The sequence below is a fragment of the Actinomadura macra NBRC 14102 genome (assembly GCF_001552215.1).
Taxonomy (GTDB): Bacteria; Actinomycetota; Actinomycetes; order Streptosporangiales; family Streptosporangiaceae; genus Spirillospora; species Spirillospora macra.
The window spans coordinates 1-57,671 of the sequence record NZ_BCQT01000009.1 but is presented as its reverse complement, the minus strand read 5'-3'; the positions used below and the strand labels follow the sequence as shown (position 1 = coordinate 57,671).

At 74.0% G+C, this 57,671-nt stretch carries 47 protein-coding genes and 1 pseudogene (1 of these 48 running past the window's edge); 17 read left to right on the top strand and 31 right to left on the bottom strand.

Annotation, left to right across the window (positions count from 1 at the left end; translation table 11 throughout):
* Positions 1-1,047, top strand: the 3' portion of a protein-coding gene (locus AMA02S_RS43475; protein WP_067457701.1) for a serine/threonine-protein kinase. It extends 609 nt beyond the left edge of the window; only the last 1,047 of its 1,656 coding nucleotides appear in the window; the start codon falls outside the window, past its left edge; it ends in the stop codon at positions 1,045-1,047.
* Here AMA02S_RS43475 and AMA02S_RS14165 read toward each other — a convergent pair.
* From AMA02S_RS14165 to AMA02S_RS14140, 6 genes are all read right to left on the bottom strand, one after another.
* Positions 1,030-2,208 (bottom strand): VWA domain-containing protein, encoded by a 1,179-nt coding sequence (locus AMA02S_RS14165; protein ID WP_067457698.1) that lies wholly within the window; start codon positions 2,206-2,208, stop codon positions 1,030-1,032. The genes AMA02S_RS43475 and AMA02S_RS14165 overlap by 18 nt on opposite strands.
* Complete coding sequence (locus AMA02S_RS14160; protein WP_067457695.1) at positions 2,205-4,505, bottom strand: DUF5682 family protein; 2,301 nt, start codon at positions 4,503-4,505, stop codon at positions 2,205-2,207. Before AMA02S_RS14160 ends, AMA02S_RS14165 begins: the two co-directional genes overlap by 4 nt.
* A complete protein-coding gene (locus AMA02S_RS14155; RefSeq protein WP_439951594.1) occupies positions 4,502-5,641 on the bottom strand; it encodes an ATP-binding protein in 1,140 nt (379 codons plus the stop codon). The genes AMA02S_RS14160 and AMA02S_RS14155 overlap by 4 nt, the downstream gene beginning before the upstream one ends.
* Positions 5,638-7,206: a DUF5691 domain-containing protein gene (locus AMA02S_RS14150; protein ID WP_067457692.1), complete on the bottom strand. Its 1,569-nt coding sequence runs from the start codon at positions 7,204-7,206 to the stop codon at positions 5,638-5,640. Before AMA02S_RS14150 ends, AMA02S_RS14155 begins: the two co-directional genes overlap by 4 nt.
* Positions 7,203-8,501 carry an SWIM zinc finger family protein gene (locus tag AMA02S_RS14145; RefSeq protein WP_067457689.1) on the bottom strand — a complete coding sequence of 433 codons (1,299 nt, stop codon included), beginning with the start codon at positions 8,499-8,501 and terminating at the stop codon, positions 7,203-7,205. Before AMA02S_RS14145 ends, AMA02S_RS14150 begins: the two co-directional genes overlap by 4 nt.
* 228 nt (positions 8,502-8,729) lie before the next feature.
* Positions 8,730-9,515, bottom strand: a complete 786-nt coding sequence (locus AMA02S_RS14140; protein ID WP_439951593.1) for a M50 family metallopeptidase — start codon at positions 9,513-9,515, stop codon at positions 8,730-8,732.
* 322 nt (positions 9,516-9,837) lie between these two features.
* Between AMA02S_RS14140 and AMA02S_RS14135 the strand changes: the two genes are divergently transcribed.
* The 5 genes from AMA02S_RS14135 to AMA02S_RS14115 are packed head-to-tail and all read left to right on the top strand — an operon-like array spanning position 9,838 to position 17,317.
* Positions 9,838-11,940, top strand: a complete 2,103-nt coding sequence (locus AMA02S_RS14135; protein WP_067457686.1) for a fibronectin type III domain-containing protein — start codon at positions 9,838-9,840, stop codon at positions 11,938-11,940.
* A 34-nt stretch (positions 11,941-11,974) separates the two neighbouring features.
* Positions 11,975-12,958, top strand: a complete 984-nt coding sequence (locus tag AMA02S_RS14130) for an AAA family ATPase (RefSeq protein WP_067457682.1) — start codon at positions 11,975-11,977, stop codon at positions 12,956-12,958.
* A gap of 1 nt (position 12,959) precedes the next feature.
* Positions 12,960-14,126, top strand: a complete 1,167-nt coding sequence (locus AMA02S_RS14125; RefSeq protein ID WP_067457679.1) for a DUF58 domain-containing protein — start codon at positions 12,960-12,962, stop codon at positions 14,124-14,126.
* Entirely contained in the window at positions 14,099-16,312 is a 2,214-nt protein-coding gene (locus AMA02S_RS14120; RefSeq protein ID WP_067457676.1) for a transglutaminase TgpA family protein, read from the top strand. The genes AMA02S_RS14125 and AMA02S_RS14120 overlap by 28 nt, the downstream gene beginning before the upstream one ends.
* Before the next feature lie 51 nt (positions 16,313-16,363).
* A complete protein-coding gene (locus AMA02S_RS14115) occupies positions 16,364-17,317 on the top strand; it encodes a threonine ammonia-lyase (protein WP_218004962.1) in 954 nt (317 codons plus the stop codon).
* Between the two features lie 39 nt (positions 17,318-17,356).
* On the opposite strand, the gene AMA02S_RS14110 is transcribed toward AMA02S_RS14115, so the two are convergent.
* Positions 17,357-18,967, bottom strand: a complete 1,611-nt coding sequence (locus tag AMA02S_RS14110; protein WP_067457670.1) for a serine/threonine-protein kinase — start codon at positions 18,965-18,967, stop codon at positions 17,357-17,359.
* Positions 18,968-19,496: 529 nt separating this feature from the next.
* Here AMA02S_RS14110 and AMA02S_RS14105 point away from each other — a divergent pair.
* Positions 19,497-21,035 (top strand): hypothetical protein, encoded by a 1,539-nt coding sequence (locus AMA02S_RS14105; RefSeq protein ID WP_157430571.1) that lies wholly within the window; start codon positions 19,497-19,499, stop codon positions 21,033-21,035.
* Positions 21,036-21,113: 78 nt separating this feature from the next.
* On the top strand, positions 21,114-22,256 hold the full coding sequence (locus AMA02S_RS14100; RefSeq protein WP_067457664.1) for a CaiB/BaiF CoA transferase family protein: 1,143 nt from the start codon (positions 21,114-21,116) through the stop codon (positions 22,254-22,256).
* A gap of 134 nt (positions 22,257-22,390) precedes the next feature.
* Here AMA02S_RS14100 and AMA02S_RS44120 read toward each other — a convergent pair whose 3' ends face one another.
* The 6 genes from AMA02S_RS44120 to AMA02S_RS14070 all read right to left on the bottom strand — a co-directional run bounded on the left by AMA02S_RS44120 (position 22,391) and on the right by AMA02S_RS14070 (position 26,764).
* Positions 22,391-22,603: an acyl-CoA dehydrogenase family protein gene (locus AMA02S_RS44120; RefSeq protein WP_067457661.1), complete on the bottom strand. Its 213-nt coding sequence runs from the start codon at positions 22,601-22,603 to the stop codon at positions 22,391-22,393.
* Positions 22,604-22,660: 57 nt separating this feature from the next.
* Positions 22,661-23,914, bottom strand: coding sequence for an aspartate aminotransferase family protein (locus AMA02S_RS14090; RefSeq protein ID WP_067457658.1), 1,254 nt, complete (start codon positions 23,912-23,914; stop codon positions 22,661-22,663).
* A 92-nt stretch (positions 23,915-24,006) separates the two neighbouring features.
* Positions 24,007-24,666, bottom strand: a complete 660-nt coding sequence (locus AMA02S_RS14085; RefSeq protein WP_067457654.1) for a GntR family transcriptional regulator — start codon at positions 24,664-24,666, stop codon at positions 24,007-24,009.
* Positions 24,667-24,689: 23 nt separating this feature from the next.
* Positions 24,690-25,472, bottom strand: coding sequence for a maleate cis-trans isomerase family protein (locus AMA02S_RS14080; protein ID WP_067458886.1), 783 nt, complete (start codon positions 25,470-25,472; stop codon positions 24,690-24,692).
* A gap of 33 nt (positions 25,473-25,505) precedes the next feature.
* Positions 25,506-26,267: a maleate cis-trans isomerase family protein gene (locus AMA02S_RS14075; protein WP_169806823.1), complete on the bottom strand. Its 762-nt coding sequence runs from the start codon at positions 26,265-26,267 to the stop codon at positions 25,506-25,508.
* 14 nt (positions 26,268-26,281) lie between these two features.
* Positions 26,282-26,764: a DUF3830 family protein gene (locus tag AMA02S_RS14070; protein ID WP_174550965.1), complete on the bottom strand. Its 483-nt coding sequence runs from the start codon at positions 26,762-26,764 to the stop codon at positions 26,282-26,284.
* Between the two features lie 261 nt (positions 26,765-27,025).
* Here AMA02S_RS14070 and AMA02S_RS14065 point away from each other — a divergent pair, with 261 nt between their 5' ends.
* A complete protein-coding gene (locus tag AMA02S_RS14065) occupies positions 27,026-28,051 on the top strand; it encodes a D-2-hydroxyacid dehydrogenase (protein WP_067457648.1) in 1,026 nt (341 codons plus the stop codon).
* Positions 28,048-29,454 (top strand): amidase, encoded by a 1,407-nt coding sequence (locus AMA02S_RS14060; protein WP_067457645.1) that lies wholly within the window; start codon positions 28,048-28,050, stop codon positions 29,452-29,454. The genes AMA02S_RS14065 and AMA02S_RS14060 overlap by 4 nt, the downstream gene beginning before the upstream one ends.
* A gap of 5 nt (positions 29,455-29,459) precedes the next feature.
* Here the strand turns inward: AMA02S_RS14060 and AMA02S_RS14055 are convergent, their stop codons facing one another.
* The 3 genes from AMA02S_RS14055 to AMA02S_RS14045 all read right to left on the bottom strand — a co-directional run bounded on the left by AMA02S_RS14055 (position 29,460) and on the right by AMA02S_RS14045 (position 33,716).
* Positions 29,460-30,143, bottom strand: coding sequence for a DUF1707 SHOCT-like domain-containing protein (locus tag AMA02S_RS14055; protein WP_067457641.1), 684 nt, complete (start codon positions 30,141-30,143; stop codon positions 29,460-29,462).
* 94 nt (positions 30,144-30,237) lie between these two features.
* Positions 30,238-32,520, bottom strand: coding sequence for an FdhF/YdeP family oxidoreductase (locus tag AMA02S_RS14050; protein WP_067457638.1), 2,283 nt, complete (start codon positions 32,518-32,520; stop codon positions 30,238-30,240).
* A gap of 128 nt (positions 32,521-32,648) precedes the next feature.
* The gene (locus AMA02S_RS14045; RefSeq protein WP_067457635.1) at positions 32,649-33,716 is read right to left on the bottom strand and encodes a S1C family serine protease; all 1,068 of its coding nucleotides are present in this window, start codon (positions 33,714-33,716) and stop codon (positions 32,649-32,651) included.
* A gap of 114 nt (positions 33,717-33,830) precedes the next feature.
* Between AMA02S_RS14045 and AMA02S_RS14040 the strand changes: the two genes are divergently transcribed.
* The gene (locus AMA02S_RS14040) at positions 33,831-34,346 is read left to right on the top strand and encodes a PadR family transcriptional regulator (RefSeq protein WP_067458883.1); all 516 of its coding nucleotides are present in this window, start codon (positions 33,831-33,833) and stop codon (positions 34,344-34,346) included.
* 74 nt (positions 34,347-34,420) lie between these two features.
* On the opposite strand, the gene AMA02S_RS14035 is transcribed toward AMA02S_RS14040, so the two are convergent.
* From AMA02S_RS14035 to grpE, 7 genes are all read right to left on the bottom strand, one after another.
* Positions 34,421-35,674, bottom strand: a complete 1,254-nt coding sequence (locus AMA02S_RS14035) for a multidrug effflux MFS transporter (protein ID WP_067457633.1) — start codon at positions 35,672-35,674, stop codon at positions 34,421-34,423.
* 137 nt (positions 35,675-35,811) lie between these two features.
* Positions 35,812-37,539: a TRAFAC clade GTPase domain-containing protein gene (locus AMA02S_RS14030; RefSeq protein WP_067457630.1), complete on the bottom strand. Its 1,728-nt coding sequence runs from the start codon at positions 37,537-37,539 to the stop codon at positions 35,812-35,814.
* A 3-nt stretch (positions 37,540-37,542) separates the two neighbouring features.
* Positions 37,543-39,570: a GAP1-N2 domain-containing protein gene (locus tag AMA02S_RS14025; RefSeq protein ID WP_067457622.1), complete on the bottom strand. Its 2,028-nt coding sequence runs from the start codon at positions 39,568-39,570 to the stop codon at positions 37,543-37,545.
* Positions 39,571-39,572: 2 nt separating this feature from the next.
* Positions 39,573-40,802 (bottom strand): TRAFAC clade GTPase domain-containing protein, encoded by a 1,230-nt coding sequence (locus tag AMA02S_RS14020; protein WP_067457620.1) that lies wholly within the window; start codon positions 40,800-40,802, stop codon positions 39,573-39,575.
* Positions 40,799-43,456, bottom strand: coding sequence for a SaeA-related protein (locus tag AMA02S_RS14015; RefSeq protein ID WP_067457617.1), 2,658 nt, complete (start codon positions 43,454-43,456; stop codon positions 40,799-40,801). Before AMA02S_RS14015 ends, AMA02S_RS14020 begins: the two co-directional genes overlap by 4 nt.
* A 9-nt stretch (positions 43,457-43,465) precedes the next feature.
* Positions 43,466-45,049 carry an Hsp70 family protein gene (locus AMA02S_RS14010; RefSeq protein ID WP_067457614.1) on the bottom strand — a complete coding sequence of 528 codons (1,584 nt, stop codon included), beginning with the start codon at positions 45,047-45,049 and terminating at the stop codon, positions 43,466-43,468.
* Between the two features lie 7 nt (positions 45,050-45,056).
* Positions 45,057-45,803, bottom strand: a complete 747-nt coding sequence (gene grpE, locus AMA02S_RS14005) for a nucleotide exchange factor GrpE (protein WP_067457610.1) — start codon at positions 45,801-45,803, stop codon at positions 45,057-45,059.
* Positions 45,804-45,985: 182 nt separating this feature from the next.
* Between grpE and AMA02S_RS14000 the strand changes: the two genes are divergently transcribed.
* Together AMA02S_RS14000 and AMA02S_RS13995 are read left to right on the top strand one after the other, a co-directional pair.
* Complete coding sequence (locus tag AMA02S_RS14000) at positions 45,986-46,669, top strand: ACT domain-containing protein (RefSeq protein ID WP_067457606.1); 684 nt, start codon at positions 45,986-45,988, stop codon at positions 46,667-46,669.
* 81 nt (positions 46,670-46,750) lie between these two features.
* Positions 46,751-47,443, top strand: coding sequence for a class II aldolase/adducin family protein (locus AMA02S_RS13995; RefSeq protein WP_067457603.1), 693 nt, complete (start codon positions 46,751-46,753; stop codon positions 47,441-47,443).
* On the opposite strand, the gene AMA02S_RS13990 is transcribed toward AMA02S_RS13995, so the two are convergent.
* Positions 47,433-47,693 (bottom strand): hypothetical protein, encoded by a 261-nt coding sequence (locus AMA02S_RS13990; protein WP_067457600.1) that lies wholly within the window; start codon positions 47,691-47,693, stop codon positions 47,433-47,435. The genes AMA02S_RS13995 and AMA02S_RS13990 overlap by 11 nt on opposite strands.
* A 165-nt stretch (positions 47,694-47,858) precedes the next feature.
* Between AMA02S_RS13990 and AMA02S_RS13985 the strand changes: the two genes are divergently transcribed.
* Positions 47,859-48,287: a TIGR03668 family PPOX class F420-dependent oxidoreductase gene (locus AMA02S_RS13985; RefSeq protein ID WP_067458879.1), complete on the top strand. Its 429-nt coding sequence runs from the start codon at positions 47,859-47,861 to the stop codon at positions 48,285-48,287.
* A 6-nt stretch (positions 48,288-48,293) separates the two neighbouring features.
* Here AMA02S_RS13985 and AMA02S_RS13980 read toward each other — a convergent pair whose 3' ends face one another.
* The 4 genes from AMA02S_RS13980 to AMA02S_RS13965 all read right to left on the bottom strand — a co-directional run bounded on the left by AMA02S_RS13980 (position 48,294) and on the right by AMA02S_RS13965 (position 50,760).
* Positions 48,294-49,091 (bottom strand): alpha/beta fold hydrolase, encoded by a 798-nt coding sequence (locus tag AMA02S_RS13980; RefSeq protein ID WP_067457597.1) that lies wholly within the window; start codon positions 49,089-49,091, stop codon positions 48,294-48,296.
* Positions 49,092-49,164: 73 nt separating this feature from the next.
* Positions 49,165-50,172 (bottom strand): ADP-ribosylglycohydrolase family protein, encoded by a 1,008-nt coding sequence (locus tag AMA02S_RS13975; RefSeq protein ID WP_067457594.1) that lies wholly within the window; start codon positions 50,170-50,172, stop codon positions 49,165-49,167.
* Positions 50,120-50,410 carry an acyl-CoA dehydrogenase family protein gene (locus AMA02S_RS13970; protein ID WP_067457591.1) on the bottom strand — a complete coding sequence of 97 codons (291 nt, stop codon included), beginning with the start codon at positions 50,408-50,410 and terminating at the stop codon, positions 50,120-50,122. Before AMA02S_RS13970 ends, AMA02S_RS13975 begins: the two co-directional genes overlap by 53 nt.
* Positions 50,411-50,517: 107 nt before the next feature.
* Complete coding sequence (locus tag AMA02S_RS13965; protein WP_067458876.1) at positions 50,518-50,760, bottom strand: Rossmann-fold NAD(P)-binding domain-containing protein; 243 nt, start codon at positions 50,758-50,760, stop codon at positions 50,518-50,520.
* 139 nt (positions 50,761-50,899) lie between these two features.
* Between AMA02S_RS13965 and AMA02S_RS13960 the strand changes: the two genes are divergently transcribed.
* Complete coding sequence (locus AMA02S_RS13960; RefSeq protein WP_084265131.1) at positions 50,900-51,631, top strand: thioesterase II family protein; 732 nt, start codon at positions 50,900-50,902, stop codon at positions 51,629-51,631.
* Positions 51,632-51,697: 66 nt separating this feature from the next.
* On the opposite strand, the gene AMA02S_RS13955 is transcribed toward AMA02S_RS13960, so the two are convergent.
* Entirely contained in the window at positions 51,698-52,786 is a 1,089-nt protein-coding gene (locus AMA02S_RS13955; RefSeq protein WP_218004961.1) for a S1 family peptidase, read from the bottom strand.
* Positions 52,787-53,176: 390 nt separating this feature from the next.
* Here AMA02S_RS13955 and AMA02S_RS13950 point away from each other — a divergent pair, with 390 nt between their 5' ends.
* Together AMA02S_RS13950 and AMA02S_RS40235 are read left to right on the top strand one after the other, a co-directional pair.
* Positions 53,177-54,130, top strand: coding sequence for an ornithine cyclodeaminase family protein (locus AMA02S_RS13950; RefSeq protein WP_067457587.1), 954 nt, complete (start codon positions 53,177-53,179; stop codon positions 54,128-54,130).
* 282 nt (positions 54,131-54,412) lie between these two features.
* A complete protein-coding gene (locus AMA02S_RS40235) occupies positions 54,413-55,018 on the top strand; it encodes a response regulator (protein ID WP_084265130.1) in 606 nt (201 codons plus the stop codon).
* A 270-nt stretch (positions 55,019-55,288) separates the two neighbouring features.
* Here the strand turns inward: AMA02S_RS40235 and AMA02S_RS45000 are convergent.
* Positions 55,289-55,945, bottom strand: a pseudogene (locus AMA02S_RS45000) (ATP-binding cassette domain-containing protein); the annotation flags it as partial.
* A gap of 893 nt (positions 55,946-56,838) precedes the next feature.
* Positions 56,839-57,671 (bottom strand): ATP-binding cassette domain-containing protein (locus AMA02S_RS13935; RefSeq protein ID WP_157430570.1); only part of this gene is annotated, 833 nt, incomplete at its 5' end.

The following is a 57,671-nucleotide window of genomic DNA, read 5'->3' as shown; positions in this document are numbered from 1 at the left end:
GCGGGGACCCTGCTGTTCGCCGCGACCGGCCGCGACCCCTTCGCCGGCGGCCCGCTGCCCGCCGTGATGTACCGGATCATGCACGAGACGCCCGACCTCGGCCCCCTGCCCGGGCCGATCGCCGAGGTCGCCGCGGCGTGCCTGGCCCGCGACCCGGCCGCCCGCCCCACCTCCGAGGACGTTCTCCTCCGCCTCCTGGGCGAACACGGTTCTGCCGAGCCCGCCCACGACTTCCCTCCGCCGCCGCATCCCACGGCGATCTCCGGCGGCACGATCCCGGGCACCGCCGCCCACCCGGGCGCCGCGCCGCCGAACGCCGGCGTGTCCTCGGGCACCGCCGTGAGCTGGGGTACGACCGCCACTCCTGGCGGCGCTGTGCCGCATGGGAACGCCGTGCCGCATGGGAATACCGGGACATCCGGAGCCGGTGTGACTCAGGGGGCCACCGAGCAGTATCCGGGCCCTCCGGCCGGAGCCTGGGGCGCCGCGCCACCGAACGGGCCGGTGGGCGCCGCGGCGGGCCGACCCACCGCCGAACTCACCCGCGGGGCCGACCCGGCGACGCTCCGGGAGCCCGCCCCCACGCCGTACGCCCCCAACGGGGGCGCGGCCTCCGGCCTTCCGCCGTTCCCCCAGGGGCAGGTCACCGCCGAGCCGCCGCACCGGGTCCTGCGGCGTGGCCCCGCGACCGTCATCGCGCTGATCCTGGCCGGGCTGCTGGCCGCGCTGGACGTCGCGTCCCTCGCGATCCTCATCGCTCGGCCGTCGCTGACCGTGGGCCATCGCGGCGGCCTGCTGCCCGTGGTCGCCACATCGTTCACCCTCCTCGCGGCGGTCACCCTGGTCGCGGTGATCATGGCGTGGCGGGGCAGCCGGGCCGGCGCCTGGACGGTGATGGCCGCCCGCGTCGCCCGCGTCGCGTTGTGGGGCGCCTGGGGCGCCCTCGTCGACATCGACGTCCCCGCCCTGGCCGGGCACGCCATCATCACCGCGCTGGTGGTGGTCCTCCTCGCGATGGGGCTGCGCTCCTCACCCGGCCCCCGCTGAGCGCTCCGACCACTCCCTCAGGTCACGGCGCTCGATCGCGGCGGCCATCAGGCCCGGGAACGCGTCGGGCGTGCAGGCGAACGCGGGCACGCCGAGGGCGGCCAACGCCGCCGCGTTGTCGTGGTCGTAGGCCGGGGCGCCCTCGTCCGACAGCGCCAGCAGCACCACGACCTGCACGCCGGACGCCGTCAGCGCGCCCACCCGCCGCAGCATCTCCTCCCGGATCCCGCCCTCGTACAGGTCGCTGACCAGCACGAGGATCGTGTCGTTCGGGCGGGTGATGAGACCCTGGCAGTACGCGAGCGCCCGGTTGATGTCGGTACCGCCCCCCAACTGCGTGCCGAACAGCACCTCCACCGGGTCGTGCAACTGGTCGGTCAGATCGGCGACGGCGGTGTCGAACACCACAAGCGACGTCCGCAGCGACCGCGTCGAGGCCAGCGCCGCGCCGAACACGCTCGCGTACACCACCGACGCCGCCATCGAGCCGCTCTGGTCGATGGCGAGGACCACGTCCCGTTCGACGGACTGCCGCCGCCGCCCGTATCCGACCAGCCGTTCCGGGACGAGCGTGCGGTGCTCGGGCAGGTAGTGCCGCAGGTTCGCGCGGATCGTCCGCTCCCAGTCGACATCGGCGAGCCGCCGGGGCCGGTGGACGCGCGCCGTCCGGTCCAGGGCCCCGCCGACCGCCGACCGGGTCCGCTGCGCGAGCCGGCGCTCCAGATCGGCGACGACCGTCCGGACCACCGCCCGCGCCGACTCCCGCGCCCGGTCGGGCATCACCCGGTTGAGCGACAGCAGCGTGCCGACCAGATGGACGTCCGGTTCGACCGCCTCCAGCATCTCCGGCTCCATCAGCAGCCGGGTGAGGTCGAGCCGTTCGATCGCGTCCCTCTGCATGACCTGGACGACCGTCGACGGGAAGTAGGCGCGGATGTCGCCGAGCCAGCGCGCGACCGACGGCGCCGAATCGCCGAGCCCGGCGCTGCGCCGCCCCGGCCGGGACCGGCCCTCGTCGCGGTCGCCCGCGCCGTAGAGCCGCTCCAGCGCCCCGTCCATCCGCGCGTCGTCGCCGGTCAGCGCCACACCGGTGCCGTCCGCCCGTTCGCCGCCCAGCACGAGCCGCCACCGCCGGAGCCGCTCGCCGTCGTCGCCGCTCACCGGGACCCCTTCCAGCCGAGGATGGCCAGCGCCGTTTCCGCCGCGGGGGCCGCGCGGGCCGCGTCCAGGTCGTCCCCGGCGGCATGGGCCGGCCCCGCGGTCGCGCCGAGGCGACGGACCCGCTCGCCGATCGCGCGCCGCTCCGCCGCCGCGAAGGCGCCGAAGGTGCGGCGCAGCAGGGGCAGGACGTCGGTGAAGGAAGCGGCGGGGAGCCTGGAGATCCAGCCGTCCACGAGACGCAGCAGCGCCTCGTCGTGCATGAGCAGCAGGCCGCCGCCGGACAGGAACCCCTCGACCCAGGCCGCCGCCCGGTCGGGCGCGGCGCCCACGGACACGGCCCGGGCCATCCGATCGGCGACGTCGGGCAGGCGCCCCGCGTCGTGCAGGAGGCGGGTGAGGCGGCCCTCCACGAGGCCGTGCAGAACGTCCGGGCGGGCGACGAGGCCCTCCAGCGTGCGGCGCCAGCGCTCGATGTGCCCCTCTGCTACATCGTCGCCGAGCAGGGCCAGCGCGCCGTGGACGGCGTCGATGTGGCCGAGCAGCTCGCGGGCGGCGGCGTCGTCCAGGCCGGCGAGCGCGGGCGGCAGGCCGACGCAGATCCGCACCACGAGACCGTCCACGACGGTGCGGAGCGGGCCGGTCGACGTGCCCCGCACGTCCCCGTACCGCAGCGCCCGGACGAGCGCGGGCAGCGCCGCCATCAGACGCGCGACATCGGTGTCCACGGCGGCCCGGTCGGCCAGGGCGTGCATCACCGCGGGCAGCGCGCCGCCGAGGTCGGCCAGCAGGCACCGCTCGGCGACGGATGTGAGATCGGCGAGCGTCCGCGCACCCGTCGCCAGCGCCTCGGCGCGCGCGGTGGCGGCGCCGCGCACGGTGGTGCCCCAGGCGCTCGCCTCGATCAGCTCGACATCGAACTCCGGCCGCCACACCAGCGTCCACGTCTCGCGGAACGTGCCCTTCGACCGGCTCTCCGCCGGGACGCCCCAGTCGACGTCCAGCAGGCGCAGCCGGTGCAGCAGCCGGCTGCGGTCCACATCGGTGGGCTTGCGCAGATCGAGGTCCTGCTCCTTGTCCAGCGCCGACGGCTTGAGCCGCAGCCGCCGCTGCTCGGCTTGCAGGTCGCGTTGCAGCGGCACCATCGGGGTCCGCTCCGGTACGGCACCGAGCCGCTCACCGACGACCAGACGCCGCTGGATCAGCTCGACGGGCAGCTCGGCGCCCTCGCACAGCACCGCCCGGGTGGCCTCGGTGACCTCGTCCAGCCCGGCGAGGGGACGGCCGCGCAGCGCGGCGAGCGCCTCCGCGAGCCGGACGGCCTCGATCACGTGCGCGGACGAGACGTGCAGGCCCTCCTCGCGCAACACCCGCGCGGCGGCGGTGAGCCAGCGCTCGACCGGACGGTCGCGCGCCGCGAACAGGTGGTGGTACCAGCCGGGGGAGCGCACGCCCGCGCCGTACCCGGACCGCCCGGCGAGCCTCCCGTGCGTCCACGGCACCCACGTCGTCGCGACCCTCACCTTCGGCAGGCCCCGCAGCGTCCGGTCGTCGCGGGCCGCGGGCACGGTGGCCAGCAGCGCCGGGACGTGCCAGGCGCCGCACACCACGGCGACCCGCTCGTACCCGTCCTTCAGAGCCCGGCGCAGCGTCCGGCGCATGTGGGCCTCACGCTGTTCCTCGCGCCGCAGATATCCCGCCGGCAGGCCCGCCCGTGCGGTCTCCTCCGGCAGGGTGGCCAACTGCTCCCGCAGCTCCGTCATGGCCTCGGCGATGGCGGGGAACGGGGACGGGTCGTCGTGGCGATGCTCCACGACGTCGTCCCACCAGCGCTCGGTGTCGTCATACCCGGCGGCCTTCGCCAGCCAGCCCAGCGGATCGAGCCGGATCCCCTCCTCGGGGGCCGGAGGCCGCGCCTCGGCGGGCGGATCACCGGCGGGTGGCTCCTGGGGTTCCTCCTCCGCCGGGACGAGCTGGTGCGCCGCCGGCAGGTCGCAGAACCGGACCGCCGCGCCCGCTGCGAGGGCGTGCCGCACGGCCTGCCATTCCGGGCTGAACTCGGCGAACGGCCAGAACGCGGCCTTGCGGTCGTCGCCGTCCGCCGCGGGGGAGTAGGCCAGCAACGCGACCGGCGGCACCATCCCGGGGTCGGCGGCCAACTCCACGATGGCGTCGGCCTCCGGCGGGCCCTCGATCAGCACCGCGTCGGGCCCGTAATCCTCCAACGCTGCCCGCAGCGCGCGGGCCGAGCCCGGCCCGTGATGCCGGATGCCGTAGACCTCGACCCGGTGACCCGTCAAGACACCTCCCGGCAGGCCCGGTAGAAGTCGAGCCACTCGGCACGGTCCCGTACGACCGTCTCCAGGTACTCCTGCCACACCACGCGGTCCGACACCGGGTCCTGGACGACGGCGCCGACGATGCCGCCCGCGACGTCCGCCGCGCGCAGGACCCCGTCGCCGAAGTGCGCGGCGAGCGCCAGCCCACTGGTGATCACCGAGATCGCCTCGGCGGTGCTGAGCGTCCCGCTGGGCGACTTGAGCTTGGTCTGGCCGTCGCCGGTGAGCCCGGAACGCAGCTCCCGGAACACGGTGACGACCCGGCGGATCTCCTCCAGCCCCGCCGGGCTCTCCGGCAGTTCCAGCGCGCTGCCGATCTCCTCGACCCGGCGGGCCACGATGTCCACCTCGTCCTCAGCGGACTCGGGCAGCGGGAGCACCACGGTGTTGAACCGCCGGCGCAGCGCGCTGGACAGCTCGTTGACGCCCCGGTCACGGTCGTTCGCGGTCGCGATCACCGTGAAGCCCTTGCGCGCCTGCACCTCGGTGCCGAGCTCGGGGACGGGCAGCGTCTTCTCCGACAGGACGGTGATCAGCGTGTCCTGCACGTCGGACGGCATCCGGGTGAGCTCCTCGATCCGCGCGACGGCCCCGGTCCGCATCGCGTGCATCAGCGGGCTCTCCACGAGCGCCTTCTCCGACGGCCCCTCCGCGAGCAACCGCGCGTAGTTCCACCCGTACCGGACGGCCTCCTCGGAGGTTCCCGCCGTCCCCTGCACCAGCAACGTCGAGTCGCCGCTGATGGCGGCGGCCAAGTGCTCCGACACCCACGTCTTGGCCGTGCCGGGGACGCCGAGCAGCAGCAACGCCCGGTCGGTGGCGAGCGTCGCGACCGCGACCTCCACCAGCCGGCGCGGGCCCACGTACTTCGGGCCGATCACCGTGCCGTCCGGAAGTTCGCCGCCGAGCAGATACAGGGTGACCGCCCACGGCGACAGCCGCCAGCCCGGCGGGCGCGGCCGATCGTCGTGCTCGGCCAGCCGCTTCAACTCGCCGGCGTTCTCCTGCTCGGCGTGCGGTCGCAGAACGGCCTCTGCGCTCTGCTCCCTAGGGGGACGACCCGCCAGACCCCCCGGCACAGACTCGTTGGTCATCACGGAGCGAGCTCCTTCAGCATCTCGTCACGGAACCGCAAGGTAGCGATCAGTTCAAGGACGGCGCGCGGCGCCGCCGGGCCGGCGGCCTCCAGCCGGGCGGCGGCGGCCGGGTCGAGCCGCTGGTCGGCGAGCCGGCACAACTGGGTGAGCGCGTGCTCGTCGCGGTGCGCGGGCCGCTCGGCCGCGGACGTCAGCGTCGCGACCACGGCGGCCGCGAGCGCGCTCGTCCACGGACCCGGCACCCGTTCGAGGACGCGCAGCAGATCGGGATGGCCGTCCACCCACCGGATCAGGTCCGCCGCCGCGGACTCCCGCTCGTCCGAGGGCAGGACGGCCAGCAGGTCGGCGAGCGCCTCAGGCTCGTCGACAACGACACCGCCCTTGAGCAGCGCGCGCGCCCACTCGGCGTCACGCTGCCTGAGCGCCGCCCGCGCCCACCCGATGTGCACGTCCCGCGCCACCCGCCCGTCGACATCGCCGAACGCCCTCTGCGCGGCCCCGCCGTCCGGCGGACCAGGACGCTCGGGGGTTCCCAGCGGCAGGCAGACGATCTCCATCGGGGGCAGCCCGAACGTCTCCGTCCAGGTGCTCAAGGGGGTGCGGGCGAGGATCTCGCGGAGCCACGCGGCCCTGGCGCCGATCGGACCGTTCGGGCCTCCCGGCGTGAACGAACCGCTGGGGTGGAACGGGACGCCGTCCCGCGCGAGGTCCTCGTCGTGCTCGCGCGGCGGCTCGACCACGACACAGGTCTGGTCACGTCCCCGGACGGCGCGGGTCTGGGGCGCCACGCAGGCGCGGGCGCGGGCCGCCATGCGCCGCCCGTACGCCGAACCCGGCACGCGGGCGAGCAGGTCGGAGGCGAGCTGCCGGACGTCCTTACCGCGGTCTTCCAGAGCCGTTTCCAGGAACTCCTCATCGTCCAAGGACAGCCCGTGCTCGAACGTGGCGAGAAACGCCGCGCGGTCGGGCGCCGGCTCCTTCACCCATGTCTCGCAGAGCAGCTCGCGGGCCCCGCCCGGGTCGTCACCGCGCAGCCTGGTCAGAAAGGCGACCCGCTGGTTGCGCGTCCCGGTCTCCCACACGTCCGCCCCGCCGCCGGGGTCGTCCCCCGCCCCGACGAGGTAGGCCCAGTCGGTGTTCTGCAGGGCCAGCCAGACTCCGCGGCGTCCCGCGGACCGGGCGATCGACGGGCGCAGCATCCGGTCGCTGCGGCCCCGCTCCAGCAGCTCGGGCAGCAGCCGGGCCGGCACCCGCCATCCGTGCGCCGCCGCCGCGTCCAGCCACTCGGGCAGCACCCGGATCTGCTCTCCGGCGAGGATCCGCCCCAGCCGCCCCGCCGCCACCGCCGGGACGGTCGGAACGCTCTCGGCCGGCGCCGCCGCGATGACCTCGGCGGCGCCGGTGGGCCGGCGGCCGGCGCGGCGTCGGACGGTGAGGAGGGCCGCCTGGTCGAGCAGCCGGGCCGCCTTGTCGCCGGGACCGGCGGGCGCTTCGGGGAGAACGGGCGGGTCGCGGCGCTCGGTGCCGAGGAGGGCGGCGGTGACGTGGTCGGCCCAGGCGCTCACAGGATCACGGCCCCTTCGTCGTCGTGCCAGGCGGCCAGCGGACGAAGGCCATGGGCCGTCCATTCGCCGGCCAGGGTGACCGGGCCGCCTCCCGAAACCGCGAGGAGCCGCCACGGATCGGCCAAGCGGAGCGGAAGCGAGTCGCCCGCACCATCGACCGCGTGCAGGCCGCCTTCCGCGGTGCGGGCGAGCCGCACCCCCGCGAGCGTGGCGGGCCAGCGTTCCAGCCAGGGATCGCGTGCGAGTGCCGCGGCGTGCTCGCCGAGAAAGCCCCGGACATCGGTACCGTCGGGCGTACCCGCCCCGGCCGGCCCGTACCGTTCGGCCACGAGCGCGCGCAGCGGCTGGGCGCCGGGGTAGAACGCCAGCTCCGCGTCGACCTCGGTGCCCACGAGGAGGGACGTGTCGAGGGCACCGCCGGGCGGCGCGAAGGACAGGACCAGCGCCGGACGTCCCGTTCGCCGCCCCCGCAGCCACACCCGCCGTGTGGTGAGCTGCTCCTGCGGGATGTCACGCGACCCGGTCACCGACCACAGGTCCTGGACGCGCTCGCCCTCGGAGAGCACGTCATCCTGCGGGACGGTGAACCCGATCCTCGCGCGGACGGTGTCGCGCAACCCCTGGGGCAGCTCCGCCCGCCGCTGGTAGGCCCGGACGAGCAGCCGCAGCATCGCGTACTCCTCCAGGAGACGGTCGGGCCAACCGGGCTGGCGTGGGATCGCCGCGAGCCCCCGGACGGGGCCCGACAGCCCGCCCGCCTGCGCGTCGACGAGCCGGCGGGCCGCGTCGTCCCACAGCCGGTAGGACTCCTTGGCGGCCTGCGAGAGCCCGTGCGCGACCTGGTCGCGCAGCCACTGGTCGAGCTCGGCGAGTCCGTCATCGACCCGCCGCTCACGCCGCTCGACGGTCTTCGGGTCGCGTGCCTTGACGGCCGACGCCGCGCGACGTTCCCGCGACCGGTCGTCCCTGTCGCGCCGCTCCTCCACCCATTCGGCGACCCACCCCGGACGGGGACCCACCCCCACGGCCCCCTCGCTCCAGAGCAGCAGCAGCGCGAGCGCGTGCTTGCAGGGGAACTTGCGGCTCGGACACGAACAGCGGAACGCGGGCCCGGCCAGATCGGCGCAGGTCCGGTAGGCGGCCTTGCCGCTGCCCTGGCACTCGCCCCAGACGGCCTCGCCGTCGCAGCCGGTACCGGCCCACCCGGCCGGACGGGCGATCCCGCCCGCGGCCTTCGCCGCCGCGGCGTCCGGCGCCAGCCCGAGCACCTGCGCCCGGTCCCATCGATCGCTCACAATGCCGAAACTATCGCCGACCTCGGACAGTGTTGATTGCAATCCCGGCCCAAGGGGGCTCGCCTGGCGGCTCGCCCCCTTGACCGTGCTTGGGCGAGCGCGTCATCGCTTCGCGATCTTCCCGTTGGGGCTTGCCTTGGGCTTTGCCCCAACGCTCAGGTCGCGCGCTCGCGTGACGGTTGAGGTAGTTCTGCACCGGGCGGGCTTCCGGCGCCAGTGCCTCGAAGCCTAAAAGCCTGGCGGGCGGGGGAGGTGGGGGACTGCGGCTGCGTCGGGGACCAGGAGGGCCGCGCCTGCCAGGAGCGCGGCCAGGGCCACGGCGCCGAACAGGCTCACCCAGGCCAGGCCCGGCACGCTGGTCAGGTGCGCCAGCTGGTCGGCGTCCGAGCTCGGCGCCATGTGCCGGGCGCGCATCCGCTGTAGCTCGATGACCGGGCGGGTCGCCGCCAGGAGCAGGAACCAGGCCGCCAGGTAGGCGAATCCCGCCTGGACCTTCGCGCCGCCCAGCCAGGACACCCCGAAGATGACGGCGCCGGTGATGATGACCGACAGTGCGCCGTAGGCGTTGCGGATCATCACGAGCATCCCCGCCAGCAGGGCCAGCGAGAACCACAGCATCAGCGTGATGCGGCCGCCCGCCAGCAGGGCCGCGAACAGCAGCCCGAGCAAGGGGGGAGTGAGGTATCCGGCCATCGCGGTGAACACCATGCCCGGCCCGTGCGGCTTGCCGCGCGAGACGGTGACGCCCGAGGTGTCGGAGTGCAGCTTGATGCCGTCCAGCTTGCGTCCGGTGACCAGGGCGATCAGGGCGTGCCCGCCCTCGTGGGCGATGGTCACGACGTTCCGGGCGACGCGCCACGTGGGGCCGTGGACGACCGAGCCGAGGGCCACGAGACCGACGAGCAGGACCAGCCACCACGGTGGATCGGGCTGCGTTCCGGTCACGCGGTCCCACAGGTCGGCGATGCTTGCGTTTTCCACGTCCACCTCGGTGTCGTCGTTCGCGATGCCCAACAGTAGGACGTCAGGGATAACGTTCGCGTTCGGTTCAGGCGGGATCGGAAGCCGCAAATCCGAGAATGTGATCCACATCACACTTACTCTCGCGTAACCCCGGCTGGTCTGGCGGTTCCGCAGGTGAAGTGTGATTCATCCCAATATGGTGTGAGCCGCATTACCGTTAATGTGCCCCTCGCGCCGAGCTTCCAGCTCCTTCCGGCGTCAGGCCCCCGCCCGCCGGTTCACCGGCGGCCGGGCGGGGACGAGCGCCGACCGGCATGGTGCCACCGCGAGTTCAGGAGCGGGTGGCCACGGCGCGACGAGAGGGTGGCGGGGATTGAGCGGGGACCGATCCCCCGCGCGGGCCACGGGTCTGCGCGGGTTCTTCCGGCGCGATCGCATCACGGGGCAGATAGCGATCGGCCTCGTCGGGGTGCTCTGCGTGAGCGCCCTGGTCTACGGGGTGGGCAGCGCGAGCGCCCGCTACAAGCTCGCCGATGTCGGGGCCTGGCTGAGCGCGGGCGCCAAGGGTCTGGTCGTGCACGCCAACGGTCTCGCGGGCAAGGTGGACGGCAAGGCCGGCGTGATCCCGCAGATGCGCGGCCACCACATCAGGATCGTCCAGGACGGGACGACCGTGCTGCTGATCGACGAGGACACCGGCGTCGTCAGCAGGATCGACCCGTCCCAGCTCAAGATCACGCAGAGTCGGGTGCTCGGCGGCTCCGCCCTCCAGGTCGTGGCGGGCGCGGGCACCGCCTACACCGTCGATCTCGTCAAGGGCGCCGTCCAGCAGATCGACCCGCTGACCCTCGCGCCCGTCGGCCAGGGCGCCACCCTGCCCGCACCGCTGTCGGCCGGCGGCATCGACGCCGCGGGGACGCTCTGGGTCCCCGTCCCGCAGAACGGCCACGTCGTCCCCTTCCAGAACGGACGCCAGGGACGGGCCGTCGTCGCCGGTGCCGCGGGCGACCGCCTCGCGCTGACCATGGCCGCCGGAACCCCCGTCATCACCAACAGCACCTCCGCGACCGCGCTCGTCGTCCGCGCCGCGGGGAGCCAGAAGATCAACCTGCCCGCTCCTGTCTCCCGGTCGGCCGCCGGGGTCAAGGTGCCTCCGGTCGCCGACGGGCAGGTCGTTCCCATGCTCGGAGCGGGCGGCGCCCTCTACCTGCTCAACACCGCCGTCGGGCGCGTCGACTCCGTCGCGCTGCGCATGCCGCGCCACCAGTTCGAGTCCCCGCACGTTCTCGGCTCGCGCGTCTACCTGCCCGACCGCACGTCCGGGCAACTGCTGGTCTTCAACACCGACCGCAACGCCTGGGAGCGGCCCATCACCGCGACCCGTCCGGGCGGGACGATCGAGATCCTCGTCCGCGACCACATGCTATGGGTCAACGACCCCGACGGTTCGACGGCCCTCGCCTTCGACCCCGACGGCGCCGTCAAGCGCATCAAGAAGTACGAGGACAAGATCCCCGGCAGTGCACGGCGTCCCATCCCGGCGCCCAACCCGGGCGGCGGTAACGGGAACCGTGCCAACGGCGGTGGCCGGGGCCCCGGCGGCTCCACCGGCGCCGGCCCGCCCTGGACGCCGCCCGCGCCGCCGAAGCCGCCGGGTGACGGTACCCCGTCGGAACCGCAGGTCGTGCGCGTCGATCCGCTCTCGGGCGGTGCGCGGGTGACCTTCGCTCCCTCCGCCGGAGGCAGGCCCGAGGGGTACGTGCTCAAGGGTGCGGAGGAGTTCCAGGTCCGGCCGCGCCGGGTCCCGGCCGGCGCGTCGCCCAGCTTCACCCTGGCGGGCGGGAGCTGCGACAAGTCCTACCAGTTCACGGTGGCCGTCCAGTACGAGGCGCCGAACGGGAGGCGGGCCGAGAAGGAGTCGCGGCCGAGCATGCCCGTGCGGCCCTGCGTCGCCCCCGGCCAGCCGACCGGCTTCGCGGCGGCGGGGGAGGACCACGGGGCGCGCCTCACCTGGAGCGCGGCGCCCGGCACGTCCGTCGTCTACCGCGTCACCGGGACCAACGCGCCGGGCGAGGTGACCGGGACGTCGGCCACCGTGTCGGGCCTGACCAACGACGCTTCCTACCCCTACACGCTCGTCGCGAAGAACGGGGCGGGGGAGAGCACGGCGGTCACGGCGATCGCGAACCTCGCCTACCGGCGCGCCGGCTACCGGAACAAGGCGAACAACCAGACGAACACGATCATCCGGCCGGGACCGGCGAAGACGGGTGAGGTCGGCAGGATCTCCCAAGGGACCTACCAGACGCTGACCCTGATCTGCCAGGTCAGGGGCGAGAACGTCAGGGAGGCCGAGACCGGCGAAACGAGCGTGTGGTGGAACCGGATCGAATGGAACGGCGGCGTGGGCTACCTCAGCGTGACGCTCATGGAGGGGCCGCGCTCACCCGGCGGGAGCACGTTCGAATGCGCATGATCCGCAGACGCGGGACCACACGGGGGTGTGCGGGATGAGCGAGAACGCGGGGGGCGACGCTGAGGCCCTGGTCGGGCGGTTCGCGCAGATGTTCGGGGCGCTGGCGCAGAACATCGAGCGGGTCGTCCGGGGCAAGCGGGAGAAGGTCGAACTCGCCCTGATCTGTCTGCTGTCGGAGGGACACCTGCTGGTCGAGGACGTGCCGGGGGTGGGCAAGACGACCCTCGCGCGGGCGATGTCGGCGTCGGTGGAGGCGAAATGGGCGCGGATCCAGTTCACGCCCGACCTGCTGCCGAGCGACATCACCGGGGTGTCGATCTTCAACCAGGGCACGAGCGCGTTCGAGTTCCACGCCGGGCCGATCTTCGCGAACCTGGTGGTCGCGGACGAGATCAACCGTGGCTCGCCGAAGACGCAGTCGGCGCTGCTTGAGGTCATGGAGGAGCGGCGGGTGACGGTGGAGGGGACGCCGCATCCGGTGCCCCGCCCGTTCCTGGTGATCGCGACGCAGAACCCGGTCGACATGGACGGGACGTACCCGCTGCCGGAGGCGCAGCTCGACCGGTTCCTGATGCGCATCTCGATGGGCTACCCCGACCACCAGGCGGAGGTGGCGCTGCTGGCGGGCGCGCCGACCGGGGCGGTGCTCGACCAGATGCCGCCGGTGATCGGCCGCGACGACGTCTCCCGCATGGTCGAGTTCGCGCAGCGGCTGCACGTCGCGGCGCCCCTGTACGACTACGTGGTGCGGGTGGTCGCGGCGACGCGGGAGCATCCCGACCTGCGGCTCGGCGCGAGCCCGCGGGCGAGCCTTGCGTTGCTGCGGGCGGCGCGGGTGCGGGCGGCGGCGGCTGGCCGCGCCTACATCGTGCCCGAGGACGTGAAGGCGCTCGCCGTGCCGGTCATCGCGCACCGGTTGATCGTGACGCCGGAGGCGGAGCTGCGCGGGCGTGGCGGCGCGGACGTCGTCGGCGAGGTGCTCGCGAACACGCCGACCCCGCAGGCCGCCGGGGTGTGACGTGCTGACGCCGCTCGGATGGGGGACGGCGGCCGTGTCGGCGGCCCTGTACGCGGCGGGCTGGTGGCTCGGCTACCCCGAGCCGGCGATGCTCGCGGTCGCCGGGCTGGCCGCGGTCGCGGCAGGGGCGCTGTGGACGCTGCCGCGTCCCAGGCTGGAGGTTCGCAGGGAGATCGCGCCGTCGCGGGTCGGGCGCGGCGAGAACGCCGTCGGGGTCCTGCACGTCACCAACGCCGGACGCGGGGTGCGCGGCATCACGGCCAGGGACCGCGTCGGCGTCGGGGAGGCGGGTGGATCGTCACGGGGCGCGGTGACCACCGACGTCGCCGTCGAGATCCCGCGGCTGCGGGCCGGGGGCAGCCGGACGGTCAGCTACCGGCTGCCGACCGGGCGGCGCGGGCGCATCCCCGTCGGGCCGCTGACGCTGGCGCGGGCCGACCCGCTGCGGCTGGCCCGGCGGACGCGGGAGTACGGGGCGCCGCAGATCCTGCTCGTCCGGCCGAGGACGGTGGCGCTGTCGCTGCTGCCGTCCGGTCGCGCGCACCATCTGGAGGGGCCGACGAGCGACCGGTCCCCGGCGGGGACGGCGACGTTCCACGCCCTGCGCGAGTACGTGCTCGGGGACGAGCTGCGCCACATCCACTGGAAGTCCTCCGCGCGGACGGGCACGCTCATGGTCCGCCAGCTCGTCGACGCGAGCCTGCCGACCACGACGGTCGTGCTGGAGGCGCGGCCGGAATCGTGGCCGGAGCCCGACGACTTCGAGCTGGCCGTGGACGCGGCGGCCTCGGTGGCGACCGCCGCCGCGGCCGCGAGCTTCCCGGTCCGGGTCCTCACCGGGAACGGACCGGTCGCCGACACGCGAGGCGGGCCGGACGACCGGGAAGTTCTGCTCGACCGGCTTACCGCCGTCATGCCCGAACCGGGTCCACGGTCCACGCTGGACGTGGTGCGCCGTGTGCGCGCGGGCGGGTCCCTCGTCGTCGTCACCTCGGGGGACGCCGAGCTGAGCCGGGTCGCGGCCGTCCGGGGCCGCTTCGACCGGGTGGTGGTGCTGCGGGTCAGGCCGCAGGGGCCCGCGCCGGAGCCCCCCGGCGTGCAGCTGATCGATTTCGGTGATCTGGACGCGCTGGCGGAGTCGTGGCGGCGGCTCGGGGGCACCCGGTGACCCGCTACGCCTCCGTCGCGGTGACGGCGTGCCTGGCCGCCGTCGCCGGGCTGGCGTTCCAGCGGGTGTTCGGGCCGGGGCCGGTGCTGCCGGTCGCCGCCGTCGCCGCGGTCGTGCCGGCGCTGCTGTCGGCGCTGCTGTCCGGGCCGCGCAAGTCGGGCCGGCCCTGGCCACTGTGGATCTCGATCGTGCTGACGGTCGCGGCGTGGACGGGCACGGCCTCGGTCACCGTCCTGCGTCCCGCGCTGGGCGACGGGACGTTGCCGCAGACGCTCCGGGAGGGCGTGCTCGGCTCCTGGAAGTCGATCCTGACCACGCTGCTGCCCGTCCCGGCCAAGCCGGAGTTCCTGCTCCTGGTGCACCTGCTGGTGTGGCTGGCGGCGTTCGCGTCCGCCGAACTGGGGCTGCGGACGGCGTTGCGCGCCGTCCCGTGCCTGCCCGTGCTCGGCGTGTGGGCGGTCGCGCTGCTGCTGGGCGTGGACGGCCCCGGCAGCAACCTCCCGCTCGTCGCCGCCACCGTCGTGCTGATCGGCGTGCTCGTCCTGCTGCGCTCCGATGCCCCCGGCGGCCCCGACTGTCCCGACAGGCGCCCGGCGTGGCGGCCCCTCGCGGTCGGGTTGCCGGCCGCGGCGGTCCTCGGCGCGCTGGCGTTCCTCGCCGGGCCGGTCGTCCCGGTCAGCGGCGACCCGTACGACCCGCGCGAGCAGGTGCAGGCCCCGCCGCCGCAGCAGCGCGACGGCATCAGCCCCCTGGACCGGGTGGGCGGCTGGCTGCTCAGCCCCGACCAGGTGATGTTCACGGTCGCCGCCCAGCGCACCGAGGTCCAGCGGCTCGCCGTCCTGGCCGCCTTCAACGGCGTGACCTGGTCGTCCACGGCCCGGTTCGTCCCGACGGGGAGCCGGATCCCGGCCGGGCCGCGGCCGGATCGCCGGCACACCACCGGGCAGCGGATCACCATCCGCGACCTGCCCGGCGTGTGGGTGCCCGCCGCCGACCGGCCCCGGCGCGTCGACGGGACGGCCGTCGTCGTCGACCCGGCCAGCGGCGCGCTCGCCGCCGCGCGGCCCCTCCGCCCCGGCCAGGCGTACACCGTCGAGTCGCAGGTGCCGGAGTGGTCCGCCGCCGATCTCGCCGGCGCGGCCCTCGCCCAGGACGCCGAGGCGCGCGCCGCCCGCGAACTGCCGTGGGGGCCGGGCGCGACGCGGCCGCCCGTCCAGATCGCCGAGTTCCGGCGCTTCGCGCAGGCGGCGACGCGGGACGCGGTGTCGCCCATCCAGCAGGCGGCGATGCTGTCGGAGTACCTGAAGCGGTACGCCCGCTACGACGTGACGGCGCCGCCTGGGCACAGCTACCGGCAGCTCGACTACTTCCTCGGCGAGGGCAGGCGCGGCACGCCCGAGCATTTCGCGACCGCCTACGCGCTGCTCGCGCGGTCCCTCGGCCTGCCCACGCGGATCGTCGTGGGGTTCGACGGAGGGAACCGCGTGGGCGACACCGTCCAGGTCCGTTCCGGGGACGTGATGGTGTGGCCAGAGGTCAAGTTCGCCCGGCTCGGCTGGGTGCGCTTCAACCCCCTGCCCGACAACGCACGCCGATCCAACAAGAACGACTCCGTCGCGGCCGGTGAGACACAGCAGAAGCTGGAGCAGGCGCAGAAGAACGCCGCCTCCCAGCAGCACGGCCCAGGACCGGGCAAGACGGCGGAGAAGACCACTCCGAAGAAGCCCGCCGTGAAGGAGAGCCCGACGCCATGGTGGGTGTTCGCGTCGATCGGCGCGGCCGTGTTGCTCGCCGGCTACCTGCTCGCCGTGCTGCTCGCGCCCGCCCTGCGCAGGCGCCGCCGCCAGAGCGGCCCGCCCGCCGAGCGGATCGCGGGGGCCTGGCACCAGGCGCTCGACCACCTGTCCGACGTCGGGCTGTCCACCGCCCGGACGCTCACCGCACACGAGGTGGCGCGGTACGGCGCGTCCACCGTGGGCGAGGACGCACACCGACATTTGGTCCCGCTCGCCGACCTCGTCAACCGCAGCCGGTTCGCCCAGGCCGGCCCCGACCCGCGCGCCGCCGACCAGGCGTGGCATCACACCGACCAGCTCGGACGTCTCGTCACCGCCCGGGCCGGCCGTGCCCGCCGCCTGCGACGCCGCCTGCACCCCCGTTCCCTGCGGGACCGGCGCCCAGCATGATCGCTAATCTGGGGGGATGCGATGGGGGAGAGCACCTTCCGGGGGGTGCGTGTGACCGTCCGTTCCGTCCGTCCACCCGAACCCGGTGACCTGGAGCGCGCCTGGCGGACGGTGTCCGCCGAGCTTCCGCCGACGCCGCTCGTGGCGTCCGCGCTGGCACCGGGCGCGTTGCTGAAGCTGGAGACGTTCCAACCGACCGGGTCGTTCAAGGTGCGAGGGGCCCTGGCCGCTCTGGGCGCGCTTCCGGACGGCGAGCCCGCCGTCACCGCGAGCGCGGGCAACCACGGGCTCGGCATGGGTTTCGCCGCGTCCCGTCTCGGCCACGGTGCCGGGGTGACCGTGGTCGTGCCCACCCGCGCGTCCCAGGCCAAGGTCGACAAGATCGCGGCATTTCCGGTACGCCTGGTCGAGTGGGGGGCGACCTATGAGGACGCCGAGGCGCACGCGATGGGCCTGCCCGGACGGTACGTCTCGGCCTACAACGACCCCGACGTGATCGCCGGACAGGGCACCATCGGCCGCGAGCTCGACGCGCAGGTGGACGGCCCGCTCACCGTCGTCGCCCCGGTGGGCGGCGGCGGTCTCGTCGCGGGCCTGTGCCTGTGGGCGCGCCTGCACGGGGGCGAGCGGGGCGGGGTGCGTGTCGTCGGGGTGGAGTCGTCGCAGTCGCGGGGGGTGTCGGCGGCCGTGGCCGCCGGACGGATCGTCGAGGTCCCGGTCGGCGACACGATCGCGGACGGGCTCAGCGGCAACCTGGAGGCCGGCAGCGTCACGCCCGCGGCGCTGGGGGACACCGCCCGGCTGACCGCGGTCACCGACGCCGAGATCCGCGCCGCGCTGCGCTGGCTGTTCCGCGAGCACGGCCTGGTCGCCGAGGGGTCGGGCGCAGCCGGGGTCGCCGCCGTCCTCGCCGGGAAGGTCGAGGTGGAGGGGCGGCTGGCCGTCGTCCTCTCCGGACGGAACATCACCGTCCCCACCTATGCGCATGCACTTTCCGGAACCTGACGTGGCGTTCGCCGGCCGGGGAGGGAGTACGGGCCCCAGTCAGGTCTTCGTGCGCGCCTTCCGGACGCAGGCGGGCGCCGACCAGGACACGTCCGGAGCCTTGCCCTGGTTCAGGCGCAGCACGGCGCCGACCTTGAAGCAGTAGGCGATCTTCGGTCGCAGACCCGGCACGGTCGCCGAGCGGGAGCCCGCCGGGACCGACACGATCGGCCTGGTGCCCGCCGGCTGCTGCTGGACGATCAACGGCAGTCCCCGCGAGGCCTCCGGCAGTGCCCACAGGAGCACCGCCGTCCGCCCTGCCTGCCTGACGGTCACCTTACGCGGGCGGGTGGCCGCGAACTGCGTGACCGGGAGTGGAGCCTGGGGGTCGCCGGGGCCCGCGCCCGGGTTCCGGGGCTCCACGGTGGACGGCGAGCCCGCCGCCGGGCTCCCGCCTTTCGCGCCGTCCCCGCCTCCGGACAGGGCGAGCGCTCCGATGCCCAGCCCAGCTCCGCCGACGAGCGCGATCGCCGCCGCGACGATGAGGCCGCGGCGCGGCCCGTCCGGAGTGGGCGTGGGAGGCAGGGCAGGCGGCACAGCGGGAGGGAGAGTCGGAGACGGAGCGGGAGACAGGACGGACGAGGCCGCGGCGGGGGACGGGGCCGACTGCCGGGTCGGCGCCCACTCCGGCACCAGGGGTGGCCCGGACGCCTCGGGGAACGTCAGCCTTGGCCCGGTCGGCGCGCCGGACGCGGAAAACTCCGAGAGACCCGAGGTGGCCAGAGGCCCCGCCGCTCCGCCCGCCGGAGGGGACGTGCCAGAACCGCTGCTGTAGGCCACGTCCGTCACAGGCAGCCCCAACTCGGCCTGCACCTCCTGGAGCCGCTGCGCGAACTCCACCGCGGACGCGAACCGCTGCTCCGGGGTCTTGGCCATCGAGCGTGCGATGGCGTCCGCGGCCTGCGGCGGCACGTCCGGGCGGGGGATCGGCGGCGGCGCGTCGTTCAGGATCCGCAGCATCAGCAGGGCGATGCCCTCGCCCGGCGGGCCCTTGAAGGCGGGTTGCCCGGCCAGCAGTTGGTACAGCGTTGAGCCGAGCGAGTAGATGTCGGCTCCGACGCCCGGGGGTCTGCCTTCCAGCACCTCCGGGGCCGCGTGGTGTGGCGTGAACGCCTGCGTGTGGGTCGCGTCGAAGGAGTCGACGAGCCGGGCGATGCCGAAGTCGGCGAGCGCGGGCTCCCCGTACCTGGACACGAGCACGTTCTGCGGCTTGACGTCGCGGTGCAGCACGTCGGTCTCGTGGGTGGCGGCCAGCGCGCCCGCCATCTTCACGCCGATGCGCAGCACCTCGGCCAGCGGCAGCGGCCCCTCCCGCGCGAGCCGGTCGGTGAGCGCGCCGTGCTCGAAGTACTCCATCGCGATGTAGGGGCGGCCGGACCGGGTGGTGCCGGTGTCCAGCACGGTCACGATGTTGGGGTGCCCGGACAGCCGTCCGGTGATCTTGCATTCGCGCTGGAAGCGGCGCATCGCCGCGTCGTCGACGGCGCTGATCGACAGGACCTTGAGCGCCACCATCCGGTCGAGCCGCTCCTGGTGGGCGCGGTAGACCACGCTGAAGCCGCCCTCGCCGACCTGCTCCAGCACCCGGTAGCCGGGGACGTCCTCGGTCATGGGTCCTTCCGGGGTGGACGGCGGTCTCGCGGCGGGGGCGCGATCGTTCGACGCCGGTTCGATGCCCGGCGGCCCGAGGCGGTTCCCCCGGAGGTCAACAGCGTAGTACGGGGAGGAAACGGGCGTAGCGTGCCTGCCGCCCCCCAGATAGACACTGGCCCGACCCCAACCGGCAGCCTGAACCGAACGTCGGCAGGTATGAACCTCGGCCACCGGTTACGGGACAGGCACGCGAAGCGAGCGCCAGCGAGTGCAGCGGGCATGCCCGGTGCGCCGCGCCCCCGCAGCGAGCGCTGGCGAGTGAGGAGGTGGCGAGCCGCGCAGCCGGGGGTCTGGGGGACGCCCCCCAGGTAAATAGCGAGAATTGTACTGACCTTGGTAATCGTTGTTTCAATTCCGTCTCCAGGCCGTCCCGTGCTGCCTAACCTCGGGGTTTGCGACAAAGGAGAAGTCAAAGGGAGTGGCCGCCGTGGCGGAAGAGGTCATCACGAACTCGGCGACGAAATCGCCTTACAGTGAACTTGTCCGGATGGCGTATTTTGTCCTTCCGGGACGGGGAAAGCGGGTCTACCGGCTGGCGGTCGCGCGCCGGATCGTGGACGGCACCGCCCGCCGCGACCGCTCGCCCGCGGCGCTCGCCCGGCGCCGCACCCGGGTCCTGCGCCGGGCGATGTACCCCTCCCGGCGGCTTCAGATCGGGCTCGGCCCCTGGCTGCGTTCCCTGCCCGCCCGGTTGCCCGACCCGGCGCTGACCGGGGCGCTGTCGAGGCTGGAGCCGCCCGTCCGGGTGGCGTACGTGCTGCGCCACATCGAGTGCATGCCGCGGTACGCGGTGCGCGACCAGCTCATCAAGCTGCGCGTGCCGGACCCCTGGCCGGTGATCGACGCCGCCGACGCGCTGGAGGTCCCGTCGGGGGCGAGCCCGGAGCGGTTCGAGACCGCGCTGCTGCGCCCCGTCCGCAACCGGTCGCTGCTGCCCCTCGCCACCGCCGCCGCGCTCACCGCGGGTCTCGTGGGCGCGCTGGTGATGACCGAGGGCGGTGGCTCGTTCGCGGGCGGGCGCACCGCCTCGGCGCACGGCCTGCGCCTTCTCACCGCCGTGCCCGGCGCCTGGGCGCGCGGCCCCCACACGCTGGACACCTGGCCCGCACGCGGTGACCTCGTTCACGACCGGGCGCTCACCCGACGCGCCGTGGACGCGTGGGCAGGCGTCACGGGCGACCGGCGCGCGCGCGGCGGCACGGCACAGCTCATGTACGCGGGCCACTCCGGCACGACCGCGCTGGTCCTGCTGCGCAGCGGCGACCGGCTCGCCCGCTACGCGTCGTCCGGGCTCGAAGTGGTGACCGCGGGCGCTGACCCGTCCGCCCCGATCCATCTCGGCAGTGGCCGCTACCTGCTCGCGCCATGGGACGCCCGCCCCGAGACCCTCACCGGAGACCCCCTCGACGTGCGGGACGGAGTGACCGCGCCCGCCCTCGCCCGTACCCGCTGCGGCCGCGGTCCCGCCTTCCACGTCGACGGCCCCGGTGGGGCCCGCACCGTCGGTGATCTCGGTGGGCCGCGCGGCGCCGTCCTGACCTACCACTCACCCGCGTACCGGCCGTCCGCCGGGGCCGCCACGGAACCCGCGCCGACGCGGCTCGGGCCCGAGGGCCTGCGCTTCTGGGAGCGGCTCGGTTGCGCGACGCCCCGCCCGGAACGGCCGGTCACCGAGGCGATGGCGTGGAACTTCTGGTCAGGGACGCTGCCGCACGGCGGGAGGGCCGCCGACTGGGCCTGCACCCGGCTGACGTTCGCGGACAACGGCACCGCCTCCTGGGCGACGCTCCTCGGTGCGGACGGGCCGCGGGCGGTCGGGCAGCGCGCGACCGGCGCCTGCGACGCCCGGCGGCCGGTGAGCGGCACCTGGTGGCGCGCGCCGGCCGGTCGCTGGTACTACCTGGCCGCCGCCGGTCCGGGCCTGCTCCCGCGCGCCGAGGCCCCGTTCCGCTCGGCCGGGACGCAGAACCGCCTCCTGGTCGCGACGGGCCGCCCCAACACGCCGGTGGCCCTGACGGCGCGCTGACCGGGGCCCGGGTCAGCGACCGCTTACCTCGATCGTGCACACTAGGCTGCACCGAACGAGGTTCGAAAGGGGTCGCAGATGGGCAAGGGGCCGCTCGCCGGAGTCCGCGTGCTCGAACTGGCCGGGATCGGGCCGGGGCCGTTCGCCGCGATGCTGCTGGCCGACCTCGGTGCCGACGTCGTCCGGGTCGACCGTGCCTCCGCGGTGGGCGCCGCCGCCACCGGCGGCACTGACTTCACCAACCGTGGCAAACGGTCGATCGCGGTTGACCTCAAGAGTGAGCGGGGCCGGGAGGTCGTGCTCCGCCTCGCCGACAAGTCCGACGTCCTGCTGGAGGGCTTCCGCCCCGGCGTCACCGAGCGGCTCGGCGTCGGTCCGGACGACTGCCTCGCCCGCAACCCCGCGCTCGTGTACGGACGGATGACCGGCTGGGGCCAGCAGGGGCCGCTCGCCCAGAGCGCGGGCCATGACATCGGCTACATCGCCATCACCGGCGCCCTGCACGCCATCGGCCGCGCCGGCGGACCTCCCCAGGTGCCGTTGAACCTCCTCGGCGACTTCGCGGGCGGCAGCATGTACCTCGTCGTCGGCGTCCTCGCGGCCCTCCTGGAATCCAGGACGAGCGGCCGGGGCCAGGTCGTGGACGCCGCGATCGTGGACGGCACCGCGCACCTGTCCACCTTCATCCACGCCTTCCTCGCGAGCGGGCTGTGGCAGGACCGGCGTGGCGTCAACATGCTCGACACCGGCGCCCCCTGGTACGACGTCTACGAGACCGCCGACGGACGCCATATGGCGGTCGGTGCGATCGAGCCCCAGTTCTACGCCGAGTTCCTGCGCGTCCTCGGTCTCGATGGTGAGGATCTCCCCGGCCAGCATGACCAAGCCGGGTGGCCGGAACTCCGCGACCGCATCGCCGCCGCGTTCAAGGCCCGTACCCGCGACGAGTGGACCGAGCTCTTCCTGCCCGGCGACGCCTGTGTGGCACCCGTCCTGTCTATGCAGGAGGCGCGGGACCACCCCTACAACACGGCCCGGGACGTCTTCCCCGAACTGTCCGGCCACCGCCAGCCCGGCCCCGCCCCGCGCTTCTCCCGCACGGTTCCCGAGACCGACGGCCTTCCCGTCCTTCCCGGCGGCCAGACCCGCGCCGTTCTGGAGGATCTCGGCTTCACCGACACCGAGGCCCTCCTGGCCGAGGGCGCGGTCGTTCAGGCCTAACAGGCAGCAGACGCGGTCTCGGTGAGGACGTCCTGCCCGGCGGCGTGCGGCTCGGCGACCGAGCGGGTGTAGGTGCGGACGACGTCCACCTGGCGGGCCATCTCCACGATCTTGTGCCGGACGAGCTGGCGGGACTACAGGGGCCGGCCGAACGTCTCGTGGGCCCGGACCCACGTCAGGGCGAGGTCCACGCAGCGCTGCGCCGTCGCGTACGCCTGGACGGCGAGCGACAGCCGCTCGGACACGAAGTTCTGGACGATCTGTAGGAAGCCGCTGTTCTCCCCGCCGACCAGGTTCGGGTGGGGGAGCGCGATGCCGTGCAGCGCCGCGCGCTCGGGGTGTTCCACACATCCAACGCCGCTCCCAGCTTAGAATCGGATTCGGATTCTAGCCCGGGGGCGGTTTCACCCCACCGCGTCGGCGACGGCGGCCGACCACCGGGACAGGGCGTCGTCCATCTGGGCGTCATCGACGATCAGCGGCGGGATCATCCGGACGACGTTGCCGAAGGGGCCGCAGGTCAGCAGCAGCAGCCCGTGCTCGGCGGCGGCCTTGTGGGCGCGTTGAGCGGTCGCGGCGTCGGGCTCGCCGCCCGGCGTGGTGAACTCGCTGGCCTGCATCAGCCCGAGGCCGCGGACGTCGCCGATCACCGGGTGGTCGGCGGCGACCTTGCGCAGGCCGTCGCTCAGCCGGGCGCCCTGGCGCCGGGCATTGGCGACGAGGTCCTCGTCGCGGATGACCTCCAGGGTGGCGAGGGCGGCCGCGCACGCGACCGCGTTGCCGCCGTAGGTGCCGCCCTGCGACCCCGGCCACGCCTTCTCCATGAGGGCGGTCGGCGCGGCGATGGCCGACAGCGGGAACCCGCTGGCCAGGCCCTTGGCCGTGATCAGGATGTCGGGACGCGCGGCCGAGTGCTCGTGGCCCCAGAAGCGGCCCGTCCGGCCGAATCCGGTCTGGACCTCGTCGACGATGAGCAGCGCGCCGTGCCGGTCGGCGCGCTCGCGCAGTCCCTCCAGGAAGGCGGCCGGGGCGGGGATGTAGCCGCCCTCGCCGAGGACGGGCTCGACGACGAGCGCGGCGGTGTCGGCGGGGGAACTGGCGGTGGCGAGGAGGTAGTCCAGTTCGCGGAGCGCGAAGCGGGTCGCCTCGTCTTCGTCCCAGCCGTACCGGTAGGACTGCGGGAACGGGGCGACGGCGACGCCCGGCATCAGCGGGCCGATCCCGGCGCGGAACTTGGTGCCCGCCGTGGTGAGCGCGGCGGCGCCCATCGTCCGGCCGTGGAAGGAGCCCTGGAAGACGACGATGTTCTGCCGTCCGGTGGCGTGCCGCGCCAGCCGGATCGACGCCTCGACGGCCTCGCTGCCGCTGTTGAGGAAGAACAGCGAGTCCAGGGGCGCGGGCAGCACGTCCCCGAGCGCCTCGGTCAGCCGCAGCAGCGGTTCGTGCATGACCGTCGTGTACTGCCCGTGGATCAGCGTCGCCACCTGCTTCTGCGCGGCCTCGACCACCCGCGGGTGGCAGTGGCCGGTCCCGGTGACGCCGATGCCCGCGGTGAAGTCGAGGTGCCGGCGCCCGGCGGTGTCGTAGAGGTACACGCCCTCGCCGCGCGCGGCGAGGACCGGGGTGGCCTGCTTGAGCAGGGGGGACAGCGTCGCCATGGTGGGTGCACTCCCGGACTAAGATTGCAGATTGTCGACAATCTATGCCATCACAGGCTTGCCCTCCTGTCCAGAGCGGGCCCGGCCTGGGGTCAGGGCGGGCGGAGCCGTTCGATGGAGTCGGTCATGTGCTCCTCGATGAGCAGCAGCAGCCGCGCCTCCTCGCCGTCGCCGATCGCGTCCACCAGCCGGCGGTGTTCGTCGACGAGCTCGGACGGCTCGGGGTAGGTGTCCTGGAGCGCGTTCAGGCACATGCGCGTCTCGACCAGCAGCGTGTGCGCCATCCGCTCCAGGCGGGGGCTGCCGGACGAGCTCACCAGCACCTCGTGGAACGCCTGGTCGGCGTCGCTCATCGCGACCCGGTCCCGCTCGCGCGCCGCGTCGACGAGGGCCTCCAGGGCCTCGGTCAGCCGGGCGACGGCCTCGCCCCGGTTCCGCTCCATGATCAGCCGGCACGCCTCCCGCTCGATCGCGAGTCGCGCCAGGTAGACGTCCTCGACGTCGCCCCGGTCCAGGGTGATCACGAACAGTCCGCGGTGCGGCTCGCTGACCAGCAGCCCCTCCTGGACGAGGCGCTGCATGGCCTCGCGCAGCGGACCGCGGCTGATACCGAGCCGCGCGGCGAGCTCGGCCTCGCCGAGCTGCGCGCCCGGTTCCAGCGAGCCGTACATGATCGCCGACCGCAGCTCGTCGGAAACGATCTCGACGGTCGACTTGCGGGGGACGGGTTCCAGCTCACCCAATCGGCCCATCCGCGGGCCCCTTTCGTCTGTATTCAGATAGGTTGCACCGGCACCGGCACCGGCCCGGGAGCGGCCGCGGTGGCGGGCGTCGCGAACAGCGTGCCGAGGCCGGTGCGCGGTCGCGGCCCGCTCGTGCTGGCCGCGAGCCGCAGACCCTCCCAGACGCTGACCTGGTTGGCGGTAAGGACCGGCTTGCCGACCCGTGCCTCCAGGTCGTCGAGCCAGGACACGGTGTGCAGTGCGGTGTCGGGAACCAGGATCGCCTCGGCGTCCGGATGGTTGTTGGCCGCGACGAACTCCAGGACCTCGGCGCGGCCGAGCGTGCCGACCTCGGCGGCGGTGACGATGCCGCGCGCGGACAGCGCCACCACCTCGATGCCGGCGTGGCCGAGGAACGCCCCGAACCGCTCGGCGACGTCGGCGGGGTAGGTCGCGGCGACCGCCACCCGCCGCACGTCCAGATGCCGCGCCGCGTTCACGAACGCGAAGGAGGTACTGGACGCGGGGACCCCCGCCGCCTCGCGCACGCCCTCGACCTGGGCGGCGGCGCCGTCCCAGCCGAACACGAAGCTTCCGCTGGTGCACGCCCACACAGCGGCCTGCACGCCCAGCCCGCGCAGCGCGCGGGCCCCCTCGGCGAGCACGTCGGCACCCCCGATGTCCAGGAGCGCGTCCACCCGGTGGGCGTCCTCGCGCATGAGGGTGTGCACGACCGGCAGGCTCACGCCGCCGAGGGCGCGTTCGATCGCGGGGTAGTCGTCTTCGGCGCTGTAGCCGGGGTAGAGGAACCCGGCGCGCGGTCCGTTCTGGGGCATGTTGTCGACAATCCTACCCTTCTCGATCATGGATCAGGCGGCGGTCGGGCGGGTGAGCTGGATCAGCGACTGCTCGGGGCCGACGGGCGTGCGCCCCATCGCGCGCAGCGACGAGGACATCGTCACCTGATTGGCCGTGAGGACGGGCTTGGCGATCATCCGTTCCAGCGGCGCGATGATGTCGTAGGTCGGCACGTTCGTGCAGCTGATGTACACGGCCTCGGCGTCCGCCCGGTCCACGGCCGACACGGCGTTGACGATCTCGCCGTATCCGACCTTCCAGATATGGCTGAGCAGCCCCATCCCGACGGACGCGACCACGGTGATGCCGTACTCGCCGAGGAAGGAGACGAGCCGGTCGGTGACGGCGTCGATGTAGGGGGTGACGACGGCGATCCGCGACGCGCCCAGCAGCCGCAGCGACTCCACGAGCGCGCCCGAGGTGGTCGCCACCGCCGGCGCGCCCGCCGCCCGCATCGTCCGGTACAGCTCCCGCTCGCCCTCCGCACCCCGGATGAAGCTGCCCGAGGCGCACGCGTACGCGACGGCGAGCGGCTCGGGCGCCAACACGTCCCGGGTCGCCTGCCGGACGATGGAGTGGTCCGACAGCGCGGTGGCCATCTCCACCGTCACCGGCACCGGGACGTACGGCAGCCGGGTCATGAACAGCGACACGTCGTCGGGGGTCCACCGCCACAGTTCACGGTCGAGGGCGAAGTCGAACGGGGCGACCACGCCGACGCCGTGCTGGGCGAGCAGCTCGGGGCCGACGACCAGGGTGGGGTCGAAGGTCATCTGGGCGCCGCCGCTCAGGACTCGGCGCGACGGTAGACCAGGCGTTCTCCCACGGCACCCGACCGCCACACGTCGTTGCACGCCTCGGCCATACGGTCCAGGCCCTCGACGATCGTGGCGTAGACGTTCCCGGGCACCCAGCCGACGTCGCCGTTCAGCAGCAGGTTGTTGCGGCCGTAGAAGATCGCCAGGTCGATCACGCCGGGCAGCCCGTGGATGTTCTTCTCCTCCTTGAACGCCCGGTCGAGCATCCCACCGGGGAAGGAGAAGTACACGACGTCGCCCGGGATGGGCGTGACGGTCGGGTTCTCCAGCCCGACCTCCTCGTCGGTGAACCGCTCCACCATGGTGTACACCTCGTTGCGGGCGTACTTGGCGTGGTAGGCGTCGCCTTCGAGGGGAAGGGCGCGCCACACCGCCTCACAGGTGCGCGGCGCGTCCTTCTCCAGCAACTCGGCGACGCACGAGACGCCGCGCCGCTCCAGTGAAATGGTCATCAGCCTCGACATGCCGGACCTCCCCGCGGACAGGGGTGGGCGAGAGCGTCGCCACCCGAAAGGACTCTTCCGTTAGAGCGCTCTGGGATCCGTCCTGGCCCTGTGCAGCGGTTGCGACGGTCTTGCAGCACGTGGTCATCGCGGCCGTGGATGCTCGTTGGACCGCGCTGATTGTTGACAATCCTACGAAGCCTTCCTAGCGTGTCAATGCCTTCGCGAGTTGCCTTCTTGTTAAATCAACGCTGTTCGGAGGGGTCGCCGATGGAGCAGGTGCCGCCCGCGCCCGCAGGATCGCCCGCCGTGGTGGTCCTGACCGGGAAGGACGGGCCGCCGGGCATGGCCGCGGTGGAGGCGGCGGTGGGGCCGGCGATGTGGGCGTCGATGCGCGTGCGCTACGTGCGTGAGCCGGAACTGGCCGCCGCGCTACCCGATGCCGACGTCCTGTTCCTGTGGGACTTCTGGTCCGGCGCGCTCCCCAAGGCGTGGCCGTCGTCCGGCGGGCCACGCTGGGTGCACATCGCGAGCGCGGGCGTCGACCGGCTGCTGTTCCCCGCGCTGATCGAGGCCGACACCATCGTCACCAACTCGCGGGGCGTCTTCGACGAGCCGATCGCCGAGTACGTCCTCGGGCTCGTGCTGGCCTTCGCGAAGGACCTGCCCGCCACCGTCCGGCTCCAGGACGAGCGGCGGTGGCGGCACCGCGAGACCGAGCGGATCACCGGGGCCCACGCGCTGGTCATCGGCACCGGCCCCATCGGCCGCGCGATCGGCCGCCGGCTCACCGCGGCGGGGCTCGGCGTGTCCGGCGCGGGCCGCACCGCCCGCGCGTCCGACCCCGACTTCGGCACCGTCCACCCGGTGGAGCTGCTGGACGAGGCGATCATCGAGGCCGACTACGTCGTGCTCGCCGCCCCGCTCACCGAGCAGACCCGCGACATGATCGACGCCGCCATGCTCGACCGGATGAAGCCCACCGCACGCCTGATCAACGTCGGCCGCGGGCAACTCGTCGTCGAGGACGACCTGATCGCCGCGCTGCGCGCGGAGCGGATCGCGGGCGCCGCGCTCGATGTGTTCGTGGACGAGCCGCTCCCGCCCTCCTCCCCGCTGTGGGGCATGCCGAACGTGATCGTCTCCCCGCACATGTCGGGTGACGCGACCGGCTGGCGGGAGGACCTGGTCCGCGTGTTCGCCGGGAACCTCCGGCGTTGGATCGACGGGCGTCAGCTGCGCAACGTGGTGGACAAGAACCTGGGCTATGTGGGCTCGAACAGGGGGCGAGGATGACCGATCCGGCGGACCTGACCGCGACCGAGATGCTGGACGGCTACCGGGCCGGGACGCTGTCCCCGGTCGAGGCGACCGAGGCCGTCCTGGCGCGGATCGGGCGCGAGAACCCGCGGCTCAACGCGTTCTGCCTCGTGGCGGCCGACTCGGCGATGGCCGCCGCGCGCGCCTCGGCCGACCGGTGGCGGCGCGGCGCGACCCTCGGCGCGCTGGACGGCGTGCCCGTGTCCATCAAGGACGTCCTGCTCACCCGCGGCTGGCCCACGCTGCGCGGCTCGAAGTCCATCGACCCGTCCGGCCCCTGGGAGGAGGACGCGCCGTCCGTGGCGCGGCTCCGCGAGCAGGGCGCGGTGCTGGTCGGCAAGACCACCACGCCCGAGTACGCGTGGAAGGGCGTCACCGACTCCCCGCTCACCGGCGTCACGCGCAACCCCTGGGACCCCACCCGCACGCCCGGCGGGTCCAGCGGCGGCGCCGCGGCGGCGGTCGCGGCGGGCATGGCGCCGCTCGCGCTCGGCACCGACGGCGGCGGCTCGGTGCGTATCCCCGCCGCGTTCACCGGCACGTTCACCCTCAAACCGACCTACGGCCGCATCCCGCACTACCCGGCCAGCCCGTTCGGCACGCTCGCCCACATCGGGCCGATGACCCGCAGCGTCGCGGACGCGGCGCTGCTGCTCGACGCGGTCTGCGGCCCGGACGCCCGGGACTGGTCGTCGCTGCCCCCGCCCGGTGCCCCCTTCACCGGCGGGCCGGACGAGGGCGCCGACCTGAGCGGGCTGCGCATCGCGTTCAGCCCCGACCTCGGGTACGCCTCCGTGGACCCGGACGTGGCGGCGCTCGTCGCCGCCGCGGCCGAGGTGTTCACCGAGCTCGGCGCCAAGGTCGAGCAGGCCGAACCGGGCTTCGCCGACCCGGTGGAGGACTTCGAGGCCCTGTGGTTCGCGGGCGCCGCCAAGGTCGTCGAGAACCTGCCGCCGCAGGCCCGCACGCGGCTCGACCCGGGCCTGCGCGAGGTCTGCGACCGGGGCGCCACGCTGTCGGCCGGGGACTACCTGGGCGCCACCGCCCGCCGGATGGAGCTCGGCCGGATCATGGGCCTGTTCCATGAGCGGTACGACCTGCTGCTCACCCCGACGGTGCCGATCGCCGCGTTCGAGGCGGGCCGGGAGGTCCCGCCGGGCGCGCCGTCCCGCCGCTGGACGGGCTGGACCCCGTTCACCTACCCGTTCAACATGACGCAGCAACCCGCCGCGAGCCTGCCGTGCGGCCGCACGTCCGAGGGGCTGCCCGCCGGGCTCCAGGTGGTCGGCGCCCGCCATGCCGACGCCCTGGTCATGGCCGCCTGCCGGGCCTACGAGCAGGCGAGGCCGTGGCGGGACGGCCCGCCCCCGCTCGGCTAGCGCCGTCAGGAGGTCTCCGGACCCTCGATCTCGGCGGCCTCGCGGCGCCGCATCTCCTTGCGCAGCCGCTTGTCCTGCTTGCGTGCCCGGCGCTTGACGTTGACGCCGCCCCAGAACGCCAGGCCCCGGACGACGACCTTCGGGGCGCCGGGGACACCGGGGCCGCTCGCCCGCTGGTCGAACCCGCCCATGATGCCAAGGCCCTTGACGTGCACGCTGAGATCGTCCGGCACGATGACCTCGACGCCGCCCATGACGGCCAGCGCGCTGATCGTCACCTCGCCCTCGGTGAACCGGGCCTCACGCAAATCGATCTTGCCGCCGCCCCAGAACGTGAACGCCGCGAACCGGCGGGGGACGTTCCACACACCCGAGCGCCGGAAACCGCTCATGATCCCGATGCCGCCCCGCCAGGACGGGGCACCGTCGACCGGCCGGTAGTCCGTCCCGGACGGGTGCGCGGGCGGGGCGGGCGACCCCGGCACGGGCAGGTCCCGGGTGATCGGCTCCAGTTCCGCGTAGGTCTTGGCCGCATACACCGCGTCCAGTCGCTCGTCCAGTTCCTCCAGGGTCAGCCGTCCCTCACCCGCCGCCTCGCGCAGGACGTGGGCGGCCCGCTCACGGTCGGCGTCGGCGGCCCGCATCTCCGGCCGTCCGGACGGACCGGCGGGTTCAGGGAGGTTCGTCATGCACCGAGCCTAGAGTCTCCCGCGGAACGTCATCAACGGTCGCGCGAGCGTGCCACCGGCCCGCGTGAGAGGGCCCCTCGGCGGGGAATTGCGGCTAACACAGCCGAACGATGATCGACTTGGACGTTGGCGTGTTGCTGATGTCGGCGGTGCTGTCGAGAGGGACCAGCACATTGGTCTCGGGGAAGTAGGCCGCCGCGCAGCCCCGCGCCGTGGGGTAGGCGACCACGCGAAAGGACGGCGCGCGCCGCTCGACCCCGTCCGCCCACTCCGAGACGAGGTCCACGATCGCGCCGTCGGCGATGCCGAGGGCGGCGAGGTCGTCGGGGTTCACGAACACGACGCGGCGCCCCGACGTGATGCCGCGGTAGCGGTCGTCCAGCCCGTAGATCGTGGTGTTGTACTGGTCGTGGCTGCGGACGGTCTGGAGCAACAGCCGCCCTTCGGGGACCCGCAGCACCTCCAGTTCGTTCACCGTCAGGTTGGCCTTACCGGTCGCGGTGGGGAAGCGGCGCTCGTCGCGGGGGGCGTGGGGGAGGGTGAACCCGCCGGTCTTCCGGATGCGCTCGTTGTAGTCGGCGAACCCGGGGACGACGCGGGAGACGTGGTCGCGGATCACGTCGTAGTCGCGCTCCATCGCCTCCCAGCCGATCTCGGAGCCGGACAGCGTGGCGCGGGCGAGGCGGCTCACGATCGCGACCTCCGACAGCAGATGCTCCGACGCCGGGGCGAGCCGTCCGCGGGAGGCGTGCACCATGCCCATCGAGTCCTCGACGGACACCAGCTGCGGGCCGCCGTCCTGCACGTCGCGCTCGGTCCGTCCGAGCGTGGGCAGGATGAGGGCCTGCGTGCCGATGACCGTGTGCGAGCGGTTGAGCTTGGTGGAGATCTGCGCGGTCAGCCGGCAGCCGCGCAGCGCCGCCTCGGTGACCGCCGAGTCGGGCGTCGCGCGGACGAAGTTGCCGCCCATCCCGAGGAACACCCTGGCCCTGCCGTCCCGCATGGCGCGGATCGCGTCCACCGTGTCGAGGCCGTGCTCGCGCGGCGGCTCGAAGGAGAACTCCTTGGCGAGGGCGTCCAGGAACGCGGGAGCGGGCTTCTCGTAGATGCCCATCGTCCGGTCGCCCTGCACGTTGGAGTGGCCGCGCACCGGGCAGACCCCCGCGCCCGGTCGGCCGATATTGCCGCGCAGCAGCAGGAAGTTGACGACCTCGCGGATCGTCGGCACGGAGTTGCGGTGCTGGGTCAGGCCCATCGCCCAGCACACCACGATCCGCTTCGCGGCCAGGACGTCACCGAGCGTCGCGTCGATCTCGTCCCGTCCGAGCCCGGTCGCCTCCAGCACCTCGTCCCAGTCCAGGCCGAGGACGTGGTCGCGGAACCCCTCGAAACCGTGCGCGTGGGCGGCCAGGAACCCGTGGTCGAGCGCGTCCGGCGCGTCCGACTCCAGGAGCAGCCGGTTCAGCGCCTGGAACAGCGCCAGATCGCCGTTCAGCCGGATCTGCAGGAAGCGGTCGGCGAGCCCGGTGCCGCGTCCGGTGACGCCGGACACGCGCTGCGGGTTCTTGAACCGCATCAGCCCCGCCTCGGGCAGCGGGTTCACCGCGACGATCCGGGCGCCCTCCTTCTTGGCGCGTTCCAGCGCCGACAGCATCCGGGGATGGTTGGTGCCCGGATTCTGCCCGACGACGAAGATCAAGTCGGCGCGGTAGAGGTCCTCCAGCAGCACCGAGCCCTTGCCGATGCCGATCGTCTCGTTCAGCGCCGACCCGGACGATTCGTGGCACATGTTGCTGCAGTCGGGGAGGTTGTTCGTGCCGAACGCGCGGACGAACAGCTGGTAGACGAACGCCGCCTCGTTGCTCGTACGGCCCGAGGTGTAGAAGACCGCCTCGTCGGGGGAGTCCAGGGCGTTCAGCTCGGACGCGAGCAGCCCGAACGCCTCGTCCCACGCCACCGGCTCATAGTGCGTGGCCCCGGTCCGCAGGATCATCGGCTCGGTCAGCCGGCCCTGCTGCCCCAGCCAGTGGTCGGATCGTCCCGCCAGGTCGGCGACGCTGTGCCGGGCGAAGAACTCCCGGGTGACGCGCCGGGTGGTGGCCTCCTCGGCCACGGCCTTCGCGCCGTTCTCGCAGAACTCGGCGACATGGCGATGATCACCTTCCGGCCAGGCGCAGCCGGGGCAGTCGAAGCCCTGCTTCTGATTGACGCGCAGCAGCGTCAGCGCTGTGCGGCGCACTCCCATCTGGTCGTAGGACTGGCGCAGCGCCGCCGTGACCCCGGGCACGCCCGCGGCCCATATCTTCGGCTTCGACACCCCGATGCCAGCGGTGTCGTCGGCCGGGTCGAAGTCGTCGGCGGGCGCCTTCCGGCTCATCGCTCACATCCTCGGGATCGGGGGTCTCGGTCCCCCCACTGTGCCACGACCTGGCGTTTCCGGCACCGGCCGGCATTCCGCTGGACGGACGTCAGGACTCCGCGCGTGCCGTCCCGGGCGCGCCCGCGTCACTGCGGCGGGCCGCTGGTGAGGTGCAGGTCGCTGTACTGGCGGGCGCCCTGGGGGGTCGTCCACTCGATGCGGACGGTGTCGCCGGGATGGTGGGAGAGCATCAGGTCGGTGAGCGTGGCGGGGGAGTCGACGGGGCTGCCGCCCAGGGACACGATGACGACGCCGACGGGGACGCCGGCGGCGTCGGCGGGGGTACCGGGGACGACCTCGGCGACCAGCGCGCCCGCGGTGCCGCCGGCGCCGCGGACCTTGACGCCGAGCAGGGCCGTCGGGCCGATGTGGACCGTGCGGGACGCCTGGCCGCGCTGGATCTGGCGGGCGATCTCCAGCGCGCGGCCGGAGGGGATGGCATAGCCCCGGCGTGCGCCCTTCCGCCGCATCTCGGTCCCGCCGGACGCGGCGGTGTTGATGCCGATGACCCGGCCGCCGGCGTCCAGCAGGGGGCCGCCGGAGTCGCCCGGCCTGATCGGGGCGCTGGTCTCGATCAGCCCGGTGAGCCGCTCGGAGGTGCCGTCGCTCTCGTCCCGGGCGGTGACGGCCTGCCCGAGCGAGATGACGCGGCCGGTGACGACGGTGGGGGTACCGCCCTTGCCGCCCGCGTTGCCCACGGCGGTGACCGGGTCGCCGACGCGAACGGTGGAGGCGTCGCCGAACGCGGCGGGCTTGAGGCCGGTCGCGCCGGTGAGCCGGATCACCGCGATGTCGCCGGCCCTGTCGTAGCCGACGACCTGCGCCGGGTAGCCGCGCCGGTTGTCGGTGTCGGTGCCCTTGATCGAGGTGGCGCCCTGGATGACGTGGTTGTTGGTCAGCACGAACCCCGAGGGGTCCAGGACGATGCCCGTCCCGGCGGCGGTGGTGCTGTTGAGGCCCTGCTCGGTGTCGATGTTGACGACGCCGGGCCGGCGTCCGCTGGGCTTGGCGTGCCGGGTGGGCGTCGCGGCGACCGGCGGGGCCTCCGCGGCTTCCTCGACGGGACGGCAGGCGGGGGCGACCAGGGCCGTCAGCGCGACCAGGATGATCAGGACGGCGGCGCGGGCGCCGCGCCGCTCCGGGATCTCGCTCACCGGCGTGCCTCCCTCGCGGTAGTTCCTCCAATGATTCCCGATCTCCCGTGAATAGTCCTTGACGCCCAAGCTGGATAACCGTTATCTATGGGGCTGACCGTTAAGGGGTCGCCCATGCAGGACATCGTGCTCGCGCTGCTGGCCAAGGAACCGTCGCACGGCTACGAACTCCGCGCACGCCTGTGCGAGACGCTCGGACCGCTCGGTGAGGGTCTCAACGGCGGACAGATCTACGTGACGCTGCGGCGCCTGGAGAAGGCGGGGCTGGCCCATGCGCGCGTCGTGGGCCAGATCGACCGCCCCGACCGCAAGGTCTACGAACTCACCCTGGCCGGGCGGGACCGTGTCACCGCCTGGCTGGGCGAGCTGGACTGGGAGCGCGCGGCGCCCACGGAGTTCCACCTGAAGCTGGCCGCCGCAGCCGCGTCGGGCCTCGGCGACCCGGTCGCGATCGTGGAAGCCCAGCGCAGCGAGCTGCTGCGCCGCCTGGCCGGCGCCCAGCGGACCGTGCTCAGCCAGCCGGACGGATCGGGCGCCGGCCTGCTGCTGGAGGGAGCGATCCTGCGGCTCCAGGCCGACCTGCGGTGGCTGGACGCGTGCGAGACCCACTGGACGAAGAGCACGACGTGACGCAGGGCGCCCTGCCTACGCGCGACCTGCCCCGCCACTTCGGCGATCAGAGCATTACTTGGCGTGATGTTCGGTCAGGGGTTGCGGCGGTCGTCTTTCGCCGTGGCGTGCGGTGGGGCGGAGCGGGTGGTGAGGGTGATGGCGGCGGCGGCGAGGGCGAGGGCGGCGATGGTGAGGGACATGGGCATGGCGGTGTCGGGGCCGGCGATACCGGCCAGGGGGGCGACGGCGCCACCGATGGCGAACTGGGTCAGGCCGAGCAGGGCGGAGGCGCTCCCGGCGACGTACGGGGGGCGGTCGGTCAGGGCCAGGGCCGTCGCGTTCGGGATGATCAGGCCCTGACCCGCCGCGACCAGGAACAGCGCGGGCAGGATCCCGGCGAGGCCCGTCCCGGCGAGGATGAGGATCGGCAGGGCCACGCCGCCGCCGGCGATGATCGTCAGGCCGGCGGCCAGCAGCCGCTCCAGCCGGACGCGTCCGGCGAGCATGCCGCTGATCTGGCCGACGGCGATGATGCCGAGCGAGTTGACGCCGAAGACGACGCTGAACCCCTGCGGGGACAGATGGTAGATGTCCTGGAGGACGAAGGGGGAGCCGGAGATGTAGGTGAACAGCGCGCCGAACGTCAGCGCGCCGGCCAGGCCGTAGCCGGTGAACGCGCGGTCGCGGGACAACTCGCGGAAGGTCGCCAGCGTGGCGCGGGCTCCGCCGGTCTGGCGGCCGTCCGGCGGCAGGGTCTCCTTCAGCCCGAGCAGGGCGGCCAGGAACAGCGCGACGCCCATCCCGGCGAGGACGGCGAACACGCCCGGCCAGGGCATCAGCCGCAGCAACTGCCCGCCGAACACCGGCGCGAGGACGGGGGCCAGCCCGTTCACCAGCATGAGCAGCGAGAAGAACTTCGCCGCCGCGACGCCGTCGTAGAGGTCCTGGACGATGGCGCGGCCGATGACGATCCCGGCGGCACCGGTCGCGCCCTGGACGAGGCGCAGCGCGATGAACGTCTCCACGTTCGGCGCGGCGACGCACAGCAGCGAGGTGATCGCGTACGCGGCGACCCCGATCAGCAGCGGGCGGCGGCGGCCGAGCGCGTCGCTGAGCGGGCCCGCGACGATCTGCCCGACGGCGAGTCCGATCACGCAGGCGGTCAGGGTGAGCTGGGTCTGCATCGCGCCGGTCGACAGGTCCGAGGCCAGTTCCGGCAGGGCCGGCAGGTACATGTCGATCGACAGGGGCGCGACGGCAGTCAGCGTGCCCAGGATGAGGAGCAGCGCGAGCCGCCGGTCGGGTGCGGCGGCCCGGGTCTGGGACGGGGTGGCCGTCTGGGACATGGGGGTCTCCGTGGGGGGTCGGCGGCCGGCGTGCATGGCTCAGGCGGAGGGGCGCGGAGCCGATCGGCTCCGAGAGCCTTAACGCGATGACGGTACGTTATCTGCCTCGTCAGGAAGTGGTGTCCGTCACATCACGGTCAGTACGGGAATCGCTCCGCCGCGGCGACGACCGCTCCGGTCACCGTGGCGATCGTCAGGACCGACAATCCGGCGAGGACGGCCCAGCGTCCGGCCTGGTAGCCGGCCGGGACGCGCCCGGTGCCGCGCCCGCGTACCGGCCAGGGCGCGCGCAACGGCGCGGTCCCGGGCACCTCCTGGCCCTCGCCCGACGCGGTGGCTGGACGGTCGTCCGCGGCCGGGGGAGCGGCCAGCCCCGAGGCCCAGCCGAGCAGGTCGGCGACGTCGGCGGGTTCGGTGGCCAGGCCGGAGCCGAAGTAGCGGACCTGGCCCGCGACCTGGTCCAGGGTCCGGACGGTGTTGCCGAGCCCGACGCGACCGAGCCAGTCCCGCAGGTCGGGCTCGTGTTCCAGGCAGCGGCCGATCTCGGTGCGGGCCAGCAGGTCGGTCTTGGTGACGATCACGGCGACCCGCTTCTGCCGCCCCTGGTCGGGACGGGAGCGCAGCTCGTTCAGCACCCGCTGGAGGGTGTCGGCCGGGTCCTCCTCGGAGGAGACCGCGGAGCCGTCCACCAGCCGCCGTTCGTCTTCGGTGAGGGCCCGGCGGACCTGGGGGAGCGCGAACGGGTCCACGACGAACAGCAGCGCCTCACCGTGGTCGAGGTAACGCAGGGACTCGACTTCTGTGGCGCCCGTGTAATGCTCCCCTGCCGGATCGAAGAGGTAGAGGATGCGCCGGGCGCGCCCTGGAAGATCCACGTCCACCATGGTGGCGAGCGGCAGTTCGGGTCCGGTCTTGGCAGGACGTCCGCCACGCTGGAACTCGCGTATGGCGCCCGCGTAGGCCTGTGCGTGCCGCTGTTCTACGAACGTCAGCCGTCCATGGACGGCCTGCGCGCGCGCGTGCAAGGCCCGGATGCCGAGCACCATGAAGGTGGTCTTGCCCGCTGCGGGACCGCCGACGAACGGCAGCGGCTCCACGCGGACCCGGCCGATCCGGTCCGGCAGCCGGCCGTTGCAGTGCGGGCAGTAGGCGGCCAGTCGGAAACGTCCCAGCGGGACGGTGGTGGGCAGGCGCGCACCGCAACGGCACACATGGCGGAACGCACCGCCCGCTCCCGGCGTCAGCCGCCGGTGCCGCGCGCCGCAGCCCGGGCATTCGTACTCCGGTAGTCCGATCCGCTCGTAACAGAACGGGTGCGGGCAGGTCTGGAGGATCCGCCCGTACGCCATGAACACCCGCTCGACCGCCGCCAGGACCAGCACGCACGCCAGCCATCCCGCGAGGCCGATCGCCGCGACCAGCCCGTACAGGACGGTGAGCGCCAGCACGAACACCACGGCGGGGACGGCGGCGGTGGCGATGCCCGCGCACAGCGCCGCCCAGATCGGGAAGGCGAAGAACCCCCACAGCCCGCCGAGCAGCAGAGTACGGGTCAGCTTCACCACGATCCCCGAGGCGGTCTTCCACACCTGCGGGACGACCGTCCGTGTGATCGCCCACCAGTCGCGCCACACCTGGGCGAGCAGGTAGTGCCGGTAGGCGACCGTCGGCGAGGCGACCGGCGAGGGACCCTCCAGCGTGGACGGCGCGAGCGTCCGGCACGCGTGCAGGTAGTACAGGCCGAGCGCGGCGGCCCCGGCGACGATCAGCGTCGCCGGGAACAGCACCGGGAACACGACCATGAAGCCGAGCCACATGGCGCCGAGCCATACCGCGATCAGGATCAGCACGATGATCGGATGCACACCTCACCTCCCCCTGGCCTCGGCGAGGAGGTCCTTCAGCGCCGCCTGAAGTTGCGGCTCGCCCGCGAGGTGGGAGTCGAGCTGGCGGCCGGCGAGCCACCGCGCGGCGGCCGCCCGCGCCCACGTCTCCAGGGCCGGTTCGGTGACGCCGCGCTTGCGCAGCCTCAGCACCACCTCGACGAGCTGGTTGCGCTGCTCGATCTCCGCGGCGCGCAGCGGTGCGCGCCCGGCGCGCGCCCGGCCGGGCAGTTCCGCCGTCCACTGCCCGCCGAGCCTCGCCCGCACGGCGGTGGACACGGCGGCGAGCAGCGCGGCGCGGAACCGTGGCGGCCGCCGGCACAGCCGCCGGGCCGCGCCGGTGAACGCCGCGTCCGCCAGCCGGGCGTTCGCGCCGGCCACGCCGGTCATCTCCTCCAGTGCCCGCGCGGCTCCCTGGGGGCCGTCGGCGGTGATGGCGTCGGCGTGCGCCTGGACGACCGTCGCGTCGCAGCCAGCGGAGCCGTGCGGCAGAACGGCGCGGACGCGCGCGGCGAGTTGCAGCGCCGCCGCGTCCGCCAGCGCCGAATCGGTCCGGCCCGCGCTGCCGGGCGGGCCCGCGTGGGACTCGGCCAGCAGGGCGAACGCGCGGCACGGCAGCGCCGCCAGCGCCGGGCGCTCCGCCATCGCCGCGGGATGCGCGTCCAGCAGCGCGACGCATTCGGACGCGGACGGCGGCGTCGTCCATACGGCGTCCAGCGCCGCGTCGAGGTCCCCGCCCACCGTGCCGCTCTCCGCGCCCTCCCGCGTGCCGAGGCGCAGCAGCTCACCGGTCACGGCGACGCGCCGGTCCGGCCGCCGCCGGCCCACCGACGCCAGCACCGCGACCGCCACCGATGGGGCGGCCCGCAACCGCCCGGCGTGCTCGAACAGCAGGTCGCAGGTGGCGGCGGTGAGCTCGCGCCGCCCGGCCTCGGCGAGCCCCGACACCAGGCTGTCCAGCAGTGGCGAGCCCGGGCCGGCGTCGCCGAGCCGTGACAGCAGCCGCGCCGCCGTCTCCTCCTCGCCCGCCGTCACCGTGGCGTCGCCCCGGCACAGCGCCAGCAGCGCCGCCGCCCCGTCGGGTGTGGCGGCGCTCAGATGGGCCAGTTCGGCGAGCGCGTCGAGGCCGGCGAAGTCCGCGTCGCGCCAGCAGTCCGCGACCGTGCGGGCGAAGCGCGACGGACCGGCAAGGGCGGGTTCGGCCGCCGTCCCGCCGCCTCGCAGGTCGATGGCGGCGGCATGGGACGTGTGGTGGCGCACGGCGGCCCAGACGTCCGGCGTGGTGCCGACGAGGCGTTGCGCGGCGCCGTCCGGATCGGCGGTGTAGGTGACGAACGACAGTCCGGCCGCGGCCGCCACCGGCAGCGAGTAGGACACCACCGCGATCCAGCGGACGATCAGCTCGACGTCCCCGGCGATGAGGACGACCCGCCCGTGCCCCTGGTCGAGGACGCCCGCGACGGCGTCCACCAGGCGCGCCAGGGTGGCGTACGGGTCATCCGATCCGTTCCGGGGTGTGGCGTGGGGGATCGCCTCCTCACCGGAGGCGGCCGCGGAACCGGCGAGCCAGGCGGCCAGGGCCTCGGGGTCCAGGACGGCGCCGGGCGTCAGCTCGTCCAACTCGTCCAGGACGGGCTCGGGCGCGGGGCCGTGGGTCCACAGGGGGGCGTGCCACAGCTCGGCGGGACGCAGCCCCTCCAGCTCGCCGGGCTCGGCGACGACCGCGTGGGCGAAGAAGTTGCCGTACCGGCCGGAGTAGTCCTGGCCGAGGTAGCGGCAGCGAAGCAGCAGCGGCCTGCCGTCCACCCGGTCGTAGAGCAGCGAGACGGGGAACAGGTCCAGTTCGGTGTCGTCGGGGGACAGTGGCGCGTCCGGCGGCGGACGGTAGGACAGGTACGGCGTCACGCCCGCCCGCACGCCGTCGGGCAGGCCGGGCGTCTCGGCGACGAACTGGAAACCCGCCCGGCCGGTGGGGCCGCGCCGGGCCGAGGTGTAGTGCAGCTGCCAGGCCACCGTCACGTCCCTCCGGGGCGGACTCCGTCGAGCATCCCGAACCGGTACAGCAGCCACAGCAGCGGATCTTCGGCGCGGTGCGGCCGGACGCCGCCCGCGCCGACCCGCCCGGACTCCGGGACGCCGCCGAGCGCCGACAGCCCGAACAGGGCGTGATCTGCGTACTGCTGCCCGAGATAGGTGTCGAGCTGCCCGGCCTGCCAGTCGTGCAGCAGCGCGCGGACCTGTTCGTCCACGGCGTCCCGGTCGTCCAGGTCGAGGACTCCCGTCCCGGTACGGGTGCGGTGCAGTGCCGACTGCCGCAGCAGCGACGGCCGCAGGACGTCGATCTTCGTCAGCGCGACCGCGACCGGAACGGGCAGCGGGTCGCCGGGCCGGGTGCCGTGCCGCTGCCGCAGCGCCTCGGTGACACGGGCGATGACGTTGAGCGGCTCGCTGTCGGGATCGGCGTGCGGGGGATCCCCTCCCCGCTGGAGCTCACCCTGGGCGCCGGGCAGTTCCAGCGGGTCGACGAGGAAGATGATCGCGTCGGCCGCCTCCAGGTAGCGCAGGTGCAGGTCGGTGACCTCGCGGCTGCGCAGGTCCTCGCCCGCGGTGTCGAACAGGACGAGCGCCAGGGAGTCGTTGCGGGCTCGGGCGAAGCGGCCCCTTCTCGTTCTGGTGAGGAGGTAGACGAGCGGTTCGCGGGGGCCCGTCGTGGCGCTGGCCGTCGTCGGCAGCAGCCGCCGCTCCTCCAGCAGCGGGCGGGCGAAGTCCCGCTTGTAGCGCTCGATCGTCCGGTCGTCGCAGGCCACGAGCGAGGCGTCCAGCTCGGTGCCGACCCGGTTCATCAGCTCGTGCAGCAGGACGGCGATGTAGGTGCTCTTCCCCGAGTTCTTCGCGCCGACGAGCGCGACGATCCGGCCGGGAGAGTCGCAGTAGGCGGCGGGGAGCGGGTTGTGGCATTCGGGGCAGACCCGGTTGCCCGTCGGGCGCCCGCACGCGGGGCAGTCGGCGCGCCCCTTGCGCCCCGCCGCGGCGAACACCGGCGGCAGTGAGGCGCCCGCGGTCGAGCCCGTGTAGGCGGCGAGCCGCTCGTCCAGGACGGGCGCGCATCCCTGGGTCCGGCCGGCCTGCCCACGGCACCGGAACGGGATCCGCTGCGGCGCCGCGGACGCGAAGCAGTACGGGCAGGTGACGCCGTGCCTGGACGGCGCGCCGGGCAGCCCCACGCGGGCCAGTGGTCTCGTCATCTGGTGACCTGGAGTCGGCGGACGGGGGGATCGCTGAGCTCGACGATCTCGTCGTCGGTGAAGCAGCGCAGCCAGTAGGGGCCCGCCGCGTCCGGTGCGGACAGCGACAGCTCACCGGGGACGGGCACCTGTTCCCACGCGGCGAGCGTCCGGCCGTCGGCCGCGCGGTGCGGCATCACCCGGCCGGCGCGCAGCACCAGCGACAGCCTCGCCACCCGCAGCGGCCGGGACGAGGTGAGCCGGATCGTCAGCGACCGCCGCCAGGGCGGGCCCGACCGCAGCACGTCGTAGTGGACGACGGCGCGGGCGGCGACCACGGCGGTGACCTCCGGGCCGGTCATCCGGGTGTCGCCCACGGTGCCCGCCGCCGCGACAGACACCCGCACCGGCTCGTCCTCGGGGGCGGGCAGCCTGATACCGCCCTGCGTGTCGTAGGCGGCGCGCGTCACGACCTCCCGGGTGGGGGGCCCGCCCTCCGCGGAGCGCGTCGGGTCCCCGCCGACGTGGTAGACGAGGTCGACCTCGGCGACGTCCGGCGGCCAGTCGAACCCGACGTGCACGTGGTCGCCGCGCCGCTCGGCGACCAGGCGGCGCGGTGGCGGCAGGTTCACGTGCCGGTGGTAGGCGCCGATCGCGGCGGTGCCCTCGGCCAGCGTCACCGCGAGCAGCCAGCCGCCCGCCCCCGGCCGCACGTCCAGCCCGCCGCCCGCGGGCGTGCAGGCCAGCCGGCGCGTCTCGCGCCGGACCTCCTCCACGGGCACCAGCGCGCTGCGCGGCCACGGCGGCGGCCCGGCCGACAACACCAGCTCGACCCGCCCGTGCGCGGGCCGTTCGAACCGCACCCGCAGCAGCCCCGGGTCGGACGGGTCGGGCTCGGCGGTCAGCTCGTACACCGGCCGCGGCGGCGCGCTCGGTGTGACCGACGCGCGCACCCCCGTCGTGACGACCTCGTTCCCGGCGCCGTCGAGGTACACCGCGCCGATCCGGTAGTGATGCGTCCGGCCGTTGGGGACGTTCTCCTGGAAGCCGTCCCGGCCGGCGGGGACGATCCTGCCCTCCCGGGCGACCACGACCCGCGCCGCCTCGGCCGGGCACCGCCACCGGCCGGTCACCCGCCCGTCGCCGGGCAGCAGTTCGACGTCGGAGGGCTCCGGCCGCACGATCAGCGGCCCCACCACCGACGGCGCGGCTGCGGCGTCCCCCCGCACCGCGACCACGCCGTAGTACAGCGGCACGTTCACCGGGGGACGCTCGTCCCGCACGCCGGTGACCGGCACCCCGTCCCGCGCGTCACGCGGCGCCCGGTCCTGCCGCCGCACCACATGGCAGGCCACCTCGCCCACCGTGGACGGCGACGCCTCGTAGGACAGCCGTACCGATCCGTCGGCGGCGTCGACGTGGGCGTGCGGGGGCGGGACCGGCCGGGGCGGGAGGCGGCGCTGGTGCTCGGCGGCGCCGGGCAGGTCGCGGACGAGGCGCAGGGCGTCGGCGAGCAGGACCCACGCGCGGTCGGGATCGGGTTCGGCGACGGCGGACTCGCGCAGCCGCAGCGCCGTGTCGAGCCGGTGCCGGGCCTCGGTGGCGAGGACCTCCTCCTCCGGCGGATCCCCTCCGGCACCGGTGTGGTCCACCGGGTGGTCCGCGGCGGGGCGGGGGATGTCCGCCGCGTCCGCCAGCTCGGCGGCGGCGTACACCTCGCCGGCGTCCAGCAGGGCGCGCAGCCGCCCGGCCAGGCCGCCGCCCGCCGGGCCCGTCTCGCGGACGACGGCGAACACCAGCCGCCGCGCGTCGTCCTGCTCGACGCCGAGGTCGTCGACGGCGTGCCGGAGCAGGGCGTGCTCGGATGCGCGCTGCCGCCGCCGCTCCCGGAGCCGGTCCACGATGTCGTACAGGACGAGGCCGGGCAGCGCGTCCGGGTCGTCGGCCCGGGACCGCAGCGCCGCCAGGACCGTGTCGGCGTGCGTGGTGCTGGTGTCGCGGCTGCGGCGCGCCCACTCGGCGCCCGCGGCGGCGACCGCGGCGGCGTCCAGGTGGAGCCCGGGCGCCGCCGCGAAGCCGCCCAGCACGCGCATCGGCCCGGTGAGCCGGGCGCCGAACAGGAAGTCGGCCAGGTGCCGCTTGCCCAGGACCTCCAGCGACTCGCGGACCTTCCGGTACGCCGGATAGGGGGCGGCGGACGGCAGCGCGTCCGGCTCGCGGACCCCGATGCCGTCGGCGGCCGCGACGCCGTCCAGTTCGGTGCGTGCCACGCCGCCGGTGCGGGCGATGCCCTCGATCTCGGCGGGCGTCACCATCCGCAGCGTCCCGGCGGCGTCGGTCAGGCGGGCACGGGCCTGCGCGCGGCGCCGCTCGGTGCGCTCGCTCCCGCCGCGCAGCCGGCCGGTGAGCGGGCGCAGGTCACCGCGCCCGGCCGCCTCGAACAGCGGCGCCAGCTCGCGGTGCTCGGCCTCCAGCCGGTCGATCAGCTTGCGGTACTTCAGCTGCCCGCGGGCCCGCCGCCAGCACTGCCTGACCTCCTTGACCCGCGCGGCGACCGCCTCCGCCGTCAGCGGGTCGGGCAGCGCGTACCGGAGCCGCAGGTCCTCGGGAGGCTGGTCGCCGGCCGCCCGCGCGGGCTCCAGCACCTCCCGCCGGTAGTCGTCGTCGAACGGCACGGCGCGTCCCTAGCTCACCTGCACCCGGGAGAGGGCCTTCCGGGAGCGCTCGACCTCCTCCTCGGACATGCCGCCGACGTCCACCTTCAGTTCGAGGCGCTCGCCGGTCTCCTTCTCCACGGCGGTGACGTTGAGCAGGCCGGAGGCGTCCAGCGCGAACGTCACCCCGATCGGCCAGCCCGCCTTCTTGCCCGGTGGGACGCGGATCTCGCCGGTCGCGATCTCGGTGTTGTCGATCAGCTCGGCGGACTCGACGCTGCCCGCCTGCTCCATCACCCGGATGTCGGCGGACGTCTGGTCGTCGTAGACGGTGAAGAAGTCCTCGGTCTTGGCGGCGGGCAGCTCGTCGTTGGCGTGGACGAGGTGCGCGACGTGCTCGGCGCCGCTCTCCCGGTCGACGACCACGATGCCGAACGCGTGCGAGGCGACGGTCTTGATCTGCCGCCCGGCGATCTGTTTCTGCTGCTCGGCGGACAGGCCCGCGCGGTTCGCCATCTCCTCGGCGCGCTCGGCGGCGCCCTCGCGGACGAGCCGCCGGTAGGTCTCCTCGAACGCGTACAGGGCGGCGCCCTTGGCAACGGCCAGGTCGGGGTCCTGCAGGCGGGGCGCGAGGCCGAGCTCGGTCTCCAGCCGCGCCGCGACCACCGGCATCTTCGTCGACCCGCCCACGAGGACGAGGTCGTCGTAGTCGTGCACGCCCTTGTCGGCGGCGGTCGCGAGCGTCCGTCCGGTGATCTCGACGGTGCGGTCGAGGAGGTCCTTGGTCAGCTCCTCCAGCTTCTCGCGGGTCACCTCGACGACGGCGACCCGCCCGCCGTGCATCACCCGGACGGTGTGCGCCGTGCGGGTGGTGAGGGCCTTCTTGGCGTCCTCGGCGTCGCGCCGGAGCTGCTGCTCGGTCTGCTTGTCGTCGAGCGGGTCGCCGGCGTCGGGGTGCTCGGCCCGGAACCGCTCGGCGAGGTGCTCGACCAGCCGCGCGTCCCAGTCGGCGCCGCCGAGTTCGTGGTCGCCGTCGGTGCACACGACCTCGATGTGGCCGCCGCGCAGGGCGATGACCGTGGTGTCGAACGTTCCGCCGCCGAGGTCGTACACCAGGATCGTCCGGTCCGCCTCGGGGTTGAGGACGCCGTAGGTGATCGCCGCGGCGATCGGCTCGGACACGATGTCGATGACGTTCAGGCCTGCGATCCTGCCCGCCTTGCGGGTCGCGTCACGTTCGGCCGCGCCGAAGTACGCCGGGACGGTGACGACGACGTCGCGGGTCTCCTCGCCCGTCGTGGTGCGGGCGTCCGTCGCGAGCTTCAGCAGGATGAACGCCGACAGCTCCTCGGGCGCGAAGTCGATCCCGTGGATGGGCCGCGTCACGTCCCGGCCCATGTCGCGTTTGATCAGGCTGACGACGTTGTCGGGCTCCAGGACCGCGGTGTCCTTCGCGGTCGCGCCGACGACGACGTTGTCGCCGCTCTCGAAGTACACCACCGAGGGGGTGGTGTCGGTTCCTTCCAGGTTGCGTAGCACCGCCGGCCGCCCCACCTCGTCGATGGAGGCGATGCACGAGTACGTGGTTCCGAGGTCGATCCCGTAGACAGCCATGTCCCACTCACCTATCGGTGCCGAGTCCGGTGTTCATCGTCTCGCCGCGCCCTGCCGCGCGGTGGCGACTTGACCGGGCCTTGTCGAGCCCCGTGTCGTCGAGGCCGGTCTTGTCGAGTTCCGTCCTGTCGAGTCCGGTGATGCTGAGCCCCGTGCCGCGGGGCAGGTCCGTGTCGAGCTTGCCGACGCACACCGCGGCCTTGCGCAGCACCTTGCCGCCCTGCTCGAAGCCGTCCGACTGGACGGTGACCACGGTGCCGTCGTGTGCGGGTTCGGCGACGGAGGTGACCGCGACCGGCCGGTGCCGGGACGCGTCGTAGGGCGCGCCGGGCTCGACGGTGAACCGCTCGACTCCGAGGCGGGCGAGCGCGTCGGCGACGTCGTCGGCCACCGCGGCCAGCAGCACCGCGGTCTGTGCCGGGTCTGGTGGGTCGTCGCCGTCCGGCTCGGCGAGCCGGCCCGACTCGCGGCGCGCCTGATCGTGCAGCCGGTACAGCGCGGCGCGCACGGGCTCCAGCATCGCCTGGAGTTCCCCCCTGCGCAGCCGCTGGTTCTCCTCGTGCAGCCGGTCGATGACGGCCTCCCGGTGCGCGGCGCGCTCGTGCTCGCGGTCAAGTCGGGCGGACATCCCGGCGAGGGCCCGCCTGACCTCCGCCTGGAACGCGGCGTGGCCGTCGCCGTCGGTGCCCGCTTCGGCGGGTTCCGGCTCGGCTTCAGAGCCGTCGTTGACTGGGCTGTCCCGGTCCGTCGACACGTGCGGTTACCTTAATGGTGAGGCGGCTAACGGCGATAGGCATGTGGTTGACCTTCAATGGACTCTAGTTTGACCCGTGCCCGCCGATCCAGCACCGCGTTGTCGGCGTCGACACGCGTGGGTAACACGATGGAAACGCCCCTCGCGCAGTCTGGAGGGGATTTCGGACACTGGAGGTGGCGATGTTGTTGCGGATTCGCATCCGCCTGCCGGACCGTCCCGGCTCGCTGGGGCAGGTGGCGCGCACGCTCGGCGCCGCCGGCGCGGACGTGGCGCAGATGGCCGTACTGGAACGAGACAACGGCCGGGCGCTGGACGACTTCACCGTCTCCTGGCCCGTGGGCGCCGACCCCGGACGGCTCCGGGACGGGCTGGGCTCGGTCCCCGGCGTGGACGTCCTCGGCATCTGGCCGACGGCAGAGCCGCAGGGCGCGTTTCCGGACGCCGCCGTCATCGGGCAGGTCGCGGCCGTGCCCGAGCGTGGCGCCGAGATTCTCGCCGACGCCGTCCCGGCCATCCTCAGCGCCGACTGGGCCGGGCTGGCGGAGGTCGGAGCGGACGGCGCGGCGGCGCTCGTGCACGCCAGCGTCGGCGGGATGGCGGGCGCGGAACTGCCCGTCCTTGAGCCGCTGCGGCCGAGGGCCTTCACCGCTCCGGACGGCGCGCAGTACGCGATCTGCCCGCTGACCGAGGGTGTCGGGGCGCTGGTGGTGTCCCGGACGGGCGCGCCGCCGTTTCACCAGACGGAGGTGCTGCGGCTGGAGCAACTCGCGGGCGCCGCCTCGGCGGTGCTGTCCGCGGGCTGCTCCGCGCGACCTAGCGTCGGCGTGCCGGACCGCCTCAGTTCGGCAGCGCAGTTTCAGTAGCTCCAGTTTCAGTAGCCCAGGTTCAGCAGCGCCAGGCCCGTAGCGTACGGCTGGAGAGATCGAACGTGAGAGGTATTCGCGATGCTGCTGGAGGACGAGCGGGCCGCGCTGTGCCGCGTCGGCCGGAGGCTGGCGGAGACCGGGCTCGTGACCGGTGCGTCGGGCAACGTCAGCGTGCGTGCGGGCGACCTTGTCGCGGTCACGCCCGGCGGGGTCATGCTCGACCGGATGGAGCCTGCGGACTGTCCGATCGTGGATGCCCGGGGCCGGACGGTCGACGGGCTCCGGGTTCCCTCGTCCGAAACGCCCCTGCATCTCGCGCTGTACGAGGCGACCCCCGCGTCGGCGATCGTGCACACGCACTCGACCTACTGCGCGGTCGTGGCGACGACCATGACCGAGCTGCCGCCGATCCACTACAACACGCTGCTGCTCGGCGGGGTGGTGAAGGTCGCCGCGTACGCCACGTACGGGACGCCCGAACTGGCGGCGAACGTGCGCGCGGCCATGGAGGGCGGCAGGCGCGCCGCGCTCATGGCCAACCACGGCGGCGTGGCGATCGGCGGTGACCTGGACGAGGCGTTCGAGAACGCGCGGCTGCTGGAGTGGCTGTGCGGCGTGTACGTCCGGGCCAAGATGATCGGCGAGCCCCGCGTCCTGACCGCCGAGGAACTGGCGAAGGTGGTGGAGCGCGGCCTCGCACCCCCGGAGTACGGCGCACCCCCGGAGTACGGCGCACCCCCGGAGCACGGGCCGCCCGACCTCACCGGCTGACGCACCTCGGACGGGTCCGGCGCTGATACGACCACGCCGCGGCGCCCAGCGCCACACCGTGGATCCCGAAGGCGACGATCCCGCACGCCGCGATCGTCCACCCCGACCATCCCCGCGCCGGGCCCTCGTCGGGGAGGTGCCCCAGGCCGAAGAGCGGCGGGACGAGGTAGCCGAACGTCGCGATGACGCCGTACGGGCCGAGTGTCAGGGCGCCGAGCCACGCCGGGGTGAGCGGCAACCAGCGGGGCACACGCCGTCCCGCCAGCGGCGGCGCCCAGCGGGGGAACACATGACGCTGACCGCGCCGATGTCCGCGTCCGCGGCGGACCGGAGGGCGCCTCCCGCCGCGGACCGATCCGCCTCGCCCGTACGGGGGAGGTGCGCGGGGACACCGCGGCATGGCAGGGTGCTCGATGTGCCCAGGCTTCCGGTGGACGACGCGCTCCGGCTCCTGACGTCGGTCCCCGTCGCGCGGCTCGCGACGGTCGACGAGGCCGGCCGCCCGCATCTTGTCCCGGTGACGTTCGCCGTCCATCGCGGCGCGGTCCACACCGCGGTGGACCACAAGCCGAAGGCCGGACGGGACCTGCGGCGCCTGGCCAACATCCGCGCCAACCCGCGCGTCACGCTGCTGGCCGACCACTACGAGGACGACTGGGACCGGCTCTGGTGGGTCCGCGTCGACGGCCACGCCCGCGTCGTCGAGGGCGAGGACCGCATGGCCGTTCCCGTCGACCTGCTGTCGGCCCGCTACCCCCAGTACCGCGACCGCCCGCCGGGCGGCCCGGTCATCACCATCACGATCGACGCGATGACGGGCTGGACGGCGACCGCGCTCTCCTGAGGCGCGTCAGCGGGTGACGGCGCGGTGGAAGGCGGTGACCGCCTCGGCGACCCGCTCGGGGAACTCCACGTGCGGGTGGTGCCCGGCGCCCTCCAGGACGACGACCTCGGCGTCCAGGCGTCCGGCCACCCACTGCGCCTCGGCGACCGGGTCGGGCCAGTCGATGTCGGCGGTGCCCATGATCACCAGCGCGGGCGCGGTGACGCGGTCGAGGCGCGCCTCGGCCTCGGCGTGCGACATGCTCATGTAGGCGCCGATCACCTTGGCGCGGCCGGGCCGCCGGAAGCTGGCGGCGAGGAGCGCCTTGTGCTCGGCGAAGTCGGCCGGCGGCTGGGGCTCCCACTTCGGGTAGTACCCCATGTAGAGCGGGCGGGCCAGCACGGGGACGCGCATGATCGCCTGGGTGAGCCGCTGCGCGAACCCGGCCGCGCCGTCCCGGACGAACGGCGCGGACAGCACGAGCCCGCTGATCAGCTCCGGTGCCTCCGCCGCCGCGTAGACCGCCGCCGCGGCGCCGTTCGAGCAACCGTGGACGAGCGCGGGCCCGGCGTCCAGGTGCCGCAGCAGCGCCATGAGGTCGTGGGCGAGCGGGGTGCTCCCGTACTCGTCCCAGTCCGCGCTCGTGTCACCCATCCCGCGCTGGTCGACGGTGACCACCCGGTAGCCCGCTCGGACGAGCAGCGGCGTGAGGAACCGGTACTGCGAGCGCAGGTCCAGCATGGACGGCAGGCACACCACGAGCGGCCCGTCGCCCTGGTCGTCGTAGGCGAGGCGCCCACCGGGAAGGTCCAGGTACTCGGTCATCACATGCTCCTCAATGCTCTGTAGCCCTATAGCTAAGTAGATTAGCCATAGAGCTACAGTTCGTCAAGCACGGTCAGTCCCAGGCGCCGCCGATCCTGGCGAGCTCACCGGCGTACTCGATCCGCCCCGCCCACTCCCGCGGCCAGGCGTCCATGCCGAGATGCGCGCCCGCGAAGGCGCCGGCCAGGCAGGCGATGGAGTCGGAGTCGCCCGAGCTGGCCGCGCCGCGCCAGATCGCCCCGACCGGCTCGTCCGGGAAGAGCAGGAAGCACAGCAGGCCGGTGGCGAGGGCCTCCTCGGCGACCCAGCCGGCGCCCGTCGCCTCGCACGGGTCGCCCGCGCGGTCCGGGTGCGCGAGCGCCGCGTCGAGCCGGTCGAGCGCCACCAGGCACTCGTCCCAGCCTCGGGAGATGAACGCCTCCGGGCCGTCCAGGCCAGGACGCCGCCACAGGGCGCCCAGCCAGCCCTCGTGGTAGACGGTGCGCTGGGCGTGGCAGCGGTCGCGGAGCGCGGCGGGCAGGTCGGCGGGCGCCATCCCGTCCGCCAGCCACCGGACGGCGAACGCGGTCAGCTCGCTCGCCGCAAGGCCGGTCGGGTGCCCGTGCGTCATCGCGGCCTGGAGCTGGGACGCGGCGGCGCGCGTCTCGTCCGACAGGCCGGGGGCCAGTCCGACCGGCGCCACCCGCATGTTCGCGCCGCAGCCCTTGGAGTCCGGCTCCGTCGCCTCCACCCAGGGCCTCCCGGCGGCCAGGCCGCGGCAGGCGCGCATGCAGGTGTGCCCGGGCGCCCGGGTGTTGTCGGGGCTGTCCAGCCAGTCGACGAACCGCCGCCGCCACATCGGCGCCACCAGGTCGGGGGTGAACGGAGGGCGCTCCAGGGCGTCGAGCAAGGCCAGGGCGACCGCGATCGCCATCTGCGTGTCGTCGGTGACGAGGGCGGGATCCCCGTTGAGCTGGGTGGGCCCGTGGTCGCCGAAACGCTGGTGGATCTGCTGCATCGTGAGGAACTCGGTCGGTGCGCCGAGCGAGTCACCGTACGCCAGCCCGAACATCGCCCCGCTGGCCCGTCGAATCGCGGTCATGGGCCGGATTCTCCCGCACTCCGCCCAGCCTCCTCCCGTGCCGGGGAGGGCCGTGCTCAGCGGGGATCGCGAGCCCCGGCAGCCCCAGCTGCCCGGCCATCAGGGCCCACACCTCGGGGTCGTGCCCGTCGGCGGTCTCCATCAGCCGGCGCACCTCCGACGCGGGGGAGCGGTCGGCGAAGAAGCGGCGCAGCGCGTCCCGCAGCTCGCGCTGTTCGTCGGTGACGACGAGCCTCATCCGGCGGCCTCCCGAACTCACGCTTGCCTGCCCGGCCTTCGGGTGCCGCATCCGGCCCTCACCCGGCCGGCCGCCTTCCGGTCACCGGGACGACCGGACCCCGCCGCTCAGGGCGCCCAGTCGTGCGGGCCGAGGACGTAGCCCTTGGACGTCGAGTGGAGATGGTTGATCGAGACCAGATGCCCGAGGGCGGCCCACAGGTCCTCCTCCGGGCCACCGACCAGCCGGCTCACCGTGTCGAAGTCCGCCGCGCCGCCCTCCTTGTCGATCTCCGCCACGGTCTCGTACACCGTCAGCTCGAAGTCGGAAAGCTCCTGGACGTCCCCTCGCCTGTCCTCTCTGTCATCCATGCACGCAGCCTGCCCACTGGACGCCGCTCTAGCCCCGTCCGCCCCGATCACCCCGGTTCCGCCGTGAACGGGCGGCGCCGTGGCCTTAAAGTGGCGGCGAAGAGGAGTGTGCTTGAGCCCGTTCCGGAGGAGTGATCACGTGACCTGGTTCCGTTGCGCCGAGGCACGCCCCTGGGCGTCGATGCGGCTGTTCTGCCTGCCGCACGCGGGCGGCTCTGCGGTCGCCTACCGGACCTGGGCCAAGGAGATCAGCCCGGCCGTCGAGGTGCACGCCGTCCAGTACCCCGGACGCGCCGACCGGCTGGCGGACCCGCTCGTCCCGGACGCCTCCCGGCTCGCCGGCCTCATCGCCGGGGCGATGGCCCCGCTGATGGACCGCCCCACCGCGCTGTTCGGGCACAGCATGGGCGCCGTCCTCGCCTACGAGGTGGCGCGACTCCTGCAGGAGCGGGGCAACGCCCCGGTGCATCTCTTCGCCTCCGGTGCGCGACCGCCGCACGATCGCGGTGACGACCGGGTCGCGGCCGCCGACGATGACACCCTGGTCGCCGAGATGATCAAACTCGGCGGCACCGACGCCGAGGTCCTCCAGGACCCGGAGCTGCGCGAGCTGGTCCTGCCGTACGTCCGCAATGACTTCGGGCTGGTCGAGGACTACGTCCACCGGGCGGGGACGCGGCTGGCCGTCCCGATCACCACGATCATCGGTGACGTCGACCCGCATGTGACCGAGGCCCAGGCCAAGAAGTGGGCCGACCTGACCGACGGCCCGTTCGCCCTGAAGGTTCTGGAAGGCGACCACTTCTACCTGACCGAGCGGCAGCGGCAGGTGATCGACGAGATCCAGCTCGCCCTGGAGATCTCCCGCTGAGCCGGACATGGGACGGCCCCCGGTCCCGCCGAGCGAATGCGGAACCGGGGGCCTCCGGGGGACGGATCAGTAGATCTCGACGCCGTACACCTGTGCGGCCTCGCTGACCGGCTGGAAGAACGTCGTCCCGCCGCCCGAGCAGTTGCCGCTGCCGCCCGAGGTCAGGCCGAGCGCGGCGGTCCCGGCGAACAGGGAGCCGCCGCTGTCGCCCGGCTCGGCGCAGACGGTCGTCTTGATCAGGCCGCTGACGCTGCCCTCCTGGTAGTTCACCGTCTGGTTGAGCGCGGTGACCTGCCCGTCGTGCACCTGCGTGGTGCTGCCGCTGCGCTTGACGCTCTGCCCGACCGTCGCGTTACCGATGCTCGTGATGTCCTGGGTGCCGCCGTAGAGGCTGACCGCGCCCTTCGTGTCCGCCGGGGCGGACGAGTACTTGACGATGCCGTAGTCGTTGCCAGGGAAGCTGCTCCCGGTCTTGTTGCCGAGAAGCTGGGTCTTGCCGCGATCGGAGTACCACTGCGCCCCGCCGTTGGTGCAGTGCCCGGCCGTCAGGAAGTAGTACTCGCCGCCCTTCTTCACGTTGAAGCCGAGCGAGCAGCGGGAGCTGCCCGTGTAGATGGCCTCGCCGCCGAGCGTGAACGTGCGGAACTTGCCGGCGATGTTCTCGGTGCGGACCGCGGAGCCCTGCTTGGCCGCCGCCGTCCGTACCTTCCGCAGGTTCTCGCCGGTGACCGTGCTGTCCACCGACAGCACGACCTTGTTGGAGGCCGGGTCGACGGCCCAGGCGGTGCCCGGGACGGTCGCGTCGCGCTTGAGCGCGGCCATGACCCGCTTGAGGTCCTTGCCGCTGCGCGTGACGGTCTTGGCCTCCGCGCCCGCGGCGCGCACGGCCCGTGCGGCGCTCGCGTCGGTGACCGTGACGACCAGCTTCTGGGTGGCCCGGTCGATGTACGAGCCGGCGGTCCGGGAGCCGAGCTGCTTCTGTAGTTTCGTCGCCGTCCTCGACTGCGCGGACTGGTCGGCGACGGGGTTGGCGGGGGCGGAGGGCGCGTCATGGGTCGCATGGGCGGCCGGGGCGGCGACCAGCGCGGTCGCCATGAGCCCCGTCGCCGTCATCGTGACGGCGGCGCCGCTGATGCGGACGTGACGGATCTTCACTGGGCCTCCAGGGGGGATTGGGCGCACCCGTGTTGGCACGCCGGAGGTCACCGCACATGATGGAAGACCACAAAGACGGACGGAAGGCAATAATGTGCCTAACTGCTGACCAGTGGATTGGCACAATGGGTGCGGGTTTGTCTATAGCCCTCGGGAAGTATGGCCCGTTCAGGCCAGTTCGGTCGTTTGGAACGAGCGCAAAACGTGCTTCGGTTCGGCCTTCCCTGCTGTATCGCTCCCGCAGTACAGCGACGGGGTAAGGCGCCGCATGCGGGGTCACAAGCGGCGTGGCGGGGAGGGTTGCCTTGCCCCCGCGCCAGGGGCCGTGCGCACCGGCAGGAAGGGGGGTTGGCCAGGCGCGCGGATGACCGCTGCTGGGAGAATGGTCCAGTGACGCTCCTTTTGACCAGATCTGATCTGGAGTCGGTGCTCGATCCCGCCGCGTGCCTGGACGCGCTCCGCCGCGGTTTCACCACGGAGGAGGGCGAGATCCTCCCGCGCCGGGTGGTGACCGGGCTTCCCGGCCAGGGGTCGGCGACCACCCTGCTGCCCGGCCTGGTCAGGGGCACGCCCGCGTACACGGTGAAGGTGAACGCCAAGTTCCCCGGGAGCCGTCCGGCGCTGCGCGGCGTCGTCTGCTTGCACGACCTGCAGACCGGCGAGACCCTCGCGCTGCTCGACTCGGCGACCGTGACCGCGTGGCGCACTGGGCTCGCCGCCGCGGTCGGCACGCACGCCCTGGCCCGTCCCGAGGCCGACACCGTCGCGGTGATCGGCGCGGGGGCGCAGGCCGAACTCGTCATGCGCGGGCTCGCGCATCTGCGGCCGGTGCGCGGGCTCACGGTCTGCGACCTTGAGGCACGCCGCGCCGCGGACTTCGCCGGCCGGCACGGGGCCCGGCTCAAGGTCGATGCCACGACCGTGCCCGATCCCCGGGACGCCGTGCGCGACGCCGGGATCATCGTCCTGGCGACGTGGGCGCGGCGGCCGATCCTGCACGCGGCGGACGTGCCGCGCGGCACCCACATCACCTCCCTCGGCGCGGACGAGCCGGGCAAGGCCGAACTCGGCGCCGACCTCCTCGAAGGCGCCCGGGTCGTGGTCGACGACGTCGCGCTCGCGGTCGAGATGGGGGTGCTTGCGAGCGCGGGCCTGGATGTCAAGCACGCCGCCGGGACGCTGCGCGACCTGCTGCGCGGCCAGGTACCCGGCCGGGTCAAGGGCGATGAGGTCACCGTGTACGCGCCGGTGGGACTGCCCTGGCAGGATCTCGCGCTGAGTTGGACGGCCTACTCGGCTGCGCGCGCCGCCGGCGTTGGCCGGGAGTTCGATTTCCTGGCCTGAACTGGCCGTTCTCTGACAGCGGATCCGTACAATTTCCTCACCGAGAGTAATTGTTAATATTCTATCCCGTCTTTATGCTGACTCGGCGATTACTGTTGGCTGCATTCGGTAAGTCCCCCCCATGAATCCCTGCGCGCCAAGGTGCCTCCATGCAAGATCGCCAATGTTTGCAGCACGCCCCCGGGGCGCCCTCCCGGTCCCCGCCTCGATGCCTCATGACTTGACAAACGTTGGGTAAGTGCTTCTCGGGCCACATGGGTGGCGGGCCTTGGGAGACGGAACATGATTCGGATACTCCTCGCCGAGGAGGCGCCGCTCCTACGTGGGGGGCTGGTCGCATTTTTCGGCGGTATGAAAGACCTCGATGTCGTGGCCGCAATCGAATCGGGGGAATGCCTCTTACGAACAGCGCTCTTCCGGCGGCCGGACGTGGCGTTGATAGACGTCGCGCTTCCTGGACTGGACGGCTTCTCGGCGGCCCGCAGGCTGCGCGAGGAGGTCCCCGAGTGCCGGACGGTGCTCATGGCAGGCCGTCAACGCTCGGGGGACCTGCGCCGGGCGGTAGCGTCCCGGGCGGCCGGGCTCGTGTTGAAGGACACCTCGCCCGGCGCCCTGGTCGAGTCGATCCGGCGGGTGGCGGCGGGGCAGCGTGTCGTGGACGCCGAGCTGGCCTTCAGCGAGCTCGGCTCGGCGGCCAGCCCGCTGACCGAGCGGGAGAGCGAGGTGCTCGAACTCGCCTCACGGGGCGCCTCCGCGTCCCAGATCGCCGAGGACCTCGTCCTCACGATCGGCACCGTCCGCAACCATCTGTCCCGCATCAACCGTAAGGTCGGCGCGCGGAACCGGGTGCATGCCATTCGCATCGCCGAAGACGCCGGATGGCTCTGAGTCGGACCGTTCCGGTCGCGGCTCGGAGCCGTCCGGCTCCGGTCCCTCCTCCCAACGGCCGATGAGGTCGCGGTAGAGCGGTGACACGGCGGGGAGGTCCGTGTGCCGGCCGATCTGCGCGTGCGTCCCGTCCAGTACCAGGACGCGGCGCGCGCGCACGGCCGAGCTCACGCGGTGCGCGATGACGATGAGCGTGCCGGGGCGGCGGGCGAACGCCTGCTCGGCACGTGCCTCGGCCGCCGCGTCCAGCCGGTACGCGGCCTCGTCCAGGACGACCAGCGGGGCGGGCGCCAGATAGGCGCGGCACAGCGCGATGAGCTGCCGCTGCCCCTCGGTCAGCGCGGCCGGATCCACGACGGCGCCATATCCGCCGAGGTCCCGCACGAGGCGTGCCAACCCGACCGCGTCCGCGGCCCGGCCGACCGTCGCGTCGTCGGTGCCGGGCGCCAGGTAGGTCAGGTTCTCGTGGACGGTGCCGGTGAACACGTACGCCTCCTGCGGGATGAGCACCCGCGCGGACGGGTCGCCCGCCGGCCGGCCGTCCACCAGCACCTCCCCGGCGGTGGGGGACAGCAGCCCCGCGATCAGCGCCGCCAGCGTCGACTTCCCGATGCCGCTCGGACCCACCACGGCGAGATGGTCGCCGTGCGGGATCGTCAGGTCCAGGTCGCTGAGCACGGGTCGGGCCCCGTCGCCGTAGGCGAACGACACGCCGCGCAGCTCGACCGCCGGAGCGTCCCCGTCGCGGCGTGCGTCACCCGCCGTCGGCGCGGCGGGCCCGCCACGCCCGTCGGCTGAGCCCTGCCTGTCTGCCGAGCCCCGCTTGTCTGTTGAGCCCTGCCCGCCGGTGGCGCCCGGCTCGTCGGGTGCGCTCGTCTCCAGGATGCGGCCAAGGGTGACCGCCAGCCGCAGGCCGCTGCCGCCCATGCCCTGCACCAGCGTCCGCAGCGCCGGCTGTAGCCCGTGCAGGACGTAGGCGAGCGCGCCGACGATCATCCCGGGGGTCGCGCCGCGCCGCATCAGCCAGGGCGCCGCGGCGAGGACGGCCAGTAGCGGCAGCCAGCCGCTGACCGCCAGCGCGAGCGCCCGCAGCGCCGCGAACCGCGCGACCGCCCGGCCCGCCGCCGCCTGCGCGTCCACCGCGGCGGCGAGCCCACCGCGGATCGTGTCCTCGCCGCCGCACGCGACGGCGTCCCGCAGCCCTTCGGCCAGCGCGGTGGTCCGCTCGGCGATCTCCTCCTCGCCCACGACCTGGTCGCGCTGCCGGACGGCCGCCGCGCCGAACGCCGCGCCGAACAGCACCAGCCCGGCCACGAGCGGCGGCAGCACCAGCAGGGCGACCTCGGGCATCAGCGACAGCAGCCCGGCCAGCGCGGCGCCGGCCGCGAACACGAACCCGCGCGCGACGACGAGGATCCCGCCGAAGGTGTCGCGGACGATCTCCACCTGGTGCGTGAGCCGGGCGACCGCCCCCGTGTCGGGCCTGCCGCGCAGCGACCGGTGCAGCGCGCCGCGCGTGACCTTGTGGACGAGCTCGTCCCGGAACGGCTCCACGAGCGCGGCGAGCGCGGGATAGAGGCGGCGGCTCCCGTAGGCCCCCGCGAGCGCCGCGAGTGCGAGCGTGCCGAGCCAGATCGCCGCTTGCACCGGCCGTTCGCCGGCGAAGGCGTCGGTGGCCTGCCCGACGGCCCGCCCGAGGACCGCCGTGGGGACGGCCTCCAGCAGCGACCACCCGACGACCGCGCCCGCCGCCCGCGGATGGTTCCGCACCGCGTGGGAGATGGTGCGCCACAGCAGCCGTGCCGCGTCCCGCCGCGAGGTCACCTCTCCTCACCGCCCGGTCCGCCCGCCCCAGGGGCGTCGCCCCCCGTGCCGACGGGGGCGGCGAAGACGGCGCGGTAGTCGGGGTCGCGCCACAGCGTCCGGTGGGATCCGCAGGCGCGCACCCGGCCCCCGTCGAGCCAGACCACGAGGTCGGCGCGGGCGGCCGTGCCCGCACGGTGGGCGATGATCAGTCGGGTCCGGTCGCCGAACCGGTCGAGGAGGGCGTCGGTGATCTGCAACTCGGTGACGGTGTCCAGGCTGGAGGTCGCATCGTCCAGGACCAGGACGCGCCCCGCATGCGCGAAGGCGCGCGCGAGGCCCATCCGCTGAAGCTCTCCGCCCGACATCGGCGCGTCCGCGAGGGGCGTCGCGTATCCGTGCGGGAGGCGCCGGATGAAGTCGTCGGCGCGGGCCGTGCGGGCCGACTCCCGCACCCATGACTCCGGCGGGCGGCACGGGCCGAACGCGATGGCGTCCCCGACGGTGTCGCCGAACAGGAAGGGGCGGGCGAACGCGTAGCCGATCTGACGGCGCAGCGCGTCCCGGGTCAGGCGGGGGAGCGGCGTCCCGTCCATGAGGACCTCGCCCTGGTCGGGGTCGGTGAGCCGTCCGGCGAGTGCGGCGAGCAGCGACTTCCCGGCGCCGGAGCGGCCCACCACCGCCACGGCGAGGCCGCCGGGGACGATGAGGTCCAGGCCGTTCAGCACCCCGGCGGCCGACACCGACCGAAATTCCAGGCGTCCGGTCCCCGGGGGCGCGGCGGCGTCGCCGTGCGCGAGGGCGGGCCGGGCGAGCACCTCGGCGGCGCGGCGGGCCCCGGCGCGCGCCC

Bases quoted from the DNA above. Each gene is read 5' to 3' on its own strand.
- AMA02S_RS14050 (WP_067457638.1), bottom strand. From the start codon at position 32,520: ATGAGCCGGAAGGCGCCCGCCGACGACTTCGACCCGGCCGACGACACC.
- AMA02S_RS40235 (WP_084265130.1), top strand. From the start codon at position 54,413: ATGATTCGGATACTCCTCGCCGAGGAGGCGCCGCTCCTACGTGGGGGG.
- AMA02S_RS13970 (WP_067457591.1), bottom strand. From the start codon at position 50,410: ATGAGGCTCGTCGTCACCGACGAACAGCGCGAGCTGCGGGACGCGCTG.
- AMA02S_RS14085 (WP_067457654.1), bottom strand. From the start codon at position 24,666: ATGGGCCGATTGGGTGAGCTGGAACCCGTCCCCCGCAAGTCGACCGTC.
- AMA02S_RS13995 (WP_067457603.1), top strand. From the start codon at position 46,751: ATGCTGCTGGAGGACGAGCGGGCCGCGCTGTGCCGCGTCGGCCGGAGG.
- AMA02S_RS14080 (WP_067458886.1), bottom strand. From the start codon at position 25,472: ATGCCCCAGAACGGACCGCGCGCCGGGTTCCTCTACCCCGGCTACAGC.
- AMA02S_RS14130 (WP_067457682.1), top strand. From the start codon at position 11,975: ATGAGCGAGAACGCGGGGGGCGACGCTGAGGCCCTGGTCGGGCGGTTC.
- AMA02S_RS14075 (WP_169806823.1), bottom strand. From the start codon at position 26,267: ATGACCTTCGACCCCACCCTGGTCGTCGGCCCCGAGCTGCTCGCCCAG.
- AMA02S_RS14060 (WP_067457645.1), top strand. From the start codon at position 28,048: ATGACCGATCCGGCGGACCTGACCGCGACCGAGATGCTGGACGGCTAC.
- AMA02S_RS14110 (WP_067457670.1), bottom strand. From the start codon at position 18,967: ATGACCGAGGACGTCCCCGGCTACCGGGTGCTGGAGCAGGTCGGCGAG.
- AMA02S_RS14040 (WP_067458883.1), top strand. From the start codon at position 33,831: ATGCAGGACATCGTGCTCGCGCTGCTGGCCAAGGAACCGTCGCACGGC.
- AMA02S_RS14000 (WP_067457606.1), top strand. From the start codon at position 45,986: ATGTTGTTGCGGATTCGCATCCGCCTGCCGGACCGTCCCGGCTCGCTG.
- AMA02S_RS14070 (WP_174550965.1), bottom strand. From the start codon at position 26,764: ATGACCATTTCACTGGAGCGGCGCGGCGTCTCGTGCGTCGCCGAGTTG.
- AMA02S_RS14065 (WP_067457648.1), top strand. From the start codon at position 27,026: ATGGAGCAGGTGCCGCCCGCGCCCGCAGGATCGCCCGCCGTGGTGGTC.
- AMA02S_RS14020 (WP_067457620.1), bottom strand. From the start codon at position 40,802: ATGACGAGACCACTGGCCCGCGTGGGGCTGCCCGGCGCGCCGTCCAGG.
- AMA02S_RS14105 (WP_157430571.1), top strand. From the start codon at position 19,497: ATGGCGTATTTTGTCCTTCCGGGACGGGGAAAGCGGGTCTACCGGCTG.
- AMA02S_RS13980 (WP_067457597.1), bottom strand. From the start codon at position 49,091: ATGACCGAGTACCTGGACCTTCCCGGTGGGCGCCTCGCCTACGACGAC.
- AMA02S_RS14090 (WP_067457658.1), bottom strand. From the start codon at position 23,914: ATGGCGACGCTGTCCCCCCTGCTCAAGCAGGCCACCCCGGTCCTCGCC.
- AMA02S_RS14035 (WP_067457633.1), bottom strand. From the start codon at position 35,674: ATGTCCCAGACGGCCACCCCGTCCCAGACCCGGGCCGCCGCACCCGAC.
- AMA02S_RS14010 (WP_067457614.1), bottom strand. From the start codon at position 45,049: ATGGCTGTCTACGGGATCGACCTCGGAACCACGTACTCGTGCATCGCC.
- AMA02S_RS13975 (WP_067457594.1), bottom strand. From the start codon at position 50,172: ATGACCGCGATTCGACGGGCCAGCGGGGCGATGTTCGGGCTGGCGTAC.
- AMA02S_RS13965 (WP_067458876.1), bottom strand. From the start codon at position 50,760: ATGGATGACAGAGAGGACAGGCGAGGGGACGTCCAGGAGCTTTCCGAC.
- AMA02S_RS14100 (WP_067457664.1), top strand. From the start codon at position 21,114: ATGGGCAAGGGGCCGCTCGCCGGAGTCCGCGTGCTCGAACTGGCCGGG.
- AMA02S_RS14055 (WP_067457641.1), bottom strand. From the start codon at position 30,143: ATGACGAACCTCCCTGAACCCGCCGGTCCGTCCGGACGGCCGGAGATG.